At 66.6% G+C, this 55760-nt stretch carries 55 protein-coding genes, 1 tRNA gene and 1 pseudogene (2 of these 57 only partly in view); 34 read left to right on the plus strand and 23 right to left on the minus strand.

Translation table 11 applies throughout. The annotated features are described in order from the left end of the window. The 3 genes in view from HWX03_RS01065 to HWX03_RS01075 are tightly spaced (each overlapping or abutting the next) and all read left to right on the plus strand, a layout consistent with a single transcriptional unit that may run on beyond the window. Positions 1 to 2846: the 3' portion of a CusA/CzcA family heavy metal efflux RND transporter gene (locus tag HWX03_RS01065; protein WP_175869941.1), read on the plus strand. It extends 367 nt beyond the left edge of the window; 2846 of the gene's 3213 nt are visible here — the last part of the coding sequence; its start codon lies beyond the left edge, outside the window; it ends in the stop codon at positions 2844 to 2846. Continuing rightward, on the plus strand, positions 2846 to 3529 hold the full coding sequence (gene irlR / locus HWX03_RS01070) for a heavy metal response regulator transcription factor IrlR (RefSeq protein WP_021157388.1): 684 nt from the start codon (positions 2846 to 2848) through the stop codon (positions 3527 to 3529). Before HWX03_RS01065 ends, irlR begins: the two co-directional genes overlap by 1 nt. Continuing rightward, on the plus strand, positions 3526 to 4950 hold the full coding sequence (locus HWX03_RS01075) for a heavy metal sensor histidine kinase (protein ID WP_175869942.1): 1425 nt from the start codon (positions 3526 to 3528) through the stop codon (positions 4948 to 4950). Before irlR ends, HWX03_RS01075 begins: the two co-directional genes overlap by 4 nt. Positions 4951 to 5029: 79 nt before the next feature. On the opposite strand, the gene HWX03_RS01080 is transcribed toward HWX03_RS01075, so the two are convergent. After that, positions 5030 to 5317: a DUF4148 domain-containing protein gene (locus HWX03_RS01080; protein WP_175869943.1), complete on the minus strand. Its 288-nt coding sequence runs from the start codon at positions 5315 to 5317 to the stop codon at positions 5030 to 5032. Positions 5318 to 5458: 141 nt separating this feature from the next. Here HWX03_RS01080 and HWX03_RS01085 point away from each other — a divergent pair, with 141 nt between their 5' ends. Both HWX03_RS01085 and HWX03_RS01090 read left to right on the plus strand, forming a co-directional pair. Beyond that, a complete protein-coding gene (locus tag HWX03_RS01085) occupies positions 5459 to 5854 on the plus strand; it encodes a hypothetical protein (RefSeq protein WP_244132554.1) in 396 nt (131 codons plus the stop codon). A gap of 327 nt (positions 5855 to 6181) precedes the next feature. Continuing rightward, a complete protein-coding gene (locus HWX03_RS01090) occupies positions 6182 to 6685 on the plus strand; it encodes a hypothetical protein (protein WP_175869944.1) in 504 nt (167 codons plus the stop codon). Positions 6686 to 6707: 22 nt separating this feature from the next. On the opposite strand, the gene HWX03_RS01095 is transcribed toward HWX03_RS01090, so the two are convergent. Together HWX03_RS01095 and HWX03_RS01100 are read right to left on the minus strand one after the other, a co-directional pair. Then, positions 6708 to 7433, minus strand: coding sequence for a hypothetical protein (locus tag HWX03_RS01095; protein ID WP_175869945.1), 726 nt, complete (start codon positions 7431 to 7433; stop codon positions 6708 to 6710). A 163-nt stretch (positions 7434 to 7596) separates the two neighbouring features. Further along, positions 7597 to 8892 carry an aminotransferase class I/II-fold pyridoxal phosphate-dependent enzyme gene (locus tag HWX03_RS01100; protein WP_175869946.1) on the minus strand — a complete coding sequence of 432 codons (1296 nt, stop codon included), beginning with the start codon at positions 8890 to 8892 and terminating at the stop codon, positions 7597 to 7599. A 149-nt stretch (positions 8893 to 9041) separates the two neighbouring features. On the opposite strand from HWX03_RS01100, the gene HWX03_RS01105 reads away from it, so the two are divergent. Beyond that, positions 9042 to 9713, plus strand: a complete 672-nt coding sequence (locus HWX03_RS01105; protein ID WP_175869947.1) for an O-methyltransferase — start codon at positions 9042 to 9044, stop codon at positions 9711 to 9713. Between the two features lie 9 nt (positions 9714 to 9722). Here the strand turns inward: HWX03_RS01105 and HWX03_RS01110 are convergent, their stop codons facing one another. From HWX03_RS01110 to HWX03_RS01130, 5 genes are all read right to left on the minus strand, one after another. After that, the gene (locus HWX03_RS01110; RefSeq protein ID WP_244132555.1) at positions 9723 to 10874 is read right to left on the minus strand and encodes a DUF1176 domain-containing protein; all 1152 of its coding nucleotides are present in this window, start codon (positions 10872 to 10874) and stop codon (positions 9723 to 9725) included. A gap of 257 nt (positions 10875 to 11131) precedes the next feature. Next, positions 11132 to 11947, minus strand: coding sequence for a nucleotidyltransferase domain-containing protein (locus HWX03_RS01115; RefSeq protein WP_175869949.1), 816 nt, complete (start codon positions 11945 to 11947; stop codon positions 11132 to 11134). Positions 11948 to 12002: 55 nt separating this feature from the next. Then, entirely contained in the window at positions 12003 to 13226 is a 1224-nt protein-coding gene (locus tag HWX03_RS01120; protein WP_279612208.1) for an RtcB family protein, read from the minus strand. A gap of 62 nt (positions 13227 to 13288) precedes the next feature. Beyond that, on the minus strand, positions 13289 to 14428 hold the full coding sequence (locus HWX03_RS01125) for a slipin family protein (RefSeq protein ID WP_175869950.1): 1140 nt from the start codon (positions 14426 to 14428) through the stop codon (positions 13289 to 13291). A gap of 258 nt (positions 14429 to 14686) precedes the next feature. Next, positions 14687 to 14757: transfer RNA gene (locus tag HWX03_RS01130), tRNA-Phe, on the minus strand. A 337-nt stretch (positions 14758 to 15094) separates the two neighbouring features. Here HWX03_RS01130 and rtcR point away from each other — a divergent pair. Then, positions 15095 to 16711, plus strand: a complete 1617-nt coding sequence (rtcR, locus tag HWX03_RS01135; protein WP_175869951.1) for an RNA repair transcriptional activator RtcR — start codon at positions 15095 to 15097, stop codon at positions 16709 to 16711. Positions 16712 to 16794: 83 nt separating this feature from the next. Beyond that, positions 16795 to 17334, plus strand: coding sequence for an SUKH-3 domain-containing protein (locus tag HWX03_RS01140; RefSeq protein WP_175869952.1), 540 nt, complete (start codon positions 16795 to 16797; stop codon positions 17332 to 17334). A 12-nt stretch (positions 17335 to 17346) separates the two neighbouring features. Here the strand turns inward: HWX03_RS01140 and HWX03_RS01145 are convergent, their stop codons facing one another. Continuing rightward, positions 17347 to 17943 carry a nuclear transport factor 2 family protein gene (locus HWX03_RS01145; RefSeq protein WP_175869953.1) on the minus strand — a complete coding sequence of 199 codons (597 nt, stop codon included), beginning with the start codon at positions 17941 to 17943 and terminating at the stop codon, positions 17347 to 17349. A gap of 128 nt (positions 17944 to 18071) precedes the next feature. Between HWX03_RS01145 and HWX03_RS01150 the strand changes: the two genes are divergently transcribed. Continuing rightward, positions 18072 to 18614 carry a MarR family winged helix-turn-helix transcriptional regulator gene (locus HWX03_RS01150; RefSeq protein ID WP_175869954.1) on the plus strand — a complete coding sequence of 181 codons (543 nt, stop codon included), beginning with the start codon at positions 18072 to 18074 and terminating at the stop codon, positions 18612 to 18614. A 23-nt stretch (positions 18615 to 18637) separates the two neighbouring features. On the opposite strand, the gene HWX03_RS01155 is transcribed toward HWX03_RS01150, so the two are convergent. Beyond that, a complete protein-coding gene (locus tag HWX03_RS01155; protein ID WP_175869955.1) occupies positions 18638 to 19849 on the minus strand; it encodes an IscS subfamily cysteine desulfurase in 1212 nt (403 codons plus the stop codon). Between the two features lie 253 nt (positions 19850 to 20102). On the opposite strand from HWX03_RS01155, the gene HWX03_RS01160 reads away from it, so the two are divergent. The 4 genes from HWX03_RS01160 (at position 20103) to HWX03_RS01175 (ending at position 23357) form a co-directional block, all read left to right on the plus strand. Next, on the plus strand, positions 20103 to 20651 hold the full coding sequence (locus HWX03_RS01160) for a flavin reductase family protein (protein WP_244132556.1): 549 nt from the start codon (positions 20103 to 20105) through the stop codon (positions 20649 to 20651). Between the two features lie 36 nt (positions 20652 to 20687). Next, positions 20688 to 22166 (plus strand): 4-hydroxyphenylacetate 3-hydroxylase N-terminal domain-containing protein, encoded by a 1479-nt coding sequence (locus tag HWX03_RS01165; RefSeq protein WP_175869956.1) that lies wholly within the window; start codon positions 20688 to 20690, stop codon positions 22164 to 22166. A 49-nt stretch (positions 22167 to 22215) separates the two neighbouring features. After that, on the plus strand, positions 22216 to 22602 hold the full coding sequence (locus HWX03_RS01170) for a cupin (protein ID WP_089453518.1): 387 nt from the start codon (positions 22216 to 22218) through the stop codon (positions 22600 to 22602). A 65-nt stretch (positions 22603 to 22667) separates the two neighbouring features. Then, the gene (locus tag HWX03_RS01175; protein WP_175869957.1) at positions 22668 to 23357 is read left to right on the plus strand and encodes a DUF2848 domain-containing protein; all 690 of its coding nucleotides are present in this window, start codon (positions 22668 to 22670) and stop codon (positions 23355 to 23357) included. 20 nt (positions 23358 to 23377) lie between these two features. Here HWX03_RS01175 and HWX03_RS01180 read toward each other — a convergent pair whose 3' ends face one another. Together HWX03_RS01180 and HWX03_RS01185 are read right to left on the minus strand one after the other, a co-directional pair. Then, a complete protein-coding gene (locus HWX03_RS01180; RefSeq protein ID WP_175869958.1) occupies positions 23378 to 24130 on the minus strand; it encodes a class I SAM-dependent methyltransferase in 753 nt (250 codons plus the stop codon). Positions 24131 to 24143: 13 nt separating this feature from the next. Beyond that, positions 24144 to 24770: a LysE family translocator gene (locus tag HWX03_RS01185; RefSeq protein WP_175869959.1), complete on the minus strand. Its 627-nt coding sequence runs from the start codon at positions 24768 to 24770 to the stop codon at positions 24144 to 24146. Between the two features lie 169 nt (positions 24771 to 24939). On the opposite strand from HWX03_RS01185, the gene HWX03_RS01190 reads away from it, so the two are divergent. The 3 genes from HWX03_RS01190 to HWX03_RS01200 all read left to right on the plus strand — a co-directional run bounded on the left by HWX03_RS01190 (position 24940) and on the right by HWX03_RS01200 (position 27378). Further along, positions 24940 to 25740 carry a helix-turn-helix transcriptional regulator gene (locus HWX03_RS01190; RefSeq protein WP_174434140.1) on the plus strand — a complete coding sequence of 267 codons (801 nt, stop codon included), beginning with the start codon at positions 24940 to 24942 and terminating at the stop codon, positions 25738 to 25740. Between the two features lie 118 nt (positions 25741 to 25858). Then, entirely contained in the window at positions 25859 to 26278 is a 420-nt protein-coding gene (locus HWX03_RS01195) for an ATP--cob(I)alamin adenosyltransferase (RefSeq protein WP_175869960.1), read from the plus strand. Between the two features lie 101 nt (positions 26279 to 26379). Beyond that, entirely contained in the window at positions 26380 to 27378 is a 999-nt protein-coding gene (locus tag HWX03_RS01200; RefSeq protein ID WP_175869961.1) for a LysR family transcriptional regulator, read from the plus strand. A 232-nt stretch (positions 27379 to 27610) separates the two neighbouring features. Here the strand turns inward: HWX03_RS01200 and HWX03_RS01205 are convergent, their stop codons facing one another. After that, positions 27611 to 28531, minus strand: a complete 921-nt coding sequence (locus tag HWX03_RS01205; RefSeq protein WP_175869962.1) for a LysR substrate-binding domain-containing protein — start codon at positions 28529 to 28531, stop codon at positions 27611 to 27613. A gap of 107 nt (positions 28532 to 28638) precedes the next feature. Here HWX03_RS01205 and HWX03_RS01210 point away from each other — a divergent pair, with 107 nt between their 5' ends. From HWX03_RS01210 to HWX03_RS01225, 4 genes and pseudogenes are all read left to right on the plus strand, one after another. Then, positions 28639 to 29721 (plus strand): tartrate dehydrogenase, encoded by a 1083-nt coding sequence (locus tag HWX03_RS01210; protein ID WP_175869963.1) that lies wholly within the window; start codon positions 28639 to 28641, stop codon positions 29719 to 29721. Positions 29722 to 29890: 169 nt separating this feature from the next. Further along, complete coding sequence (locus HWX03_RS01215; protein WP_175869964.1) at positions 29891 to 31201, plus strand: MFS transporter; 1311 nt, start codon at positions 29891 to 29893, stop codon at positions 31199 to 31201. Positions 31202 to 31817: 616 nt separating this feature from the next. Next, the gene (locus HWX03_RS01220) at positions 31818 to 33407 is read left to right on the plus strand and encodes a glycoside hydrolase family 68 protein (protein WP_174434132.1); all 1590 of its coding nucleotides are present in this window, start codon (positions 31818 to 31820) and stop codon (positions 33405 to 33407) included. 49 nt (positions 33408 to 33456) lie between these two features. Then, positions 33457 to 33678, plus strand: a pseudogene (locus HWX03_RS01225) (MFS transporter); the annotation flags it as partial. 28 nt (positions 33679 to 33706) lie between these two features. Here the strand turns inward: HWX03_RS01225 and HWX03_RS01230 are convergent. Continuing rightward, positions 33707 to 34204: a shikimate kinase gene (locus HWX03_RS01230; RefSeq protein WP_175869965.1), complete on the minus strand. Its 498-nt coding sequence runs from the start codon at positions 34202 to 34204 to the stop codon at positions 33707 to 33709. A 220-nt stretch (positions 34205 to 34424) separates the two neighbouring features. On the opposite strand from HWX03_RS01230, the gene HWX03_RS01235 reads away from it, so the two are divergent. Beyond that, positions 34425 to 35078, plus strand: coding sequence for an Imm5 family immunity protein (locus HWX03_RS01235; RefSeq protein ID WP_175869966.1), 654 nt, complete (start codon positions 34425 to 34427; stop codon positions 35076 to 35078). 68 nt (positions 35079 to 35146) lie between these two features. Here the strand turns inward: HWX03_RS01235 and argG are convergent, their stop codons facing one another. The 3 genes from argG to HWX03_RS01250 form a co-directional block, all read right to left on the minus strand. Continuing rightward, positions 35147 to 36481 (minus strand): argininosuccinate synthase, encoded by a 1335-nt coding sequence (gene argG / locus HWX03_RS01240; RefSeq protein ID WP_175869967.1) that lies wholly within the window; start codon positions 36479 to 36481, stop codon positions 35147 to 35149. Between the two features lie 318 nt (positions 36482 to 36799). Then, positions 36800 to 37870, minus strand: coding sequence for an FUSC family protein (locus HWX03_RS01245; protein ID WP_175819037.1), 1071 nt, complete (start codon positions 37868 to 37870; stop codon positions 36800 to 36802). Between the two features lie 183 nt (positions 37871 to 38053). Beyond that, the gene (locus HWX03_RS01250) at positions 38054 to 39586 is read right to left on the minus strand and encodes a sensor domain-containing diguanylate cyclase (RefSeq protein ID WP_175869968.1); all 1533 of its coding nucleotides are present in this window, start codon (positions 39584 to 39586) and stop codon (positions 38054 to 38056) included. Here HWX03_RS01250 and HWX03_RS01255 point away from each other — a divergent pair. The 5 genes from HWX03_RS01255 to HWX03_RS01275 all read left to right on the plus strand — a co-directional run bounded on the left by HWX03_RS01255 (position 39525) and on the right by HWX03_RS01275 (position 44227). Next, positions 39525 to 39767 carry a hypothetical protein gene (locus tag HWX03_RS01255; RefSeq protein WP_175869782.1) on the plus strand — a complete coding sequence of 81 codons (243 nt, stop codon included), beginning with the start codon at positions 39525 to 39527 and terminating at the stop codon, positions 39765 to 39767. The genes HWX03_RS01250 and HWX03_RS01255 overlap by 62 nt on opposite strands. A gap of 407 nt (positions 39768 to 40174) precedes the next feature. Continuing rightward, a complete protein-coding gene (locus tag HWX03_RS01260; protein ID WP_175869969.1) occupies positions 40175 to 41710 on the plus strand; it encodes an amino acid permease in 1536 nt (511 codons plus the stop codon). A 264-nt stretch (positions 41711 to 41974) separates the two neighbouring features. After that, on the plus strand, positions 41975 to 42220 hold the full coding sequence (locus HWX03_RS01265) for a DUF3717 domain-containing protein (protein WP_047901546.1): 246 nt from the start codon (positions 41975 to 41977) through the stop codon (positions 42218 to 42220). Positions 42221 to 42387: 167 nt separating this feature from the next. Further along, a complete protein-coding gene (locus HWX03_RS01270) occupies positions 42388 to 43305 on the plus strand; it encodes a LysR family transcriptional regulator (protein WP_175869970.1) in 918 nt (305 codons plus the stop codon). 109 nt (positions 43306 to 43414) lie between these two features. Continuing rightward, positions 43415 to 44227 carry an alpha/beta hydrolase gene (locus HWX03_RS01275; protein WP_175869971.1) on the plus strand — a complete coding sequence of 271 codons (813 nt, stop codon included), beginning with the start codon at positions 43415 to 43417 and terminating at the stop codon, positions 44225 to 44227. A 38-nt stretch (positions 44228 to 44265) separates the two neighbouring features. On the opposite strand, the gene HWX03_RS01280 is transcribed toward HWX03_RS01275, so the two are convergent. Both HWX03_RS01280 and HWX03_RS01285 read right to left on the minus strand, forming a co-directional pair. Beyond that, a complete protein-coding gene (locus tag HWX03_RS01280) occupies positions 44266 to 44619 on the minus strand; it encodes a hypothetical protein (RefSeq protein ID WP_175869972.1) in 354 nt (117 codons plus the stop codon). A gap of 182 nt (positions 44620 to 44801) precedes the next feature. Then, complete coding sequence (locus HWX03_RS01285; RefSeq protein WP_175869973.1) at positions 44802 to 45422, minus strand: TetR/AcrR family transcriptional regulator; 621 nt, start codon at positions 45420 to 45422, stop codon at positions 44802 to 44804. Between the two features lie 93 nt (positions 45423 to 45515). On the opposite strand from HWX03_RS01285, the gene HWX03_RS01290 reads away from it, so the two are divergent. Beyond that, positions 45516 to 46757, plus strand: a complete 1242-nt coding sequence (locus HWX03_RS01290; protein ID WP_175869974.1) for a glycosyltransferase — start codon at positions 45516 to 45518, stop codon at positions 46755 to 46757. A 15-nt stretch (positions 46758 to 46772) separates the two neighbouring features. Here the strand turns inward: HWX03_RS01290 and hutC are convergent, their stop codons facing one another. The 3 genes from hutC to HWX03_RS01305 form a co-directional block, all read right to left on the minus strand. Beyond that, positions 46773 to 47468 carry a histidine utilization repressor gene (gene hutC, locus HWX03_RS01295; RefSeq protein WP_175869975.1) on the minus strand — a complete coding sequence of 232 codons (696 nt, stop codon included), beginning with the start codon at positions 47466 to 47468 and terminating at the stop codon, positions 46773 to 46775. 182 nt (positions 47469 to 47650) lie between these two features. Then, complete coding sequence (locus HWX03_RS01300; protein WP_175869976.1) at positions 47651 to 48778, minus strand: porin; 1128 nt, start codon at positions 48776 to 48778, stop codon at positions 47651 to 47653. Positions 48779 to 48912: 134 nt separating this feature from the next. Beyond that, on the minus strand, positions 48913 to 49227 hold the full coding sequence (locus HWX03_RS01305) for a hypothetical protein (RefSeq protein ID WP_244132557.1): 315 nt from the start codon (positions 49225 to 49227) through the stop codon (positions 48913 to 48915). 677 nt (positions 49228 to 49904) lie between these two features. Between HWX03_RS01305 and HWX03_RS01310 the strand changes: the two genes are divergently transcribed. From HWX03_RS01310 to HWX03_RS01335, 6 genes are all read left to right on the plus strand, one after another. Beyond that, entirely contained in the window at positions 49905 to 50594 is a 690-nt protein-coding gene (locus tag HWX03_RS01310) for an ABC transporter permease (protein ID WP_174434411.1), read from the plus strand. After that, entirely contained in the window at positions 50591 to 51304 is a 714-nt protein-coding gene (locus HWX03_RS01315) for an ABC transporter permease (protein ID WP_175869977.1), read from the plus strand. The genes HWX03_RS01310 and HWX03_RS01315 overlap by 4 nt, the downstream gene beginning before the upstream one ends. A 33-nt stretch (positions 51305 to 51337) precedes the next feature. Beyond that, positions 51338 to 52105: an ATP-binding cassette domain-containing protein gene (locus tag HWX03_RS01320; protein WP_175869978.1), complete on the plus strand. Its 768-nt coding sequence runs from the start codon at positions 51338 to 51340 to the stop codon at positions 52103 to 52105. Between the two features lie 231 nt (positions 52106 to 52336). Then, complete coding sequence (locus tag HWX03_RS01325) at positions 52337 to 52771, plus strand: cupin domain-containing protein (RefSeq protein WP_175819048.1); 435 nt, start codon at positions 52337 to 52339, stop codon at positions 52769 to 52771. 294 nt (positions 52772 to 53065) lie between these two features. Then, entirely contained in the window at positions 53066 to 53203 is a 138-nt protein-coding gene (locus tag HWX03_RS01330; RefSeq protein WP_174385987.1) for an HHHH-motif protein, read from the plus strand. Between the two features lie 62 nt (positions 53204 to 53265). Continuing rightward, entirely contained in the window at positions 53266 to 53733 is a 468-nt protein-coding gene (locus tag HWX03_RS01335) for a hypothetical protein (protein ID WP_174385988.1), read from the plus strand. Between the two features lie 107 nt (positions 53734 to 53840). On the opposite strand, the gene phaZ is transcribed toward HWX03_RS01335, so the two are convergent. After that, complete coding sequence (gene phaZ / locus HWX03_RS01340) at positions 53841 to 55196, minus strand: polyhydroxyalkanoate depolymerase (RefSeq protein WP_175869979.1); 1356 nt, start codon at positions 55194 to 55196, stop codon at positions 53841 to 53843. A 289-nt stretch (positions 55197 to 55485) separates the two neighbouring features. On the opposite strand from phaZ, the gene HWX03_RS01345 reads away from it, so the two are divergent. Further along, positions 55486 to 55760, plus strand: partial view of a glutathione S-transferase family protein gene (locus HWX03_RS01345; RefSeq protein WP_174434416.1) — the beginning only. The gene runs 388 nt beyond the window's last position; the window shows 275 of its 663 coding nt (coding positions 1–275); the start codon lies at positions 55486 to 55488; the stop codon falls past the right edge of the window.

Consider the following 55760-nt stretch of genomic DNA (forward strand, 5'->3'; position numbering starts at 1 on the left):
CCGGCGTCGCGCCCGCGATGGGGCCGACGTCGACCGGCCTCGGCGAGATCTACCTGTGGACCGTCGAAGCCGACGCCAGCGCGCGCAAGCCCGACGGCACCCGCTACACCGCGGCCGACCTGCGCGAGCTGCAGGACTGGGTCGTGCGGCCGCAGTTGCGCAACGTGCGCGGCGTGACCGAGGTCAACTCGATCGGCGGCTACGTGAAGGAATACCGGGTCGCGCCGAATCCGGCGAAGCTGATGTCGTACGGGCTGACGCTCGCCGACGTCGTGCGTGCGCTGGAACGCAACAACGACAACGTCGGCGCCGGCTATATCGAAAAGCGCGGCGAGCAGTATCTCGTGCGCGTGCCGGGCCAGGCGCGCACCGTCGACGACATCGCGAACATCGTGCTGACCAACGTCGGCGGCGTGCCGGTGCGGATGAAGGACGTCGGCGTGGTCGACATCGGCCGAGAACTGCGCACGGGCGCCGCGACGTCGAACGGTGAGGAAGTCGTGCTCGGCACGGTGTTCATGCTGATGGGCGAGAACAGCCGGACGGTGTCGCAGGCCGTCGCCGCGAAGATGGAGGACGTGAACCGCACGCTGCCGGCCGGCGTGAAGGCGATTCCGGTATACGACCGCACGGTGCTCGTCGAGAAGGCCGTCGCGACGGTGAAGAAGAACCTGCTCGAAGGCGCGGTGCTCGTGATTGCGGTGCTGTTCCTGTTCCTCGGCAACATCCGCGCGGCGCTGATTACCGCGCTCGTGATCCCGCTGTCGATGCTGATGACCTTCACCGGTATGGTCAACGCGAAGGTGAGCGCGAACCTGATGAGCCTCGGCGCGCTCGACTTCGGGATCATCGTCGACGGCGCGGTGGTGATCGTCGAGAACTGCGTGCGGCGGCTCGCGCATGCGCAGGCGGCGGCCGGGCGGCCGCTCACGCGCGACGAACGCTTCGCGGAAGTGATCGGTGCATCGCAGGAGGCGCGCCGCGCGCTGATCTTCGGGCAACTGATCATCATGGTCGTGTACCTGCCGATCTTTGCGCTGACCGGCGTCGAAGGCAGGATGTTCCACCCGATGGCGATTACCGTCGTGATGGCGCTCGCCGCCGCGATGGTGCTGACCGTCACGTTTATTCCGGCGGCCGTCGCGCTGTTCATCGGCGAGCGCGTCGAGGAGAAGGAGAATCGGCTGATGGGCTGGGCGCGGCGCGCGTACGAACCGGTGCTTGCCGTGTTCATGACGCGTCCGGCGCGCGTGATGATCGGTGCGGGCGCGATCGTGCTGGTCACGCTCGGGCTCGCCACGCGGCTCGGCAGCGAGTTCATCCCGAGCCTGAACGAAGGCGATCTGGCCGTGTCCGCGCTGCGCATTCCCGGCACGAGCCTGTCGCAGTCGGTCGAGATGCAGAAGTCGATCGAGAAGACGCTGAAGACGCGCTTCCCCGAGATCGAGCGCGTGTTCGCGCGCACCGGCACGGCCGAGATCGCGGCCGACCCGATGCCGCCGAACCTGTCGGACGGCTACATCATGCTGAAGCCGGCCGACCGGTGGCCCGACCCGAAGAAGCCGCGCGACCAGCTCGTGCGTGAGATCGAGGCAGCGCTTGCCGAACTGCCGGGCAACGCGTACGAGTTCTCGCAGCCGATCCAGCTGCGCTTCAACGAACTGATCTCGGGCGTGCGCAGCGACGTCGCCGTGAAGATCTTCGGCGACGACATGGCCGTGCTGACCCAGACCGGCGAGCAGATCGCGGCCGCGTTACAGAAGGTGCCGGGCGCGTCGGAGGTGAGGGTCGAGCAGACCACGGGCCTGCCGGTGCTGACCGTCAACCTCGACCGCGACAAGCTCGCGCGCTACGGCGTGAGCGTCGCCGATCTGCAGGACTCGGTGGCCGCGGCCGTCGGCGGCCAGAAGGCCGGCACGCTGTTCCAGGGCGACCGCCGCTTCGACATCGTCGTGCGGCTGCCCGAGGAGCTGCGCTCCGACATCGAGGCGATCAGGCGGCTGCCGATCGCGCTGCCCGCGCCGGCCGCCGGCGCGAGTACGCCGCTCGCGGCGGCGCCGTACGTGCCGCTCGCGGAGCTCGCGACCATCGACGTGGCGCCGGGCCCGAACCAGATCAGCCGCGAGGACGGGAAGCGGCGGGTGGTCGTCAGCGCGAACGTGCGCGGTCGCGACGTCGGCTCGTTCGTCGCCGATGCGCGCGAGCAGTTGCAGCAGGACGTGCGCGTGCCGGCCGGTTACTGGGTGTCGTGGGGCGGGCAATTCGAGCAGCTGCAAAGCGCGAGCGAGCGCCTGAAGCTCGTCGTGCCGCTCGCGCTGTTCATGGTGTTCGTGCTGCTGTTCGTGATGTTCAACAACGTGAAGGACGGGCTGCTGGTGTTCACCGGCATTCCGTTCGCGCTGAGCGGCGGCGTGGTGTCGCTGTGGCTGCGCGGGATTCCGCTGTCGATCACGGCGGCGGTCGGCTTCATCGCGTTGTCCGGCGTGGCCGTGCTCAACGGACTCGTGATGATCTCGTTCATTCGAAACCTGCGCGACGAAGGGATGCCGCTCGACGCCGCGGTGCGCGACGGCGCGCTCACGCGGCTGCGGCCGGTGCTGATGACCGCGCTGGTCGCGTCGCTCGGCTTCCTGCCGATGGCGTTCGCGACCGGCACCGGCGCCGAGGTGCAGCGCCCCCTTGCGACGGTCGTGATCGGCGGTATCCTGTCGTCCACGGCGCTGACGCTGCTGGTGCTGCCGGTGCTGTACCGCGTCAGCCATGCGGTGTCGTGGCGCGCGGCGTTGCGCGGCGGCTTCGGTGCGGGCATGCTGCGCCGGCTGGGTTTCTTCAAGGGTAATGCGTGATGCGAATTCTGATTGTCGAGGATGAACCGAAGACGGGCGCGTATCTGCGCAAGGGGCTGACCGAGGCCGGCTACGTCGTCGACTGGGTCGAGGACGGCATCACGGGCCAGCACCAGGCCGAAACGGAGGAGTACGACCTGCTCGTGCTCGACGTGATGCTGCCCGGCCAGGACGGCTGGACGCTGCTGCAGAACCTGCGGCGCAGCAAGTCGACGCCCGTGCTGTTCCTCACCGCGCGCGACGATGTCGGCGATCGCGTGAAGGGGCTCGAGCTCGGCGCCGACGACTATCTCGCGAAGCCGTTCGACTTCGTCGAGCTGACCGCGCGCATCAAGTCGATCCTGCGGCGCGGCCAGCCGCGCGATTCGAACACGCTGCGCGTGGCCGACCTCGAACTCGACCTGACGCGCCGCAAGGCCACGCGGCAGGGCGACACGATCCTGCTGACCGCGAAGGAATTCGCGCTGCTGTGGCTGCTGATGCGCCGCGAAGGCGAGATCCTGCCGCGCGCGACGATTGCGTCGCAAGTGTGGGACATGAACTTCAACAGTGACACGAACGTCGTCGATTCGGCGATCCGCCGGCTGCGCTCGAAGATCGACGACGCATACGACCCGAAGCTGATTCATACGGTGCGCGGGATGGGCTACGTGCTCGAAGCGCGCGGCGGCGCGGCCGCATGATCGCGCGCTTGCTGCCGCGGACGCTGCGCGGCCGCCTGACCGCGCTGATCATCCTCTCGACGTCGGTGATCCTTGCATCGAGCGGCATCGCCCTGTACGAAGCGCTGAGCAACCGCGTCAAAACGACGGCAGCCGAGCAGATGGCCGGCATTTCCGCCGCATTGGGCGCGCACCTGGCCGAGGCGCGCACGACGGCCGACGTCGCGCGCAACACCGATAGCTGGATCGACCAGTTGCACGGGCATCCGAACATGGATCTCGCGATCTTCGATGCCAGCGGTGCGCGCCTCGTCGGCACGCCCGGCTTCCGTCCGTACGCGCCGCTGCTGTCGATGAACGCCGGGCGCGTGCCGGTCGGCATCGCGCCGCCCGGCGCACGGCACCAGTATCTGCTGACGACCGTGCCGCTCGCCGGCACCGGTGCGCCCGTGGTGCGCGTCGCCGTGCAGTACGATCGCAGCGCCGACGTGCTGCTGTTGCGCACGCATGCTTATACGATCGTCGTGATCGAGGTGTTCGGCGTGGTGCTCGCGGCCGCGATCGCATACGGCATCGCGGCGCTCGGGCTGAGCCCGCTGCGGCGGTTCGCGGCACGCGCCGAGCAGATGTCGACGAGCCGGCTCGCGCATCCGCTGCCGGAACTCGATACGTCCGGCGAGCTGAAGGAGCTCGAGCACGCGTTCAACGGGATGCTCGCGCGGCTGAACGAATCGTTCACGCGGCTGAGCCAGTTCTCGTCGAATCTCGCGCACGACATGCGCACGCCGCTGACGAACCTGCAGGCGGCCGCGCAGGTCGTGCTGTCGCAGCCGCGCAGCGCGGACGAATACCGGAGCGTGATCGAGTCGAGCATCGACGAATACCAGCGGCTGTCGCGGATGATCGAGGACATGCTGTTTCTCGCGCGTTCGGAACAGGTCGGCACGTCGATCGATGTGCGGCGCCTGAATGCGGCGGAGGAGGCGGAGCGGGTGGCCGGCTACTACGAGTCGCTTGCGGAAGACGAGGGCGTGACGGTGAAGGTCGACGGCCACGCGTGGGTCGATGCGGATCTGACGCTGTACCAGCGCGCGTTGAGCAACCTGCTGTCGAATGCGCTGACCTATGCGCCGCGCGGCAGCATCGTGACGATCGATTGCGTCGAGCAGGGCGGCGCGACGACGATCGCCGTGTCGGATACGGGGCCCGGCATCGCCACAGAGCATGTCGGACGGATTTTCGAGCGCTTTTATCGCATCGATCCGTCACGGCATAATTCGGCGTCGGGCACGGGGCTCGGCCTCGCGATCGTCCGGTCGATCATGGACAATCACGGCGGCGAATGCGGCGTCGACAGCGAGCCGGGCCGCCGCACGACCTTCTGGCTGCGTTTTCCGCGACGGCCGGCCGAACCGGAACGGCCGGCCGCCGTCAGCACCTGACAGCGCGGGCGGCTACGCCCGCGCGTTCGCCGTAAGGCAGCCGCGCGCGGCGCGCTGCCCGCGGCCGTATGGCCGCGCATCATTGCTGCGCGGTCAGGGTGTCGTGGTTGTCGGTCTGCGGCTTCTGCTCGCCGCTATGCACCGAGATCCCGTGAAGCTCCTTGTTGCGCGCGATGATCTCGCCGGTCGGCGGGTACTGCGTCTTGCTCGTCGGCACGATGCCGTCGTGCTGCGCCTGCTTCAGTTCGTTGACGACCTGCGTGCGGGACTTGCCCTGCGTTTGCGTTTGGGCGAACGCGGCCTGCGTGGCCATGCCGAGCGACAGCGTGGCGGTGACGAACCATGCTGCGAGTTGTGCGGTTTTCATCGAGTGCTCTCCTTGATCAGGGCCGCCGGGTGGCGAACCATGGACCCAGTATGCGAAAGCAGCCGTGCGTGACCGTGATCGCGAGATGAAAAATGCGTCAGATTGCGGGGCGCGGAGGGGCGCCGTTCGGACTCGCTCGACATGACGCAACCGTCATGTTCGCGTCATGGGTGCGATGTGCGGGAAGCGGAACATGAAGTCTGCTGTTGGCCGACCGCGCCGGCGGCGTTCGTGCCGGTCGCGACAGCAGTATCGATAGCGGGCGGCGCTTTTCAGACCTTCATTCCGGATCGAAAATTGCATCGTCCCGACATTCGCCTAATCTTTATCGCAGTCCTGATCGTCCCGTTGTTCGCGGGCTGCGTATCGAAACGTTCCGGCAGCACAGAGACTGCCGCCGTCGCCCCGCGCGAGCCCGTGCCGGCCGACCTGACGCCAGGTGAGCAAGTCGACTATGCCGGGCACCGCTGCGGCAATCCGAACCTGTATGTGAAGACGCATCCATGCGTGTATCCGCAACGCAATTCCGCGCCATGATAGGTGGACACGCGTAAAAAACGGCCCGGCACTCGACGAGCCCGGGCCTAATGCGTGATCGTGCCGTGCGGCAGCGACCCGCTGCGTGGATGGGAACGGGCAGGGCCCGCTACCGTTCCGATCGTAGCGACGCGACGCATCGCAAACCTGATCGGAACATGACATTTTCGTCACGCAGCGCGCAGGGGTGGCCGCCGAGGTCAGAACCGGTGGCGCAACCCGAGACTGACGATGCCCTGCGTGCGCGTGCCGCCGTCGAGCGTGCGCTGTTTGTCGTTCAACCGCTTCGCGGTGCTTTGATCGTTCATTGACGGAAAGGAGAGTGCAATGCGCAATGTCACGAAAGGAATCATGCTGGCGGCGTGCCTGATGTCGACGGCCGCGATGGCGGCAGGCTGGCCGGAGCGTGCGCTGTCGCACGCGTCGGCGCACGACGTCGGCCGCCGCGCGAACGAGCGGATGCGTTGCGAGTTCGCGGCCGTGCCGACAGGCGAGTGGAGCGCGACGTTCACGCGCGGGCAATGCGAGGTCGACAACGGCCGGCTGACGTTCGTGCCGGCCGATGCGGGTGGCGACGCGCCGGTAGCGGAGAAGCGGATCGTGCTCGGCGACGTCCGTACCGCGTCGCATCAGTCGCGCAAGCTCAAGGAACAGTTGCAACTGACGACACGCGACGAAGTGATCGCGCTGAACGTGCTGACCGACGACGGCAGCCGCAAGTCGCGCGAACATGCGATCGACCTGTGGACCGCGCTGCGCAACGCGGGTGTCACGCCGGTCAACGGCGCGCGCATCGTCGATACCTGGCCGACCGGCGCGACGACCTGGTAGCCGTCACGCCGCCGAACGCGGCTTACCCGGCCTTCACCGATCCTTCGATCAGGAAGAACACGATGAAGCCGATGAAGAACGAGGCTGTCGCGAACGGCGTTTCGGGCACCTCGTGCGCTTCGACCAGCAGTTCCTCGGTGACGAGGTACAACAGCGCGACGGTGCCGAGCCCCAGCAGCACCGCGTAGATATTCGCCGGCAGCCCCGCGAATGCCGCGTTGCCGGCGACGGCCGCAAGGCTCAGCAGCGCCGCGAGCCCGACCGGCACGACGATCGACAGCGTGCGACCGATGCCGGCCGCGGCCAGCGCCGCGCTGACCGATAGCGCGAGGAACAGTACCTCGAGTGTCAGCGCGACGGTCAGGATGATGCCGCTTTCGTCGCTCGCGGAAAACGCGATGCCGAGCACCAGGCCGTCGACGACGAGGTCGATCGCGGTGACGATGATCAGGCTAACCGGCAAACGCGCCTCCTCGAAGCGCGTCTCGATCGCGCCCGACAGCGCGCGGATCGCCAGCATCAGCGCAATGCCGAGCACGAAGCCGACGACGACCGGAAACAGCGCATGCGCGCGGTCCTGCGGCAGTAGCTCGAGCGCGGCGGCCGCGAACACGATGCCGCCGGTGAGATGCTGGATCACGCTCGACGTTTTCGGGCCGGGCGCGCGCCACGCGGCCGCGAGGGCGCCGAAACAGGCCGCCAGCACGGGCGGTAACGTGAGCAGCGCAAGCTTCGCGGTCGGTGTCATGTGGTCTCTCGGCGGTTGGGCATGCGGCAGCGGAAGCTGCGTTGCACGATCGTGCGCGCCGGGCGTCGCCTCGGCATCAACCGGGGGATTGAACACCTTGAAGCCGCTCCAGGGTCAAGCAATTCGATGCGGGCGCACCGGCAAGCCGGCGCGCCGGTTCCGGTCAAAGCTGCGCGAGCGCCTGGTCGAGATCGGCGAGCAGGTCGTCGATATGCTCGATGCCGATCGACAGCCGCACCGTTTCGTCCTTCACGCCGGCCTTCGCGAGTTCGGCCGGCGACAGCTGACGGTGCGTGGTCGAGGCCGGATGTGTCGCGAGCGACTTCGTATCGCCGATGTTGACGAGCCGCGTGAACAGCTTCAGCGCATCCTGGAACTTCGCGCCACCGTCGCGGCCGCCCTTCACGCCGAACGTCAGGATGCCCGGCGCACGGCCCGACAGGTAGCGGGCGACGAGCGGATGGTCGGGGTGATCGGGCAGGCCCGCATAGTTCACCCACTCGACGTGCTCGTGGCGCGCGAGATGCTGCGCGATCTTCAGCGCGTTGTCGCTGATCCGCTCGACACGCAGCGCGAGCGTCTCGATTCCCTGCAGGATCTGGAACGCGTTGAACGGCGAGATCGCCGCGCCCATGTTGCGCAGCGGCACCACGCGGGCGCGGCCGATATACGCGGCCGGCCCGAACGCTTCGGTATAGACGACGCCGTGATAGCTGACGTCCGGCTCGTTGAGCCGCTTGAAGCGGTCCGCGTGTTCGGCCCACGGGAACTTGCCCGAATCGACGATCGCGCCGCCGAGGCTCGTGCCGTGCCCGCCGAGATACTTCGTCAGCGAGTGCACGACGATGTCCGCGCCGTGCTCGAACGGGCGCAGCAGGTACGGCGACGGGACCGTGTTGTCGACGATCAGCGGGATACCGTGGCGATGCGCAACTTCCGCGAGCGCGGCGATGTCGGTGATGTTGCCGAGCGGGTTACCGACCGATTCCGCGAAGATCGCCTTCGTGCGCGAATCGATCAGCGGTGCGAACGATGCGGGATCGCGCGGATCGGCGAAGCGCGTGGTGATCCCGTATTGCGGCAGCGTGTGCGCGAACAGGTTGTAGGTGCCGCCATACAGCGAACTCGCGGACACGATGTTGTCGCCGGCTTCGGCGATCGTCTGGATCGCGTACGTGACGGCCGATTGACCCGACGCGAGCGCGAGCGCGCCGATGCCGCCCTCGAGCGCGGCGATCCGCTGCTCGAGCACGTCCGTCGTCGGATTCATGATCCGCGTGTAGATGTTGCCCTGGACCTTCAGGTCGAACAGGTCGGCGCCGTGCTGCGTGTCGTCGAATGCGTACGCAACGGTCTGGTAGATCGGGACGGCGACCGCGCGCGTGGTCGGGTCGGGACGATAACCGCCGTGCACGGCGATGGTTTCGAGGCGCCAGTTCGACTTGGCCTGATCGGTCATGGGTGCTCCGTTTGTTGTTGTGAAGGTCGAGGGTTCCTGCCGTCCGGCGATTATAGGAGCACGTGCGCAGCTGTCCTTAGAACGAATGGTTGGTTGCTTATGGGGGGGCGGCGCATAGAATGCCCTTTTCCGCAGACGAGAGGTGCGCGATGGATCAGGATCGGTGGAACCAGGTGGATGCGTATTTTTCGGCGACGCTCGTGCCGTCCGACGCTGCGCTCGACGCGGCGCTGGCGGCGAGCGACGCGGCCGGGCTGCCGGCGATCAACGTCGCGCCGAACCAGGGCAAGCTGTTGCAGCTGCTCGCGACGATCCGCGGCGCGCGGCGGATCCTCGAAGTCGGCACGCTCGGCGGCTACAGCACGATCTGGCTCGCGCGTGCGTTGCCGCCGGGCGGCTCGCTCGTGACGCTCGAACTGAATCCCGAGCATGCGAAGGTCGCGACGCAGAATATCGCGCGTGCCGGGTTCGCGGAAGCCGTGACGGTGGTGGTCGGCAGCGCGAAGGACAGCCTCGCGCGGCTCGTCGACGCCGGGGAGGCGCCGTTCGATTTCATCTTCATCGATGCCGACAAGGACAACAACGCCGTTTATCTCGACGCGGCGCTGAAGCTGGCGCGGCCCGGCACGGTGATCGTCGTCGACAACGTCGTGCGTGGCGGGCGCGTGGCCGATCCGGACAATCGCGAGCCGGACGTGGTCGGCGTGCGCGACGGATTCGCGCGCCTCACGGCCGAGCCGGCGCTCATGACGACCGCCGTGCAGACGGTCGGGCAGAAGGGCTGGGACGGATTCTCGATCTCGATCGTCGGCGCCGCGTGAGGTGACGCGTCAGTGCGAGCCGCCGGCCGCATCGGCCCGACGATACAGGCGCGGCCATTGAGCCCGGAACAGGCCGTTGCAGGTGCTGTGCGTCGCGAGGCCGTCGAGCACGAAGCGCCGGCCGTCGAAGACCCACGACGCGGTCGAGCCGCAATCGCCGGCGCTGCGCAACCGGACCGTGCTCGACAGCGTCGCGCTGGCGGAATCGTAGCCGGCGTCGGTCAGCTCGTTCGCGAACGACGCCGAATCGAGGCCCGCGCTCGCATTCTCGCCGAAGTTCATCGCGGCCGGCGCATACGGTGCGGTGCGGCGCACGCGATACCACAGGTCGGTGTGGTTATACAGGCTGCTGGTCTGGCACGGGATCGCGACGAGCGCCTCGTCGGACGAAATCGCGACGGCTCTCGACGCTTTCCTGCGGTCGCTCGCCGACATTTCGTCTTCGACCTCGGCCGCACATTGCTTCACGTCGGCACCGAATTTCGCGAGGACCGCGTCGACGAGCGGACGCTGTTCGTCGGCCGACAGGGTTGACACGGGCGGCGGCGCGGGCGTGACCGCGGGCGGCAAGGCGGGCGCGGCCGGCACCGACGATGCAGGCTTGGTGCCCGGGCGCAGCAGCGCCGTGACCGTACCGACGCGGCCCTGCGTGTCGTCGATCAGCAGTAGCGCGGCATTCAATCCCGACAATGGCGTACGAGCGGTGGGTGCCGCTGCCGGATCGCCGAAGCTCAGCAGTTGTGCATTACGCGCCGCGGCGAGCCACGCGGCCACCGTTGCCGGATCGTTGGTCCGGATCCGGAACGGGCGGGCTACGTCGTCGGTCTTGTCGCCGAACGCATGCCATTGCGCCGGCATTGCATCGAACGGTCGCCCGTCGACGCGTGCCGTGCGCAAGTCGACCGGCGCCGACGCGTAGAGATCGAGCGATGGTTGCGCGTCCGGGCCGGCATCGCGCGTCACGCGCAGGATCAGGCCGGTGCGTGCATCGTCGATATCGTCGGCGTGGCTTTCTGCGATACAGCGATTGCCGTTGTCGCAGACGACCGACCAGTTCTTGAAGTCGCGTTCGACCGGCGGCCGCGACAGCGGACGTGCCTCGGCAACGATCGGGGAAACGGCGAGGAGGGTGGCGATGGCGAGCGAAAGGCGGTGCGACATGACGGTTCGTATCGACTGTGGATGGGCGGGCGGAAGACGTCGGACTGCAAGCGCATCGTCAGCAAGCGGGGCAGGTCGAAGGCTGCGGCGCATGCGGCGGCGCGCGTTGCCGAACGGCATCGAGTATACCGCCGCAATGGGCTGCGATCGTGACGACGACGCGTAGTGGGCGGGCACGAACGTTGCTGGTCGGCATTGATCGGACAAGTGCGGATGCAAAAACGGCGCGATGCCCGCAGGCATCGCGCCGTTCACTTTCATCGACCGTCGACCACATCGCGCAGGAACGCATCGAGCATCGCCACGTCGCCCCACGGCCGCTTGTATTCGCGATCGTGTTCGGCATCGGCGAGCATCGTCTCGACCAGCGCGTGGATCGCCGGCCGGCGCGGCCCGTATTCGCTTTCGTTCGCGCTCATCTTCAGCGCGAGCAACGCGTCGAGCTCCGCGCGCACCGCCGGCTCGTGCACGGTGCCGTCGACGAGATCCGCGAAACGCATCGGCGGCATCCCGAGCCCCATGTCGATCCAGCGCACCGCGAGCAGCGGCCGCAGCACGTACAGGTACTTCTTGTAACGCACCGTGTCGCCTTGCAGATAGCCTCGAAAATTCTTCTTCGCCATCGCGTGGTAGTGATGACGCCCTCGTACCGGCGAGAAGAACGCCGATGCCAGCGACCTGAGCCGTGGCGCCCAGCGCGCATCTTCGCGATACACGACGGGCGAGTCGAGCCATTCGAGGAGCGTCGGGTTCGAGCGGCGCAGCAGTTGCAGCGCCTTGCGCAATTCCCAGCCGCTGACGTCGAGCTCGTCGTCGAGCGGCCGCTCGATCACGTCGCGTTGCGGTTCGACGCTCAGGTACCAGTCGCGCCGGTGTGCATACACGAAGCGTACGTCGTAATCGCTGTCCGGTGACGCGAATCCCCAGCCGCGGCTGCCCGATTCGCACGCGAACAGCACGCTCACATCATGGCGGCGCTCGACTTCCGCGAGCTCCGCCATCACGCGCGCCCGCACCGCCGGGTCGACCGGATGCGCGCTGCGCACGGTCGTCATTGCCTTGTCGGTTTTCATTGTTGTCGTTTCCCTTTCGTTGTGCGCGGCCGCCGGCCATCGGCCGCGCACCGCGCTATCCTTTCACGCACACCACCTGGCGCAGCGTATGCACCACTTCGACGAGACTGCGCTGGGCCGCCATCACCGCGTCGATGTCCTTGTAGGCCATCGGGATTTCGTCGACGACGCCCGCGTCCTTCCGGCATTCGACGCCCTGCGTCGCCTTCGCCTGATCGTCGGCCGTGAAGCGGCGCTTCGCTTCGGTGCGGCTCATCGTCCGACCCGCGCCGTGGCTGCACGAGCAGAAGCTTTCCGGATTGCCGAGCCCGCGCACGATGAAGCTTTTCGCGCCCATCGAGCCCGGAATGATCCCGAGCTGCCCCTTCTGCGCGGACACCGCACCCTTGCGCGTCACGAGCACGTCTTCGCCGAAGTGGCGTTCGCGCTGCACGTAGTTGTGGTGGCAGTTCACCGCGTGTTCGTCGACCGAGAACGGCTTCGCGATCACGCCGCGCGCCGCGCCGATCACTGCGTCCATCATCGCCTGCCGGTTGCGGCGCGCGTAGTCCTGCGCCCAGCCGACCGCCTCGACGTAGTCGTCGAAGTGGCGGCTGCCCTCGGTGAAATACGCGAGGTTGCGGTCCGGCAGGTTCGCGATGTGCTGCCGCATGTCGGCCTGCGCGAGTTCGATGAACAGGCTGCCGATCGCATTGCCGACGCCGCGCGAGCCGCTATGCAGCATGAACCACACGTGGTCCGCCTCGTCGACGCACACTTCGATGAAGTGGTTGCCGGTGCCGAGCGTGCCGAGATGCGCGTAGTGGTTCGTCTTTTCCAGCTTCGGATACTTGTCGACGATCCGCTGGAAGCCCGGTTGCAGCGCCTTCCACGATTCGGTCACGGCGGCCGGCGTGCGGTCGCCCCACGCGCCCGGATCGCGGCGGCCCGGCGCGCGGCCGTGTGGCACCGCGCGTTCGATCGCGCTGCGCAGCCCAGCGAGCGAATCCGGCAGGTCGGACGCCACAAGCGTCGTGCGCGCGGCCATCATCCCGCAGCCGATGTCGACGCCGACCGCGGCCGGAATGATCGCGCCCTTCGTCGGGATCACGCTGCCGATCGTCGAGCCCTTGCCGAGATGGACGTCCGGCATCACCGCGACGTGGCTGAAGATGAACGGCATCTGCGCGGTGTTGCGCAGTTGCGCGCGTGCTTCGTCCTCGACGGCGACGCCTTGCGTCCACATCTTCACCGGCTTGCCGTTCGCCAGTTCCATCACCTGGTAATCCATGTCTGTCATTTGCTTCACCTGATTCATTTCGGGGTCCGGCGCGATTCACCTGCATCGCGCCGGATCCTGCATTACGCGCCCTTGATGCTGACGAGCCCGTTCAACACCTGGTCGAGACCGCCGAACACCGAGATGCGGTCGATCCGTTCCGCGACGCGCTCGAGCGTTTCCAGCTCCTTGAGCCGCAGCGCGGTCGGGTTTTCTTCCATCACCTTCGCGGTGTTCAGCAGCGAGCGCGTGGCCGCCGTTTCCTCGCGGCGGCGAATCACGTTCGCCTGCGCGGACTTCTCCGCTTCGACCACCTGCGCGAGGATCGTCTTCATGTCGCCCGGCAGCACGATATCCTTCACGCCGACGCTGCGCACGTCCACGCCCGAATCGTCGAGACGGGCGCGCACTTGCGCGATCACGACGTCGTCGAGCGACTGCTTGTCTTCCAGCAGTTCGTCGAGCGAACGCGTGCCGACCGCCGAACGCAGCGCGAACTGCAGCTCGCGATACAGGTGTTCGACCGGTTTCTGCAACTGGCCGAACGCATGCAGCACGTCCGCATAGCGCCACGTCGCCGACAGGTTCAGCCGCAGCGCGACCTTGTCGCGCGTCAGGATTTCCTGCCCGCCGACTTCGAGCGCCTGCAAGCGCAGATCGACCAGTTCGACCGCGACGTCGCGGTTGAAGCGCCAGAACGCCGACGTACCCGCGTCCAGCAATCGCTCGATCTTGCCGTCGATCTTCAGTACACCGACGTGGTACGCCGGCACTTGCGCCAGCAGTACGCCCGTCAGCCCTGCCACGCCGCGCGCACGCAGCGACGGTTGCACGATGCGCTTCACGAGCGCGGCGGGCAGCATGCTGTCCTGCGCGAGATCGATGCGCTCCAGTCGGTGCGCGGTCAGGCCGCGCCAGTACAGCCGGCGCGTGCCCGGCGCCAGAATCTCGACGAGCACGTCGTCTTCATAGCGCAAGCCGGCTTCGTCGTCGGCGAGATCCATCGCGACGAAATACTGCGCGAGCACGTCCGGTGCGTCGTGACGCAGGTAGTCGGCCAGTGCGGCGTCGGCGAGCGGCGCGTCGAGACGCGCGGTCTGCACCGACAGGCGCTTGAACGGATCGAAGGCCTTGAACACGCCCGGTTCCAGCACCTTCACGAAATCGCCTTCATTCATCAGCAGCGCGCGTTCGTTCTTTTTTACAACATGACGCTTCCACATATTTTTGTCCTTTTCTTCAATGGCCGCCGGGTGACGCGCATCGTGCGGATCGCGGGGCGACGCAACCGGGCGGGCGGCGCGCTGGCCCGGCGTCGAAGTGCACGGCGACGCGTCCTGCATTGCGTCGTCGTGCGCCTTCGCGCGGGCCGTGCGGCCGCCCGGCCGATCGCGCGGAACCGCAACCGGTCCGACGCGCGGCGGGCCTTGCGGCCCGCACCGGCGGGTACTGCTTTTCATACAAGACCGTCCTTGCGGACAGCGTTCGAGCGGGATTCGAACCCGCCACAGGCCGGCTTTCGCCGGCTGCTCGACCTATGAGCTTCCGAACAGTGGGCGCCCCGGGATTCGAACCCGGGCGAAGCGTCCTGGCGCGCCCCTTTGCCTTCGTCTGTCCATGGCGGCATGCGCTGCCGCGACGAACGAGGTTCGGCGGCGGCGCACCAGCAGGGCTTGCTGAACCCTGGCTCGTGGGCCAGCGGGACATCCGGCGTCTTCTATTTAGCGAGGAGCGTGCCAGCGGTCGGATTGGTGCTCGAAAAAATTCCCAAGCCTTTGAGGTAGAAGGAAAAATTATTTTGTGTGACGGATGAAGGTATGCACATCCGGCCGTCGCATGATGCGGGAAATCCGATACAATCAGATCGCCTATTATCTTGTGGGATAAATATGCGCAAGACCGTCGCGATCGGCTTTCTCGGCACCGTGCTCGACCAGGGCGGCGGCTCGCAGCGCCGCTGGCGTAACTGGCGGCCGACGATTTCGCTGTGCGAGCAGCGTGACACGCCGATCGACCGGCTCGAACTGCTGCACTCGCCGAACTACGCGCGGCTCGCGAACCGCGTGAAGCAGGACCTGGAGCGCGTGTCGCCGCACACCGACGTGCGGCTCATCCCGCTGGAGATTCGCGATCCATGGGATTTCGAGGAGGTCTACGCGACGCTGCACGATTTCGCCCGCGCCTACCCGTTCGATCTCGATCGCGAGGACTATCTGATCCACATCACGACGGGCACGCACGTCGCGCAGATCTGCTGGTTCCTGCTGGCGGAGGCACGCTACCTGCCTGCGCGTCTCGCGCAGACGGCGCCGCCGCAGAAGACCGACGAAGGGCCGAGCGGGCCCGGCACGATGTCGGTGATCGATCTCGACCTGTCGCGCTACAACCGGATCGCGCAGCGCTTCACGCGCGAGCGCGACGAAACGGTGTCGTTCCTGAAGGCCGGCATCGCGACGCGCAACGCGCGCTTCAATGCGCTGATCGAGCAACTCGAGCGCGTGGCCGTGCGTTCGCGCGCGCCGATGCTGCTGGTCGGGCCGACGGGGGCCGGCAAGTCGTTTCTCGCGAAGCGCGTGTATGAGCTGAAGCGCGGCCGGCATCGGCTCGCGGGGCCGTTCATCGAGATCAACTGCGCGACGCTGCGCGGCGACGCGGCGATGTCGACGCTGTTCGGGCACGTGAAGGGCGCGTTCACGGGGGCGCAGTCGGCGCGCGCGGGGCTGCTGCGCGCGGCGGACAGCGGGCTGCTGTTTCTCGACGAGATCGGCGAACTCGGGCTCGACGAACAGGCGATGTTGCTGAAGGCGATCGAGGAGAAGCGCTTCCTGCCGGTGGGCGCGGACGTCGAGGCGAGCAGCGATTTCGAGCTGATTGCGGGCACGCACCGCGACCTGCGGCAGATGGTGGCGGCTGGTACGTTCCGTGAGGATCTCTATGCGCGGATCAACCTGTGGACCTACGAATTGCCGGGGCTCGCCGAGCGCCGCGAGGACATCGAGCCGAACCTCGAATTCGAGCTCGACCGTTTCGGCCGCGAGCAGGGCGAGCAGGTGCGTTTCAACGTCGAGGCGAAGCGGCGCTATCTCGCGTTCGCGGCATCGCCGCGCGCGACGTGGGCCGGCAACTTCCGCGAACTGTCGGCCTCGGTCACGCGGATGGCGACGCTGGCCGATGCGGGGCGGATTACCGAGGCGCTCGCCGAGCAGGAGGTCGAGCGGCTGACGCGAACGTGGTCGTCGCCGGGCGGCGCGGGAGCGTCCGAGGCGTGCGTCGACGCGGTGTTCGGTGCGCGTGCGGCGGAACTCGACCTGTTCGACCGTGCGCAGCTCGAACGCGTGCTCGACGTGTGCCGCACGTCGGCGAGCCTGTCGGAAGCCGGCCGCACGCTGTTCGCGGTGTCGCGGCAGAGCAAGAAGCAGCCGAACGATGCGGACCGTCTGCGCAAGTATCTCGCGCGGTTCGGGCTCGATTGGGACGGCGTGCGGCGCGCGCTCGATGGCGTGTGATGACGAGAGGGGCGCGTGATGTTCGCGCTGCGTAGAGCGTTCGGGCGTGTCGTATCGTACGCGGTAACTTCAGGAGCATTGTCGTGATCGAGATTCCGTTGACGGTCAGGCCGCTGTTTGTCGCGGCCGGGTGGAGCGGCCCTGCCGACGGCCGCATATCGACCCGTGACGGCGAACATCCGGGCGATGCGATCCTGCGCGAATTCGGCGCGTTGATCGTGGGCGCGGAGCAGGCCCGGCGCAGCGGGGAGACCTGTGCGCCGATGGGAATCGCATTTCGCGCACTGAAGCGTCAGGATGAACAGATTGCCGCGTGGGAGCGGGCGCTCGACACGACGATGATCGGAATCGCCGAGGACGATCTCGGCTACGTCGAGTTTTATGTCGATACACGCGGTCGCGTGTTCACGACGAATTGCGTGATGGACGGCGTCTATCTGACTGGATTCACGTTCGGCGACGCGATCGAACGCGCGTTGCTCGGGCGAGTCTCGATTCCGCTATTGCTCGACAAGCAGGCGTCGATCGCCTATTACGGCGCGCATCTGACGGGCGACGACCCGCGCGTCATGACGGCCGCGCAGCTGCTGGCCGGCAATGAGGGATCGCGCGCGGCGCCGTGATGCAGCGGGGCTTCAGTCGATGGCCGACGCGGCCGCATCCCGGAACGGGACCAGGAATGCCCAATCCGGATGTGCTGCCGCGACGTCCGCAATCCCGCGCGCGAACGCGTGCGCCGGCAGCCACGGATACCCGAACGCCGCCTGCAGCCGATCGAGTTTCAACGACTGCGGATCGTCTATCGTATCCATCCGCGCGATATGAATGTGCAGCGCGGCAATCCGCGCAACGTCCTCGTTTTCGCCATCGACGGCGAACTGCCAGCGGTACGTGCCGTGTCCGATCCGCAGCGCGCCGCTGTCCTTCTGCCGCATCACGACGAGCCACGGCATGCGGCTGACGCCGTGTTCATCGACCGGCGGGTTCGTGCAGACGTAATAGGTCCGGCACTGCTCGAACCGCTCGCCGAATGCCTCGACCAGCGTGTGCGCAATGGCCGCTACGCCCGTCACGCGCGGTGGAAAATCGATGTCGTCGCTGGCGAGCGAAAAGCTCAGCTCGGCCTCGGCTGCGAAGCAGTCGGCGATCAGCGCGGCCTCGTTCAGGTCCTTCGCGCGCAGATAGCATTCGAGCAGCGCGCGGACCGTGACGGGATGAAGCGGGAAGGGCATGCTCAAGCCTCCAGATACGGGAAATCGGGCCACATGCAGGCCGCCGGACTGGCCGAGGCCGCAGGTGCCTTTGCCGTATAATTTCGTTCCAAAGCTAAATTCGCATGACCGCACGGAGCGTCGACGTCATGGCCAAGCAGCAAGAGGAGTCCGTTCTGACCATTACCAACCCGGCCTGCCTGATCGACGGCACGGACACGGAATTCCGCCACCTGATCAACGGGCTGCTGCCGTTCGCGGCGCGCCTGCTGTCGGTGCGCGACGGTTTCGGCTCGTTGATCGGCCTCACCGGCATCCAGTATTCGCTGCTCGTGTCGATCGCCCATCTGTCGCACGACGACGTCGTGACCGTCAACCGCCTCGCCGATCACCTGCACCTGAGCGGCGCCTTCGTCACGATCGAGACCGGCAAGCTGAAGAAGCTCGGCCTGATCGACAAGCGCTCGGACCCCGACGACAAGCGCAAGATGCGGCTCACGGTCACGTCGGCCGGCTCGAAGCTGCTGAAAGCGCTCGCCGATACGCAGCAGCGAATCAACAACGTGCTGTTCGAAGGCGTGACGAAAACCGAATTCAAGACACTCTGCTCGGTGATCGACCGCCTCGTCACCAACGGCGATCGCGCGACGCTCGATCTCGCGCACATGATCGCGCGCCAGGAAAAAGGCTGACGCGCGCCGGCCGCCGGCGGCGCTCAGTGCGCGGCCCACTCGATGGCATTCAGGTCGACCCCTTCAAGATGCATGTCCCACAGCGGGCTCAGTTCACGCAGCTTGCCGACCGTGTCGCGCACCTGCGCGATCACGCTGTCGACCTCGGCTTCGGTCGTGAAGCGGCCGAGCGTGAAGCGGATCGAGCTGTGCGCGAGCTCGTCGCTGCGGCCGAGCGCGCGCAACACATACGACGGCTCCAGCGACGCCGACGTGCACGCGGAGCCTGACGACACCGCGACGCCCTTGATCCCCATGATCAGCGATTCGCCTTCGACGAAATTGAAGCTGACGTTCAGGTTGTGCGGAATCCGGCGCGCGAGGTCGCCGTTCACGTAAACCTCGTCGAGCGTCGACAGGCCGGCCAGCAGCCGGTCGCGCAACGCGCCGACGCGGCGGCTTTCTTCCGCCATTTCTTCCCGGGCCAGCCGGAACGCTTCGCCCATCCCGACGATCTGGTGCGTCGGCAGTGTGCCGGAACGCATCCCGCGTTCGTGGCCACCGCCGTGCATCTGCGCTTCGATGCGCACGCGCGGCTTGCGGCGCACGTACAGCGCACCGATCCCCTTCGGGCCGTACACCTTGTGCGCGGTCACCGTCAGCAGGTCGACGTTCAGCGCATTCACGTCCACCGGAATCTTGCCGGCCGCCTGTACCGCATCGCAATGAAACATGATGCCGCGCGCGCGGCACAGCGCACCAATTTCGGCCACCGGCTGGATCACGCCCGTTTCGTTGTTCGCGAGCATCACCGATACCAGGATCGTGTCGGCGCGCAGCGCCTGCTGCAACGCGTCGAGGTCGAGCAGGCCGTCTTCCCGCACGTCGAGATACGTGACATCGAAACCCTGGCGTTCGAGTTCGCGACACGTATCGAGCACGGCCTTGTGCTCGGTCTTCACCGTCACGAGATGCTTGCCCTTGCCTTGATAGAAGTGCGCGGCGCCCTTGATCGCGAGGTTGTTGCCTTCGGTCGCGCCGGACGTCCACACGATTTCGCGCGGATCGGCACCGAGCAGCGCGGCGACGTGCGCGCGCGCTTCCTCGACGGCCTGCTCGGCATCCCAGCCGTAGCTGTGGCTGCGTGAAGCAGGGTTGCCGAACTGCGCGTGCAGGAACGGCACCATTTTGTCGACCACGCGCGGATCGACTGGCGTCGTCGCGCTGTAGTCCATGTAGATCGGACGGGATTGCATCGAAAGGGCTCCGGAAAGCGGTGTCTCGCACGGGGCGCGAGCGCCGGGGAATGCGGTTGCCGCAGTGTACGTGGACATTCGCATGTGCCACGCAACATCCATCCCGCGAGTAGGGTTGTCTTTCAAACAAAGCTTTCAACATCAGGGTTTACGACATCTTGAACCGGGGTTTTTGTTTGCATTCAATGAAAGCTAAATAACAAAGATAATTAACGGTGCTTTGTTGGTGCGGATTCCTCATCGGAATCCGGCAATGCAAACCAAGGAGGACGAGATGAGCGAGAACCATGCCGGAACCGGCGCGGATGCCGACGAGCAGCGGCGCTTCCGCACCGCACTGTCGATGTTCGCGACGGGCGTCGCGGTGATTACCGCCCCGCGCAAGGAGGGGACGCCGATCGGTATCACGGTCGCGTCGTTCAATTCGGTGTCGCTGGATCCGCCGCTGATCCTGTTCTCGGTCGACCGTCGCAGCCTGAGCCTCGGCGACCTGGCCGGCGCGGACGGATACGCGGTCAACGTGCTCGACGAGACGCAGCAGCACCTGTCGAACTGCTTCGCGAAAGCGAGCGGCAACAAGTGGGGCTGGCGCGGCGGCGCGGCCGGCGACGACGGCGGGGTGCTGCTGCCCGATGCGCTCGCGACGTTCGAATGCGAGCCATATGCGCAATACGACGGCGGCGACCACGTGATCTTTGTCGGCCGCGTGACGCGGCACCGCGCGCGCTCGGACGGGCGCCCGCTGATCTTCTTCGGCGGACGCTACCGCGCGCTCGACGGCGCGCATGCGCCGGCCATGTGAACGCAATCCACGATTCATTCCACCCAGGAGGACATTATGATCAAGAACGGCACTCAGCACATCGCGTCGCTGCGCGACGGACGGCAGGTCTACCTGAACGGCCAGCCGGTCGGCGACGTGACCGCGCACGCGGCATTCCGCAATTCGATCCGCAGTTACGCGAGCCTGTACGACTATCAGGCACGGGACGAAAACGTCGAGAAGATGACGTTCGTGTCGCCCGACTCGGGTAATCGCGTCAGCCGGATCTGGCAACTGCCGACGTCCTATGACGAACTCGTCGAGCGCCGTGCCGCGCTGGAAGCGTGGTCGGAGCTGCATTACGGCTTCATGGGCCGCTCGCCCGACCACGTCGCGTCGTGCCTCTCCGGCATGTATATGGGCGCCGACGTGTTCGAACAATACGACCCGGCGCGCGCCGGCGCGCTGCGCGACTACTACCGTTATGCACGCGACAGCGACCTGTTCCTGACCTACGTGATCGTGAATCCGCAGGCGAACCAGTCGAAGACGGCGCACGAGCAGGAGGACAAGTACCTCGCGGTCGGCATCGTCGATCAGGATGCCGAAGGCATCACGGTGCGCGGGGCGAAGATGCTCGCGACCAGCGGGATCATGGCGAACGAAGTGTTCTGCAGTTGCATCCAGCCGCTGCGCGAAGGCGACGAGATGTACGCGCTGTCGTTCGCGGTGCCAATGAACGCGAAGGGCATGAAGATCATGTCGCGCAAGTCGTACGAGGAGCACGCGACGTCGGTGTTCGACAACCCGCTGTCGAGCCGCTTCGACGAGAACGACGCGGTGCTGTATTTCGACGACGTGAAGGTGCCGTGGGAGCGGATCTTCGTCGTCGGCAATACCGCGATGTGCGCGAAGCAGTTCCATGCGACGCCCGCCCACGTGTACCAGAACTATCAATGCCAGGTGCGCCTGATGACGAAGCTGCGCTTTCTCGTCGGACTCGGCTTGAAGATCTCCGAGGTCAACGGCACGAACGCGTTCCCGCAGGTGCGCGAGACGCTGGGCCAGCTCGCGGCCGAAGCGTCGATGGTTGAGGCGTGGGTCTACGGGATGGAAGCGAAGGGCACGGTCGTCAACGGCTTCTACGTGCCCGACCGCAACATGCTGTACGGCTCGCAGGTCGTCACGCAGCAGCTCTATTCGAAGGTGCTCAACACGCTGCGCGAGCTCGCCGGCGGCGGCATGATCATGCTGCCGTCCAGCGTGCGCGATTTTGAGAACCCCGACCTGCTGCGCATCATCGAGAAGACGCAGAAGTCGCCGGTGTGCTCGTCCGAGGATCGCGTGAAGTTCTTCAAGCTCGCGTGGGACGCGGTCGGCTCCGAATTCGCGTCGCGCCACAACCAGTACGAACTGTTCTATGCCGGCGCGTCGTTCGTCACGAAGGGCCATGCGTATCGCACGTACGACTGGCAGCGCGCGTCGCACCTGGTCGAATCGATGCTCGGCAGCTATTCACTGAACCAGGAACTGTCGACGCCGCGCGCCGCCTGACGGGCCGCATCGAAACCCGCTTACCCGCTATCGCAATCAGGAGAGACAGATGGCCATCAACAAGCTTCACGACGAATTCCACACGCTGGACATGCAGCGCGACTGGCGGCTGCCGGAGGGCTATGACCCGGCGTCCGGCGCGCAGGAGCTGATCCTGTCCGGCGCGCTCGACACCGAGCGCAAGCGCGGCAGCCGCACACGCCTGCTGCGCCTGCCGGCCGGGCTGCACACGAAGAAGCCGTTCGTGCACGACTACTGGGAAGAGGTGTTTCTGGTCGAAGGCGACCTGACCGTCGGCAACGACGAGCACGGCAACGGCGGCACGCCGTTCAACGGCTACACGTACGCGGTGCGTCCGCCCGGCGCGTGGCACGGTCCGTTCAAGTCGAACGGCGGCTGCGTGCTGCTGGAAATCCACTATTACGATCCGGCGTGAATTCGGCCGGTCAATGACAGACAGCGGGCCCGTGGCATCGCGCGGCCCGCGACGAGGAGCATTCGATGAAAACCATCACGTTCGCGATCGACGGTCGCGACGGCCGCACCGAGCGCGCGATCGCGATCGACACGCTCGTGATCGCGGGCTGGACCGGCCGCGATACGGTCGCCATGGAAAAGCATATCCGCGAGCTGGAAGCACTCGGCGTGAAGCGCCCGGCGACCACGCCGGTGTTCTACCGCGTCGCGGCCGATCGCCTCGACCCGTCGCCGGCGATCCAGGTCTCGGGCGGGCAGAGCAGCGGCGAAGCGGAATTCGTGCTGGTGCGCGACGGCGGCGAGACCTTCGTCGGCATCGCGTCCGATCACACCGACCGCGAGGTCGAGACGTACGGCATCACCGTGTCGAAGCAGATGTGCGGCAAGCCGTGCGCGAACACGCTGTGGAAGCTCGACGACGTGGCCGGTCACTGGGATCGACTGGTGTTGCGCGCGTACGCGACCATCGACGGCGAGCGCGTGCTGTATCAGGAAGGCAACGTGACCGCGATGCGTACGCCGGACGATCTGCTCGCGCAGTTCGCGCGCCATGACGGCCGCTTCGAGGACGGCACCGCGATGCTGTGCGGCACGCTCGCGGCGATCGGCGGCATCCGGCCGGCCGAGCGGTTCGAGGTTGAGCTGGAAGACCCGGTGCTGGGCCGCACGATCCGGCATGCGTATGCGGTGGACACGCTGCCCGTCGCCGGCTGACGCCATCGACGCGTGCGCACTCAGGCGCGGCAGATCGCGATGATCTCCGCGCTGCTCGCCTCGTCGAACGGTGCATGCTCCCAGTCGCCGCACCAGTCGGCCGACGCAAAACCGGCTGTCGTCACGCGCGCCTGCAATTCGGGGTGCGCGATGAAACGCAGCCGGCTCGTATTCGTCAGCACCGTATCGTCGCGACGGAAGCGGTAGTGCGTGTCGAACGTCACGATCGCGCCGTCGATCGCACGCACCGCGTGATGGAGATCGACGATGCCGAGTTCGTGCGATTCGACGCGGCGTGCCGATTGCGCGGGCGTCCATGCTCGCCATGGTTCGGTGCGCGGGTTACGGGTGTCGAACAGGAAGCGGCCGCCGTCGGCGAGCACGCGTCGCACGCCGCGCAGCGTCGCGTCGATGTCGTCGTCGGTCAGCAGGCACTGGAACGCGTGCCCGGTCATCACGACCGCATCGAACGGCGCGCCGGGCGGCAGGCCGTCGAGCGCGCCGGCGAACCAGCGCACGGCGTCGGCGCCCCGCTGGCGTCGCGCGTAATCGATCATCGCCGGTGCGGGATCGATCGCGACGACGTCATGCCCGGCCGCCGCGAGCCGTCGTGCGAACGTGCCGGTGCCGCAGCCGAGATCGAGAGTGCGTTGCCGTCCGGCGCCGATCGCGGCGGCGTAGAACGCGAAGTCCCGATCGCCGGCGTTGAACAAGTCGTACACCGCGACGAGGCGCGGGTCGGTGTAGAGCAGGTCCGCACCGGCGTGTGTCATGCGGTCGCGCGCATCAGCGCTGCTGCACGGCCACGCGCAACCCGAGCGCGATGAAGATCGAGCCGATGATCTTGCCCTGCCAGCGCGTGAGCCACGTGAGCCGCTTCACGATGCGGCCGAGCGGGCGGATCGAGCACGCGAGCAGCGTCGTGTAGAGCGAACTGAGCACGACGAAGATCAGCCCGAGCACTGCGAACTGCACGAACGTCGAGCCGCGTTCCGGATGCACGAACTGCGGCATGAACGCGAGAAAGAACAGCGCGGTTTTCGGATTCAGCACTTCGGCGGGAATCGCCTGCAGGTATGCGTTGAGCGGCGTGACGGGCGACACCTGCGGCAGCGACGGGTCGGCAGCTTTCTTCAGCAGCGCGCGCACGCCGAGATAGATCAGGTACGCGGCGCCGGCCAGCTTCACGACGTTGAACGCGAGCGCTGACGTCATCAGCAGCGCGGACAGCCCGACGGCCGCGAACAGCGTATGCACGAAGTCGCCGCTCGCGACGCCGAGGCCGGTCAGGATGCCGGTCTTGCGCCCGCCCTGCACGGTGCGGCTCAGCACGAGCAGCACGGCGGGGCCGGGAATCAGGAACAGGCCCAGAACGACGGCCGTGAAGGTGGTCAGGGTGGTCAGGTCGAACATGGCGGCTCCGGCAGGTGGCGCAGCGGCAGGGGATCGGCGCATTGTATTCGGTTCGGCGCGCGGCCGCAGACGCCTTCCCGAACGGCACGGCTGCGCCGGCGCCTTTCTGGTATAAGCACGACAGGACGCGCGACACCGGCGTCCGTCCTTTTCCACAGCCCGTCGTTCCATGCGCGACCTTCCACCGATCACCGATCCCGCCGCGGACGCCGACGTCTATCACGTGCCGCGTCCGCTCGTCGTGTTCGGCGGCTCGGTCGTCGAGCCCGAATGGCGGCTGGAGCGGCACAGCCATCGCCAGGCGCAACTGCTCTACACACTGAGCGGCGTCGTCTATTGCGAGATCGACGGCGGCGTGTGGAGCGCGCCGCCGCAATGCACGGTCTGGATTCCGGGCGATGTCCCGCATGCGGCGCGCGGCTCGGCCGGCGCGACCTTCTACGCGGTACTGGTCGAACCCGACGCGGCGCTCGACCTGCCCACGCGCTGCTGCACGCTGGCCATGTCGCCGCTGCTGCGCGAGTTGCTGCTGAAGGCGGCCAGCTTCCCGAACCTGTACGACGTCGACGGGCCGCAAGGGCGGCTGGTGGCGACGCTGCTCGACGAACTCGTCGCGGCGCCGGTCGAGGATCTGTACCTGCCGATGCCGACCGACCGCCGGCTGCGCAAGCTGATCGACCATCTGCTCGACGATCCGGCCGACAAGTCGTCGCTGCCCGAACTCGCGCGGCGCGCGGGTATCAGCGAGCGCAGCCTCACGCGCCTCGCGACGAAGGAACTCGGGATGAGCCTCGGCGACTGGCGCCGGCGGCTGCACGTCGCGCTGTCGCTGCGGATGCTGACGACCGGCCGCCGCGTGCACCAGATCGCGATCGATCTCGGCTACGAGAGCGCGAGCAGCTTCGTCACAATGTTCCGCAAGGCGACCGGCAAGCCGCCGACGCAATTCCTGACCGACCGGCAACGCTGAACGGCCGGACTGCGTCCGCGCACGTTTGGCCGGATTGAAAAAGCAGTTGGCCGGGATGAGAAATGACGCATGAGGGGCCGATCCATAAAATGAGAATCGTTCTCATCTGGAGGCCGACATGCAAATCGTCACGACTGAATTCCCGTTTGTCTGGCTGCGTTACAGCGGCTCGACCCACACCGATCCCGCCCGGCTGATTGCCGAACTCGATGCGCTGCTGGCGCGCCGCGAACGCTTCGTTCTTCTGACCGACGATGCGCCGTCCGGCGACGATCGCGCCGACAACGATCACGAGATGCGCAAGCAGCTCGCGAAGTGGAGCAAGGCCAACCGCGCGCTGTCGCGCGAATGGATCCCCGGGATGATCGCGATCGAGCCCAGTGCGGCGCGGCGCGTGGCGCTCAATGCCTTTTCGAGCGCCTTCGAGAAGGTCTGGGGTTATCCGCTGAACGCGGCGGCGAGCCGCGACGACGCGCTGGCGCTCGCGCAACGGCTGCTCGCCGAACCGGCGCCCGGCGTCGCGGCGGCGAACGCCTGACCCCGCGGCCACGCAGGTCGCGCGGCTTGCGTCGACATCGACACGCACGCACGGTGCGCGAACGCGCGCTGCGGCATATCGCAACCACGCAGAGGTGTCCCGTGGACAATCCGATCCGCGCGATGCGCATCTTCACGCGCATCGTCGAAATGAACAGCTTTACGCGCGCGGCGCAGGCGCTCGGCATTTCGCGCGCCACCGCGACGCGCACCGTGCAGGAGCTCGAAGCGGCGCTCGGCATGCCGCTGCTGGTGCGCACGACGCGCGCGTTGCGGGCGACGCCCGAAGGCGACGCGTATTACCGGCGCTGCGTCAGCATCACCGCGGACGTCGACGAACTCGAGGCGAGCATCCGCGGCGCCGCGCTGCATCCGAGCGGGCCGCTGCGCGTCGAATTGCCGGCGTCGGTGGCGGCGATCGTGTTGCCGGCGCTCGGCGGGTTTCATGCACGGCATCCCGATCTCGACCTGATGCTCGCCGTGGCCGGGCGCGCGGGCGATCGCATCGGCGACGCGATCGACTGCAGCGTCCGACTCGGTGCGCTGCCCGATTCGTCGCTCGTCGCGCGCCGGCTCGGCTCGCTCGAGCGCGTGACGTGCGCGAGCCCCGCGTATCTCGACCGCTTCGGCGTGCCGCGCACGCCCGACGATCTGGGCGCGCATCGCGCGGTAGGCGGGTCGCACGTGTTCGGCCAGCGTCCGGCCGAGCTCGAGTTCGTGGTGGACGACGCGGTGCGCAAGGTACGGCTCGACGGCATCGTCAGCGTGGACGACGAGCAGGCGTATCTCGCCTGCGGCGTGCACGGCCTAGGGCTGATCCAGCCGACGTGCGTCGCCGCGCAGCCGCTGATCGACGCGGGGCGGTTGCGGGAAGTGCTGCCGCGCTGGCAACCCGATGCGCTGGCCGTGTCGGCCGTCTACGTGAAGCGACCGCACGTGTCGCCGGGGGTGCGCGCGTTCGTCGACTGGATCGCCGAGCGTTTCGTGCAGGCCGGGCACGAGCAGACAGGGCTGGCGGCGGCGGGGGCAGTGGGGTGGCGGCCGGCGCTTGGCGCAGTCGCTATCTGCGATCGCTACAACGGGTTGGTAGCGGCGGCCTGACGGGGGTATGCGGACGGAACGTCCTCAAGCGGTTGCGAGGCGGAACGCGCTGGCCATCCGATCCGTATCGAACGATGTAAATATTTTGGCTATGTGATGCGAAATTCGCCAAAATATTTTCCTCGTATGCGGCGGGGCCAGCAGTGCAGCCGCATACGGACGGGCGAAGGCGTGCGCATGCCCGCACCAGTGCGCACCGACACCCGACCCACACGGAGCGTGGAGCGCTGCCTTACACCGCGTTAAACCGCCCCAATTCTTCCGCCAGGAAATCGACGAACGCGCGAATCCGCGTGGACATCTGGTGACGCTGCGCATACACCGCGTAGATGTCGGCGCTCGGCGTTTCATGGTCGGGCAGCACGACGACCAGCCGCCCGTCGGCGAGATAGTCGCGCAGATCCCATTCCGCGCGCATCAGGATCCCGTGCCCGTCGAGCGCCCACTTCACCGCGATCTCGCCGTCGTTCGTCGTCAGGTTGCCGTTGATCCGCACGGCTTCCGTGTGGCGGGCCGCGCCGCGCCCGCTCGTCAGGCGCCACACGCCGTAACCTTCGTCGCCTTGCCGGATGCCGATGCAGTTGTGCCGCGTCAGGTCGTGCGGCGTGCCGGGCGTCCCGTGCCGCGCGAGATACGCGGGCGCCGCGCACAGCAGCCGGCGGTTCGGGGCAAGCCGCCGCGCGACGACGCGCGTGTCGGGCGGTTCGCCGAAGCGAACGCACACGTCGAACGCGTCGTCCGTGAGCGGCGGCGGCATCACCGATAGCTGCAACTGCACCGACACCTCCGGATAGCGTGCGACGAAGCGCGAGATCGCCGGGCCGACGTGGCTGCGCCCGAACCCGAGCGTCGCATTCACGCGCAACAGGCCTTTCGGCCGCTGCTTCGCGCTGCCGAGCAGTTCGCCGAGTTCGTCCATCTGGTCGAGGATCCGCCGCGCGTAGTCGAGATAGACGTCGCCTTCGGGCGTCAGCATCATCCGCCGCGTCGTGCGGTTGACGAGCGTCACGCCCGCGCGCCGCTCCATCTGCGTGAGCCGCTTGCTGACGGCCGCCGCGGTCAGCCCGAGTTCGCGCGCGGCCGCGCTCAGGCTGCCCGACGCGGCCAGCGTCGAGAAGAAGCCGAGATCGGCCGGCTGGACGGTATCCGCCATGACGGGATTCATGAATTAAAGTTAAAGATGCTTTGAGTATAGCCCCGGTTTCCGTACTGCCGGTTCGGTAAAGTGCGTTCACGCTCAGATCAATCGAGGATGTCCGCATGAAGACCTACCGTATCGCAACGATTCCCGGCGACGGCATCGGCAAGGAAGTGGTGCCTGCGGCCAAGCAGGTGCTGGAAGCGCTGGCCCGCGGCAGCGACCGCTTTGCGTTCGCGTTCGAGGATTTCGACTGGGGCGCCGATTACTACCGCCGGCACGGCGCGATGATGCCGGCCGACGGCCTCGACGCGCTGCGCGGCAAGGACGCGATCCTGTTCGGCTCGGCGGGCGACCCCGACGTGCCCGACCACGTGACGCTGTGGGGCCTGCGCCTGAAGATCTGCCAGGGCTTCGACCAGTACGCGAACGTGCGCCCGACGCGCATCCTGCCCGGCATCGACGCGCCGCTGAAACGCTGCGGGCCGGACGACCTGAACTGGGTGATCGTCCGCGAGAACTCGGAAGGCGAATACGCGGGCGTCGGCGGCCGCGTGCACCAGGGCCATCCGATCGAGGCCGCGACCGACGTGTCGATCCTCACGCGCGCCGGCGTCGAACGCATCATGCGCTTCGCGTTCCGGCTCGCGCAGTCGCGACCGCGCAAGCTGCTGACCGTGATCACGAAGAGCAACGCGCAGCGGCACGCGATGGTGATGTGGGACGAGATCGCGAAGCAGGTCGCGCAGGAATTCCCCGACGTCACATGGGACAAGGAACTCGTCGATGCGGCGACCGCGCGCATGGTCAACCGCCCGGCGTCGCTCGACACGATCGTCGCGACCAACCTGCACGCGGACATCCTCAGCGATCTCGCCGCCGCGCTCGCCGGCAGCCTCGGCATCGCGCCGACCGGCAACATCGATCCCGAGCGCCGCTATCCGTCGATGTTCGAGCCGATCCACGGTTCCGCGTTCGACATCATGGGCAAGGGGCTCGCGAATCCGGTCGGCACGTTCTGGTCGGTCGTGATGCTGCTCGAGCATCTCGGCGAGACGGATGCCGCCATGCGCGTGATGCAGGCGATCGAGGCCGTGACGGCCGACCCGTCGCTGCATACGCGCGACCTCGGCGGCAGCGCGACGACCGCGCAGGTGACGGCGGCCGTCTGCGAGCGCGTCGCGAACGCGGCGGTCGCGGCCTGACGGCGGCGAGGCGGTGACGGCCGCGCGCGTGCGCAGCCGGGCACCGCCCGTTCGCTTCACTCAGGCATTTTCTGCCCGCGACTCGCGCATGCGACGCGAGCCGGGCGCCGGCCGGCGCTTAAGGTCCACCGACCGACGGCGCACGGCCCGACCTCGAAGGAGGAGACACATGCAAGCGGATCTGGAAACCCGCGTCGCGCGGAAACTGATGTGGCGCATCATTCCGTTCGTGATGCTGCTTTACTTCGTCAGCTTTCTCGATCGCGTCAACGTCGGCTTCGCCGCGATGACGATGAACAAGGCGATCGGCTTGTCGCCGACCGCGTTCGGGTTCGGCGGCGGCCTGTTCTTCATCGGCTATTTTCTATTCGAAGTGCCAAGCAACCTGATTCTCCACCGCGTCGGCGCGCGCATCTGGATCGCGCGGGTGATGATCACGTGGGGGATCGTGTCGGCCGTGTCCGCGTTCGCGGCCGGGCCGACCAGCTTCTACGTGCTGCGCTTCCTGCTCGGCATGGCCGAAGCGGGTTTCTTCCCCGGCATCATCCTGTACCTGAGCCTGTGGTTTCCCGTGAAGCAGCGCGCGGTGGCCGCCGCGTGGTTCATGGCGGCCGCGCCGATCTCGACCGCGATCGGTTCGCCGCTGTCGGGCGCGATCATGCAGATGCCGCCGCTGTTCGGGCTGGCCGACTGGCAGATGCTGTATATCGTCGAAGCGCTGCCGGCGGTCGTGCTCGGCTTCGTCGTGCTGAAGCGCCTGACCGATGCGCCGTCGCAGGCCGCGTGGCTGCGCGCCGACGAGCGCGACTGGCTGATCGCGAAGCTGAAAGCGGAAGCGGATGCGCGCCACACGCACGCCGGGCACACGGCCGGCGCGTGGCAGGCGCTGCGCGATCCGCGCGTGCTGGCGCTCGCGCTGATCTACTTCGGCACGTCGGCGGGGCTGTACACGCTCGGCCTGTGGGCGCCGTTGATGGTCAAGCAGTTCGGCTTCACCGCGTTGCAGACGGGCTTGCTGACCGGCATCCCGAGTATTGCCGCCGTGGTCGCGATGATCGTGTGGGCGCGGCATTCGGATCGCACCGGCGAGCGCACGTGGCACGTCGTGATTCCGTGCGTGCTCGCGTGCATCGGTTTCGTGTTCGCGGGGCAGGCGAGCACGGCGCTGCTGACCGTGCTCGCGCTGGTCGTCGTCAACATCGGCATCAGTGCCGCGAAGGCGCCGCTGTGGGCGATGCCGAGCGCGTTTCTGTCCGGGGCCGGCGCGGCGGCGGGCATCGCGATGATCAACTCGATCGGCAATCTCGGCGGGTTCGTCGGACCATTCGCGATCGGCTGGCTGAAGCATGTGACGGGCGGGTATGCGGCGGGGCTCTATGTGGTGGCGGGCACGCTCGCGGTGTCGGCGGTCGTCACGCTGATGCTGAGTCGCAAGGGGGCGCGGGAGCCGGTCGTGTCGGGCGTGGGGCAGCATCATTGACGATGCGGCTCTCGTTCCGACAGACGCGCGCGAGTGCTGGCACTTCCAACGCAATCGGGTCGGCATGGTCCGGTCCGACTGCCAGCGGCACTTCGCCCGTTCCAGTGCCGCCATGCATTCGTCGCGGCAATACCTTCGCGATGTCCCATGCACATGCGTTTGCCATCGTTTTCGACATAGCGACGAAACGATTGCTGAACGCTCGCGATACATACCTTTCCCGATACATCTCGGCGATCCGCCCGACGCTCCGTCCATCAATACGTGAACAGCTCGTAGTCGAGGCGGGCGCTCAAAATCCGTTGACCACCGTGCCGGGTAAATTAGTGTTTCCCTAAGGTACGGTCGTGCCGGGCTATCCACCGCTCGATGCCCTCGATGAGGCAGTGCATCGCGAGCGTCGAGGCATACGGGATTGACAGTAACGCGACGAGTGACTCGTGATTTTGAATTATGCGTGTAGTTCCATGGAGACTGGCAACGGGCTGACCCGATCGGGCATCGGACTGACACAATCAATCGCTTGACACCGTCACATGCGCGTTCTTGACTGGAAGCCGCGCGTCGCGAGAATTGCGGTGCGTGACCAATCGTCAGATCATCACCTGGGAGACTAATGATGTTACATCGCTGCTCTCCACGAACCCGAATAGCTGACTCACATCGACTTGCCAACGCAGTTGCCACCGCATTCCTCGCCATCGTCGCAGCACCCGCTCAGGCGCAATTCCCCGCACCGACACCGCATTCTCAACAGGCCTTCGATCCGGCCGCCAGCTTTACCTCCCGATGGACACGGGCGGATGCCCGGCAGATCAAGGCCATCTCTCTTCCCACCGTAGTCGGCGGGAACTCGCTGCCCCCGGCCCTCACCATGCCGAACATCCCCGCGAACTTCCCTGACACCAACGCCAACTTCTGGGTATGGGATACCTGGCCGCTTGCGGACCTGCATGCGGTGCAGCTCAGCTACAAGGGCTGGGACGTGATTTTCGCGCTGACCGCCGACCGCCACGGCGGTTATTCGTTCGATGACCGGCACGTGCATGCGCGCATCGGATTCTTCTATCGCAAGACGGGCATTCCCGCGTCGCAGCGGCCTGCGAACGGCGGATGGATATTCGGCGGCCATCTGTTCCCGGATGGCTCGAGCATCAGGGTCTTCGGCCCCACCGTACCGATCACGCAAAACGCTGAATGGTCCGGCTCGGCCCGGCTCACCAACGGCGTCAACGTGAGTCTCTACTACACGGCGCTGGCGTTCAACAAAACGTCCCCGAACGGCCCGGACATCACCCCGCCAGTCGCGATCATTACGCGCGCGGACGGCCATATTCACGCGGACGCCACGCATGTGTGGTTCGACGGCTTCAACGACCACCAGGCGCTGCTGCAACCCGACGGCGTCCTGTATCAGAATGGCGCACAAAATAATTTCTACAACTTCCGCGACCCGTACGTGTTTCTCGACCCGGCGCATCCGGGCAACACGTACATGGTGTTCGAGGGCAACACCGCCGGCCCGCGTGGGGCGCCCACGTGCACTGCCGACGACCTCGGCTATGTATCCGGCGACCCGTTCGCCGAGACCGTGGCAGCGGTGAATGCTTCCAGTGCGGTACTGCAGAAAGCAAACGTCGGCCTCGCGATCGCGACGAATCCTCAGCTCACTACTTGGAAGTTTCTCCCGCCGATTCTTTCCGCGAACTGCGTGGACGACCAGACCGAGCGGCCGCAGATCTATCTGAGCAACGGCAAGTACTACCTGTTCACGATCACCCACCGTTCGACCTATGCGACTGGTGTCGACGGGCCGGATGGCGTGATGGGTTTCGTCGGCAACGGGATCCGCAGCGATTTCCTACCGATGAACAAGGGCAGCGGCCTGGTGCTCGGCAACCCGACCGACCTCACCCAGCCTGTCGGCTTTCCGTATGCGCTGGACCCGAACCAGAATCCGCGGACATTCCAGTCGTATTCGCACTATGTAATGCCCGGCGGCCTGGTCGAGTCCTTCATCGACGCAATCGGCCCACGTCGTGGCGGCTCGCTGGCGCCGACCGTGAAGATCAACATTGGCCTCACAACCTCGGCAGTCGACCCGACCTATGGCACATCCGGCCTGGGCGGCTACGGCGATATCTCAGCCGACCAGCCGGCTCTCGGCCAGGGCGGCGCGAACAATGGAGGGGGCAACAAACCATAAGCAATCCGGAGTTTTAACAGGCGGATCATTCGGTGATCGGCATGCCCGCGCCGGCGCGGCCGCGGGGATCGCGATGATCAACTCGATCGGCAACCTCGGCGGGTTCGTCGGGCCGTTCGCGATCGGCTGGCTGAAGCATGTGACGGGCGGGTATGCGGCGGGGCTGTATGTGGTGGCCGGCACGCTCGTGGTGTCGGCGGTCGTCACGCTGATACTGAGCCGGAAGGGGGCACGGGAGCAGGTCGTGTCGGGCGTGGAGCATCACTCGTAAGCGCGGGCGGCGCGTGCAGACGCCGCCGCTACGAGGCCGTCGCCGCGATCTGCTGCGCGATGCGCGTCGCACATGCGTCGGGCGTCGCATCGGACGTATCCAGCACCATCTCGCTGAACGCCCGCGCCGCATACCCTTCCCGATACATCTCGGCGATACGCTGCCGTTCCCATTCCGTCAACACGCGCGAGCCGCGATCCGACGCCGCGATCGCCTCGGGCGGCGCGAGCGTGACGACGAACAGCCGCGCATCACGCGCATCGCAGGCCGCGCGCAGCCGTTCGAATTCCGCTTCGCCGATCGGATAGGCGATGACCAGATGGCGTTCGCGTGCGTTCGTGATCTGCGTGACGAGGCGTTCGAGCGCGATCGCCCATTGCACGTCGAACGGCGCGTCTTCGGGCGCATCGTGATCGTCGCCGTCGATGAAGCGCGCGTCGGGCAGCACGCGTGCGAGCGCGAGGCCGATCGTCGTCTTGCCGCTGTTGATCGGGCCGTTCAGGTGGATGACGGTCAGGGTGGTCATGAGTCAAGGCAGAAAATCGGACGATTCGCAGCTTGCCACGACTGGCGCGGCGGTGCAGTGCCGAACGGCGCCGGTTATGGCGATGGATCAGCGCGCGTTTGGTCAGTAAGATGCGTGTCGCACTGGGTGGTCCGGGTGTGGGAATTCGTACGGGTGTCGTTCAAAGCGGGTGTGCCGAAAGTGAAGTGCGCCGTATTGTCCTTATTGTGAATCTGCGTAGATGACGAATATTCCGCAAGCGTTAGAAGATGCGTTGTCAGCGTCACTGTCGGCAATTACGTCTGACGGGGAGCTTTCGGCTGCTGCGCGAAGGGAGTTACTTCGGTTGATCGGGGCGTTGTCGTCTGCTGAGCATGCCGATGCCGGATACTTGCGCCGCGCGCGGCTGGCGATGCTGTGTGCCGAAGAGGCGATCGATCGGCTGAATCCGTACGCGAGCGTGCTGACGGCAGCACGGACCATTTTGGCGAATGGCGCTGACGCGCTGGCCGGAAAATATGACCTGGTCTGTCTGGAAAGAGACAACGCCGCGTACCACACCCGGGTCATCGATCTGTTTGGACATGGCGAAGCGGCGTTTGTCCCGGTTTATGCCGGCATGACCGTTTTCGCGGCGATCAATACGATCTTGTACGACACGAATTTCGATGTGGTCGGCGAAAACGAAAAAAGCGTGCGTCCGGACGATTGGGATGCTGGCTATTACGGGGCGCTGGCGTTTTCGGGCAGTGCAGTGTGGGAGGAGAAGGGAGGTGACGCAAGTCGCCGATTGTATTGGCGATGGTATCTGGAGAGCGCGGTGCCTCGGGCGTGGGATGTTCTCGCGCCGTTGCTGGTCAAACGGGTGCAGGCGAACCCGGCGCATAGCACCTGACCGGTGATCAAGTCGGCCGCTCACGGGCGTGTCGGAAATCGACAGGCCCGCGAGCGGAGTCAAGCGATTTACTTGTCGTCGCCCTTGATCTGCGGCAGAGCCGACGTCTCACCCGGCGTCAGCAGCCCGACTTGCGAATACACGCGCAGCTTGTCGCGCGTATCGGTGATGTCGAGGTTGCGCATCGTCAGCTGGCCGATCCGGTCGCGCGGCGAGAACGTCGACGCCACCTTCTCCATCGACAGGCGTTCCGGCTGATACGTGAGGTTCGGCGACTTCGTGCTCAGGATCGAGTAGTCGTTGCCGCGGCGCAGTTCGATCTTCACTTCGCCGGTGATCGCGCGGGCGACCCAGCGTTGCGCGGTTTCGCGCAGCATGATCGCCTGCGGGTCGAACCAGCGGCCCTGGTACAGCAGGCGGCCGAGGCGGCGACCGTTCTCGCGGTACTGCTCGATCGTGTCTTCGTTGTGGATGCCGGTGACGAGACGCTCGTACGCGATGTACAGCAGCGCGAGGCCCGGGGCTTCGTAGATGCCGCGGCTCTTCGCCTCGATGATGCGGTTCTCGATCTGGTCGCTCATGCCGAGGCCGTGGCGGCCGCCGATGCGGTTCGCTTCCAGCAGCAGCTCGACCCGATCCTTGAACTCGACGCCGTTCAGCGCGACCGGCTGGCCGGCTTCGAAGCGCACCGTCACTTCTTCGGCGGCGATCTTCACGTCGTCGCGCCAGAACGCGACGCCCATGATCGGGTTCACGATCTTGATGCCGCTTTCGAGGCTTTCCAGATCCTTCGCCTCGTGCGTCGCGCCGAGCAGGTTGGAGTCGGTCGAATACGCCTTCTCGGCCGACATCTTGTAGGCGAAACCGGCCTGGTTCATGAATTCGGACATTTCGGCGCGGCCGCCGAGCTCGTCGATGAACGTCTGGTCGAGCCACGGCTTGTAGATCTTCAGATCCGGGTTCACAAGCAGGCCGTAGCGGTAGAAGCGCTCGATGTCGTTGCCCTTGTACGTGCTGCCGTCGCCCCAGATGTTGACGCCGTCTTCCTTCATCGCGGCGACGAGCATCGTGCCCGTCACGGCGCGGCCGATCGGCGTCGTGTTGAAGTACGTGACGCCGGCGGTCGTGATGTGGAACGCGCCGCTTTGCAGCGCCGCGATGCCTTCGGCGACGAGCTGCGCGCGGCAGTCGATCAGGCGGGCGCCGGCTGCGCCGTATTCGATCGCGCGTTTCGGGATCGCGTCGTAATCGTCTTCGTCGGGCTGGCCGAGGTTCGCCGTGTATGCGTACGGGACGGCGCCCTTCAGTTTCATCCAGTGCAGCGCGGCGCTGGTGTCCAGGCCGCCGGAGAAGGCGATACCGACCTTCTGGCCGGTCGGGAGGCTTTCGAGAATCGTGCTCATAGGAATTACCGTGGATTGAAGCCGGTGGGATCGTATTTCGCGGAATATGCGAGTATCGGCTGTCCGGGAAGTTGGGGCAAGGGTTGATTTTGGTGCGGAACCGTCGTCGCGCCTGTCGCGGCGGGCCTGACGGGCGGTTAACCGGGTGGAGAACGCCGTGCCGGACGACGTTGTATCTCCGCCGAAACACGCGCGGACGAGGCGGGCGCCGGCCGGATTTCCGGGGCCGGATCGACCATCAACCCGGGTCGCAGTTGCCAGCGTGTCGCCTCGCCGCGCAGAAAGGTATATGAAAGGCTGGCGCGCGAAACCGGAACCTCAGATATTCCACGACCGCGCGGTATCGAGCAGCCGCTCGCGCAACTGGTCGACTTCGCCGGCCAGCTTGGCCGTGATCGACACGTAGCCGGACAACTGCGGCGGCGGTGCATCGTGCGGCGGGTCGGCCGGCCGGCGGCGCGGCGCGAGCCGGCTCGGCGTGCCGAACTTGAGCGCGCGGCTCGCGCCGACCAGCGTGTCGCGGATGCGCCGGTTCATGCCCTTCATCTCGACGCGCATGTATTCGCGGGCCGCCACGTCGTCGGAGGCCGGCAGCGCACTCGACAGGATCTCCAGATAACCGATGCACAGGCGCAGGCTGCGCTGGATCGCCTCGAGCTGCGTCATCGACGTCTCGCATTCCTTCGATACCGACGGCATCAGCGAGCGCAACTGCACGAGCAGCGTGCTCAGCGCGGCCATTTCCTTCAGGTGCGCGTCGTCGGTGACCTGACGGTCGCCCGCGAGCCGCGCATGCACGGCCGCGCACGCGCGCAGCGCGTCGGCGAGCTTGTAGCGCCACGAATAGGTCGCGTAGAGCGGCAGCGCGAACGAGAACGCCAGCGCGATCGCGATGCCGACCAGCACGTTCACCGCGCGCCACAGGCCGTCGACGATCTCGTTGTCGCCGTGCCCGGCGACGATCACCATCGTGATCGCCGACAGCAGCGCGATGTAGCCGGCCTTGCCGATCGCGTGATACGCGCAGACGCCGCACCCGACGGCCATCAGCAGGTAGATCGCGAACGGCGCGTTCAGGAACGAGTAGAGGAGGATCAGTCCGAGCCCAGCCAGTGCGCCGATCGACGTGCCGAGCGCGCGCTCGGCCGCCTTCTTGCGGATGTTGCCGTGGTGCTGCAACCCGCCGACGACGATCAGCACGGTGATCGTCGACCATTCGCCATGCGGCACGTTCAGCCCCGTGGACAGCGCGATCGACACGAGAATCGCGAGCGCGACGCGCGCCGCGTGGATCAGCTTCGCGTGCCGGTAGCGGCGGTACGGGTCGAGCAGCGGGCGAAGCGCGTGGCGCACGAGCGGCGGCAGTCGGGTCGGGAGCGAGGCGGTCATGGCGGAGCTGAGGGTGGCCGGAACGCGCACGGCGGCCCGCGCGGGCCGGCGCCGCGCCGCATGCGCAGCAGACGTAACGCTAGCCGAACGCGCGCGGGCTGTCCACGGCGGCGCCGACGGGCCGGGCGGCAGGCGGCCGCATCAGATCACGCGGCACGTCGCATCACGTCGCATCCCGTCGCGTCACGCGTCGGCCGCGCTCGACTGCGCGTCCAGCACGCAGTTGCGGCCGCCGGACTTCGCGCGGTACAGCGCTTCGTCGGCGCGCCGCAGCAGCATCGCGGCGTTCATCCGGCCGTCGGCGGCGGTGGCCGTGCCGATACTGGCCGTGACGCGCCCGTACGGGCTTTTCACGTGTTCGATGTCGAGCCCCGCGATCGCGCGCCGGATGCCTTCGGCGACGGTCGCCGCGCCCGGCGCGTCGGTGTCGGGCAGCGTGACGACGAATTCCTCGCCGCCGTAGCGCGCGACGTGATCGCTGTCGCGGCGCAGGCAGCGCGTCAGCGATTGCGCGACCTGGCGCAGCACGTCGTCGCCGGCAGGGTGGCCGTAGTAGTCGTTGAATGCCTTGAAGTGATCGACGTCGACGAACAGCACGGACAGCGGGCGGCCGCTGCGCGACGCGCGCTGGGCCTCCTTCGCGAGCACCGCGTCGAACGTGCCGCGGTTGTCGAGGCCCGTCAGCGAATCGGTGTGCGCGAGCCGGTACAGCTTCGATTCGGCGTCCTGCCGGCGCTTCAGCTCGCGCGACAGCGCGAGCGAGCCCCACGCGATGAACGCCGTGAACAGGCCCATCAGCACGACGGTCCAGATCGCGCGGTGGTGCCACGGCGCGTAGATGTCGATCTCGGCGGGCGCGACGTCGACGATCAGCGGCAGCCCGGCGAGATGCTTGTAAACATAGATGCGCCGCACGCCGTCGATGGCGCCGACACCGGTCAGCTCGCCGTTACGGCTGCGCTGCGCGTCGATGAACAGCGGCGAGTCGTGCAGGTCGAGGCCGACCACCCGCGTGTCGTACGGCAGGCGCGACACGAGCGTGCCGTTGTCCTCGACGACAGCCGCGCTGCCGTGCCGGCCGACCGCGAGGCCGTCGAGCAGCGCGCGGAAGTAGTCGATGCTGAGCGTGCCGACGACGATACCGCCGAACGTGCCGTCGGGCCGGTTGATCCGGCGGCTCAGCGCGATCGTCAGCGCGCCGCCGCGCAGCCGCGACGCGTACGGCCGGCTGATGTAGAGGCCGGGGACGAGCCGGTCGCGATGCACGGCGAAATAGTCGCGGTCGGCGAAATTGCCTTGCCGCGCAGGCGACGCGCTCGAATCGATCGCGATATTGCCGTGCGCATCCATCACGAAAATCGAGCCGAGATAGGCGCCGGTCGCCGCGCGATCGAACAGCAGCCGGTGGCGCTGGCGCGGCGGCAATGTCATTAGCTCCGGATCGGCGATGCCGTCGACGACGTTTTGCAGCGACAAATCGTAGAGTTCGATATTGCGCGCGATATCGCGTTCGATCAGCAGCATCAGGTTGCGCGCATTTTCGACCGCATGGGCATACGCGTCGCGCCGTGCCTCGATTAATAGCGACGTGGAAAGTCCCCAACTGAACATCAGCAGGACGATGCCCGCCACGAGTACGCCGCGGGGCGACAGAATGCGTGCCACGATCGACGCGGTATGGCGGCGTAGCGTGGCGGGCAGCGGGAATGACTTCATCCTCGGGGGGAGCGGGTGGCGGCTACTCGCGTCATGGGCGGTTCCGCGCGCTGATTATTTCGAATTAAGCGTCATTATCCCGCGAATTCCCGAATTTCGCGTGCGCATGCAAAACATGCATGCGGAGACGGCGATTCGAAACGGTTACGCATCATTACCGCATGGCGCGCTGGCGATTTGATTTGAATCAATTGGCAGTGTCGGTCTTTTTGTCTGATTAATGGCGCAATGATCGGTTGATTTTGCGTATTGGCGCGGTATTTGGCGGATCGGGACAGGATTGCGTGCAGGCCGGCTGAAATGAAAACCGAATGACCCGGCCGTAATCGTGGTTTTTGCGACGGCGTGCGGCAGGGGCCGCGGCTGGCGCGGCCAACCCGTTGATTCTGCGAAATCTCCGGCGTGGCGGCGGGCGGGGCGACCTTGGCTGCCCCCCTGTCGAATCAGGTAGAATCCGCGCTTCGCCGCAGGCGCCCGCCGCGCAACGCGTATCGGGGCCGCATCGAATGCATCGCAGGACGCGCACCGCGCTCCGATTCCGCATGCGCCGGCTACGGATGCCGGCCCGCTCAACGTTCGTCTCGTTTTATGTCCGCCATTCCGAATTCCGACCCACCCGGTTCGCCCGCGAACCCACCCAAGCTTCATCGCGCGCTGAAGGCGCGCCACCTGACGATGATCGCCATCGGCGGCTCGATCGGCACGGGCCTGTTCGTCGCGTCCGGCGCATCGATCTCGCAGGCCGGCCCCGGCGGCGCGATGGTCGCGTACATGCTGATCGGCCTGATGGTCTACTTCCTGATGACGAGCCTCGGCGAGATGGCCGCATTCATGCCGGTGTCGGGCTCGTTCGCGACCTACGGCGCGAAATACGTGGACGAAGGCTTCGGCTTCGCGCTCGGCTGGAACTACTGGTACAACTGGGCGGTGACGATCGCGGTGGAGCTCGTCGCCGCGCAGCTCGTGATGCATTACTGGTTTCCGAACGTGCCGGGCGTGTGGTGGAGCGCGGCGTTCCTCGCCGTGATGTTCCTGCTCAACGCGCTCACCGTGCGCGGTTTCGGCGAAGCCGAATACTGGTTCGCGCTGATCAAGGTCGTCACCGTGGTCGCGTTCATCGGCGTCGGGCTGCTGATGATCTTCGGCATTCTGAAGGGCGCGCCCTCCAACGGCTGGGGCAACCTGACGATCGGCGACGCGCCGTTCGCGGGCGGCCTGCCGGCGCTGATGGGCGTCGCGATGATCGCGGGCTTCTCGTTTCAGGGCACCGAGCTGATCGGCGTCGCGGCCGGCGAATCGGAAAACCCGCGCACGACGATTCCGCGCGCGGTGCGCCAGGTGTTCTGGCGCATTCTGCTGTTCTACGTGTTCGCGATCTTCGTGATCGGCGTGCTGATTCCGTATACCGACCCGAACCTGCTGAAGACAGACGTGACCGACATCGGCGTGAGCCCGTTTACGCTGGTGTTCCGCCACGCGGGCCTGGCCTTCGCGGCCGGCGTGATGAACGCGGTGATCCTGACGGCCGTGCTGTCGGCCGGCAATTCGGGCATGTACGCGTCGACGCGGATGCTCTACAACCTCGCCACCGAAGGCCGCGCGCCGAAGGTGTTCGCGAAGCTGTCGCCGGGCGGCGTGCCGCGCAATGCGCTGTATGCGACCACCGCCGTCGGCGCGCTGTGCTTCTTCACGTCGCTGTACGGCGACAAGACCGTGTACCTGTGGCTGCTGAATACGTCGGGGATGACGGGTTTCATCGCGTGGCTCGGCATCGCGGTCAGCCACTACCGGTTCCGCAAGGGTTACGTGAAGCAGGGTTATTCGCTCGACCAGTTGCCGTATCAGTCGAAGTGGTTCCCGTTCGGCCCGCTGTTCGCGTTCTTGCTGTGCCTCGTGATCGCGCTCGGCCAGGATTACCAGGCGTTCCTCGCGAACCGGATCGACTGGGCCGGCGTGGTCGCGACCTATGTCGGCATTCCGCTGTTCGTCGTCGTGTGGCTCGGCTTCCGGTTCCTGAAGAAGAGCCGGTTCGTGCGCTACGAGGACATGGAGATCGCACCGTGGATCGCCGCGAGCCGCGGCGCGCAGCGGCAGCCGGTGGCGAACCGCGAAACCGTGGGCTGACGCCGGCGCGGCTGGCGGCCGCACGACGGTCGACGAAACGGGAAGCCGCGCGCTTCCCGTTTTTTTTGCCCGGCTTTTGCCTGCACGGGGTCAAAGCCGGTTATATTGCCCGACCCTACCGGGCCACGGCCCGGCCGGCGCGACAGGCGCAGCGCGGATCGGCATCCGGCGCGCGCGGCGCGCGGCGGCCGGCGAGATGCCCGGCGTTTTCATCGTTCCATCCGGGCCGGCACGGCCCGCGGAGCGCGCAACCCAGAGGAATTCATGAGCGCATCACCCGCCGAGCGGAAGGCCGGACCCGTTTCCATCGTGCGAATCGAAGCCGCGATCAACGCGTGGCGCGAAGTGTATCCGCCGGCGCCGGACGGCGAGGACGGCTACGCGCTCGACGCCGGCAGCAACTGCCTCGCCGAGCTGTACGGCACGATGATCTGCTATCAGTTGCCCGACGTGCCGCTCGACACGCTGAGTAACGAGCAGCGCGACGCGCTGTACGCGACCGAGGTGTGATGCGCGGTCGCGACGCCGCCGCGACGCGGCGCTGAAACGACGGGAAGCTCGCGGGCTTCCCGTTTTGCTTTGGGCGGCGCACGTCGCGGTCGGCACCGCCTGCGGTATCGTGACGACATCATCCGGCCGGGGTTGGGCGCCGGATCGCTCGCCGGGAGGCATCGAACATGGAGTTGAGACACCTCCGCTACTTCGTCGCAGTAGCCGAAGAGCGGAATTTCACGCGGGCGGCGGAACGGCTGCATATCGCGCAACCGCCGCTGAGCCGGCAGATCCAGCAGCTCGAGGACGCGCTCGGCGTGCCGCTGTTCGAGCGCACCGCGCGGCCGCTGAAGCTGACCGATGCAGGGCGCTTCTTCTATTCGCACGCGGTGCAGTTGCTCGCGCAGACGACCGAACTCGAATCGATGACGAAGCGGGTCGGCAAGATCGAGCGCAGCATGTCGGTCGGTTTCGTCGGCTCGACGCTGTACGGCATGCTGCCGAAGATCATCCGGCGCTTTCGCAGCGAATATCCGGCCGTCGAGCTGAGCCTGCACGAGATGTCGACGATGGACCAGATCAAGGCGCTGAAGGAAGGGCGCATCGACGTCGGGTTCGGGCGCATCCGCCACGAGGATCCGAGCGTGCGGCGCGTCGTGCTGCGCGAGGAGCGGATGATCGTCGCGCTGCCGGTCGGCCACGTGCTCGACAGCGCGAAGCCCGTGCTGTCGCTGCACGATCTCGTGAACGACACGCTGATCATCTTTCCGAAGGCGCCGCGCCCGAGCTACGCGGACCAGGTGCTCGCGGCCTTCCACGATCGCGCGCTGCAACCGCGCAGGATCTACGAGACGCGCGAACTGCAGATCGCGCTCGGCCTCGTCGCGATGGGCGAGGGCGTGTCGGTCGTGCCGCATAGCGTGTACGGGCTGAAGCGCGACGACATCAGCTACAAGCCGCTCGACGATCCGAACCTCGTGTCGCCGATCATCATGAGCATGCGTGCGCTCGACGAATCGGAGGACATCCGCGCGATGCAGGCGCTGATCTACCGGCTGTACGACGAAGCGCAGATGGAGTATCTGCCGCCGCAGCCCGAATGAGCGCGCGGGCGGTAGGGGCTTGCTTGACGCTGTGCGCGCCGGCAGGCCACCATGCGCGGATTCGATGCGGCCGCCGACGGGCGGCCGCTTTCATGCAGACGACCGACCCATGACCGATATCCTGACCGACGAGACCACCGTCGAGACGCCGCAAGGGCGTCTCTTTGCGAAACGCTGGCGTGCGGGGCCGGCGCGGCACGCGGCAGCGCCTGGGCCGGCCGCGCCGATCGTGCTGCTGCACGATTCGCTCGGCTGCGTCGACCTGTGGCGCGACTTCCCCGCGCAGCTCGCACGCGCGACGCAACGCGACGTGATCGCCTACGACCGCCTCGGGTTCGGCCGTTCGGATCGCCATCCGGGCACGCTCGGCACGACGTTCGTGCGCGACGAGGCCGATCATGCGTTTGCCGCGGTACTGGAACAGCTCGGCGTCGATGCGTTCGTCGCGTTCGGGCACAGCGTCGGCGGCGGGATGGCGGTCGGCTGTGCGGCCGCGTATCCGACGCGTTGCCGCGCGCTCGTGACGGTCGCCGCGCAGGCGTTCGTCGAGGATCGCACGCTGGCCGGCATTCGCGACGCGGGGCGGCAGTTCGACGAGCCGGGGCAGCTCGACCGGCTCGCGCGCTATCACGGCGACAAGGCCGAATGGGTGCTGCGCGCGTGGGTCGACACGTGGCTGTCGCCGGCGTTCCGCGACTGGAATCTCGACGACGACCTGCCGCACGTGCAGTGCGCGACGCTCGCGATTCACGGCGAGGACGACGAATACGGGTCGGACGTGCATCCGAAGCGGATCGCCGCGCGCGTCGCGGGGCCGTCGTCGTTCCTGTTGCTCGCCCGCTGCGGACACATGCCGCACCGCGAGCGAACCGACGACGTGCTGGCCGCCGTCGCGACGTTGCTGCGCGACGCGGGCCCCTGAGCGCTCGCCATCGCCAGCGGGCGCATGCCCGCCGGCCGTCAGAACGAAAGCTGGATCGCGAGATCGATCGCCAGCAGCGCGATCGAGCAGCCGATGCCGAGAATCACGTTCGGCAACCGGTGCTCGAAATCGCGATGATCCTTGCGCATCGCGGCGCCGAGCAGGAAGATCGCCTCGACGACGATCTGCAGTCCGACGAACAGCAGCATCAGCAGATACTCGTAGCCCATCTGCTTGAACGCGACGAATTGCATCCCGTGATCGCGGATCCACTGGCCGACGCGCAGCAGTTCGTAGACGAACAGCAACGCAGGGAACAGGTAACTGATGATGTAGGTCGGCGCGGTGGCGTGCCGTAGTTCGAGGTGGAAGTGCTGATGCGTGGTGGTCATCACAACCCTCCTTGCAACGCATGATTGCGGTCGCGACGGCGGCGCGATCGCGTGCAAACGACGGGATTGCCCGATGCACTGTGCGCAGCCGTACGACATCAGCATACTGCTGCGCGGGAAATTTGGCATGCGAAGTGTGCGAGCGTCGTAAAAATGCCGATGCGGGGCGCGAAAGCGATACGTCAGCCTTTGGCTTCCGCGCCTTCGATGAACAGCTTCGCGACCGATTGAAACTCCCGTTTCAACGACAGCCCCGGCACGGTCAGCCAGCGCAGCATCGCCGCGAGATACAGGTGATGGAACCAGGTTGCGAGCTGATCGGCCCGCAGCGTGCGGTTCAGTTCGCCGGCCTGCTGCCCGGCGGCGATCAGTTGCTGCCACACCAATGCGATATCGCTGCCGTTCTCTCCCGCACGCTCCGGTTCGGCTGCGCCGATGCTCAGGAAGCGGTGCCGCAGGTACGCGAGCAGGTACGCCGGATGGTGTTCGCACCACGCGGCCGACGCGTCGAGCACGCAGCCGATGCGCGACGCAAAGGTCTTGCGCCGCGCGACGTCCTGCTGCAAATGCGCGAGATCGCGCGCGAGTTCGCCTTCGAGCCAGTGCGCGAGCACCGCTTCCTTCGTCGGAAAGTGGTTGTACAGCGTGCGCTTCGCGACATCGGCCTCGGCGGCGATCTGCTCCATCGTGACGGCATCGTAGCCGTGCGCATCGAACAGGCGCGCGCCGGTCGCGGCAAGATGCGCGAGCATCTGGATGCGTTTGCGCGCGCGGCGGCCCGGATCGTCGGTCGAAATCGTCATGGCAGGGGATTGACTGAAAGTGTACGGATTGCATTAGTATACGACGTGCACTTTTTGAATCCAACCTTTTCCGCCGTGCACGAGGAGCCCCGCATGAAACTTGTCATCGCCACCTACGGCACCGAAGGCGACACGCGTCCGCTCGCGGCGCTGGGCCGCGCGCTGCTGGATGCCGGCCACGACGTCCGGCTGCTCGCCGATGCGGCGACGCTCGGCTCGGCCGCCGCGCTCGGCGTGCCGTCGGCGCCGCTGTCCGGCGATATCCGTCGCGCGATTGCGCCGGACGGCGCGTTGGCCGATGCGGTGAGTGGGCGCGGCGGTTTCAACGACACATCGAAGGCGCTCGCGGCGATCGCGAATGCGAACACGGCCGCGTGGATGCGCGAAGTCGCGGACGCGTCGGCCGGGTGCGACGCGTTCCTCGTGTCGGGGCTCGCGTCGTTCGTCGGGTTGTCGGTTGCCGAGTATCGCGGCATACCGGCGATCGGCACGGGCATGATCCCGATCACGCCGACCGCCGAATTCGCATCGCCGTTCCTGCCGCCGGGAAAGTTGCCGCGCTGGCTGAATCGCGCGAGCCATCGGCTCGTGAATGCGCTGCTGTGGCAGGCGTTCAGGAAGTCGACGAATGCCGCGCGCGCCAGCGTATGCGGATTGCCGCCGCGCAAGCGCGTGTGGACCGATCATCCGATGCTGTATGGCGTGTCGCCGACGCTGCTGTCCGGCCCGGCCGACTGGCCGGCGAACGTGCACGCATGCGGCCAGTGGCGGATCGATGCGCGTGCCTGGACGCCGCCGCCCGAACTGTTGGCGTTTCTCGATGCGGGCGAACCGCCCGTGTACATCGGTTTCGGCAGCATGGCCGGCTTCGATCGCGCGGCGATGGCCGCGGCGTTGACGCAGGCGCTGGCCGGGCGGCGCGGGCTGTTCTATCCGGGCTGGAGCGGCATCGATGCGTCGCTGCTGCCGGCGCACGTTCGCGTGATCGGCGACACGCCGCACGACTGGCTGTTCCCGCGCGTCGCGATGGCGATTCATCACGGCGGATCGGGCACCACGCATTCGGCCGCGCGGGCCGGCATTCCGTCGGTGGTCGTGCCGTTCGCGGGCGATCAGTTCTTCTGGGCGAACCGGCTGCAACGACTCGGTGTCGCGGATGCGCCGGTGCCGGGACGGCGCGTGGAGGCTGCCGCGCTCGCGCGGGCCATCGCGTTTGCCGAACGGGGAGACACGAAGGCGCGTGCGACCGAACTCAGTGCGCACATCGCGCAAGAAGAAGGCTTGAAGCGGGCCGTCAGTGCGATCGAACGATGGGGACAACCGCGCGCGAAGTGAGCGCGCGCAGCGGCATCAGAAATGCCCGGTGAACCGGTAGCGGCTGCCCGGGTGCCACAGATTGGCGACCGAGGCGACCACTCCCTGCGACCACGTGCGCCGATGCAGCAGCAGGCACGGCTCGCGATCGTCCATCGTCAGGTGGCGGCGCGTGTCGGCGTCGGGCATCGCGGCCTCGATCCGGTATTCGACGCGCTGCAGCGGCGCGACGCGCGTCAGGTACTGGTTCGGCGTCGTCGTCGTGAAGTCCTGTAACGCGTATTCGGGCGCGCAGGCAGGATTGACCCAGCGTTCCTCGAGTTGCACGGGCGTGTCGTTCTCGAAGTGCAGCACGCGCGAATGGAAGATCGGGCTGCCGGTGTCGAGCTGCAGTTCGTCGGCGAGCTTCGCATCGGCGACGGCCGCGCCGACCAGCAGAACCTGCGCGCGATAGCCGTGGCCGCGCGCGGCGACTTCGTCGGAGATGCTGCGGATCGCGACGAGCGTCGATTCGTATTTCGGCGACGCGACATAGGTGCCGGAGCCGCGCGTGCGCGTGAGCACCTGTTCGGCCGTCAGCTCGCGCAGCGCGCGGTTGACGGTCATCCGCGCGACGTTGAATTCGCGCGCGAGCTCGTTCTCCGACGGCACCTGGTCGCCTTCCGCCCATTCGCCGGCATGAATGCGCGCGAGGATGAAGTCCTTGATTTCCTGATAGATCGGTGTGGTCATGGGATCACGATTTCAGAGTCGGCAGCGGGCCGCCGCCGAATGCCGATCCGGCGCGCGCCCGGCGCCGAGTGTACCGGTTTCGCGGGCGCGCCGGCCCGGATTCCCCGAATGATCCCTGTTCGGCCGGCGCGCGTCCATGCGGGATTGCACAGAGCGGCCGGCCTGCGACGGCCCGCGCGCGGTCAGAACCGATGCCGGATGCCGACGGTTGCGACCACCTGCGTGCGGGTCGATGAAGCCGCGAGCCCCGTGACGTTCGCGAACCCGAGCGTCGCGCCCGACGGCACGCCGAACGCGTGCTGGTACACGGTTTCCGCATACACGTCGGTGCGCTTGCTCAGCGCGTAGTCGGCCATCAGCGTCACCTGGTGCCACTTGGGCCGGCGGCTGCCGGTTGCGTCGTCGTAGCGGCCGTCGGTGAACGTATAGGCGCCCGCGAACGAGACCGCCGGCGTCAGCGCATAGCGTGCGTTGACCTCGTAGTTGTCGAAGCGCAGCGCATTCAGTGCGCCGGGCAGCGACGACGCGGCCGTTTCGTCGAACATCGCATGCGTCCACAACGCGCCGATCGTCAGCCGGTCGAACGCATAGCTGCCGCCGGCGCCCATCACGCGCTGCCGGACGGCGGGGAAGTTCGGCGCGTCGTTCGTCGACAGCGCGCCGCCGGCCGTCAATCCGCCGCGGTTGAGTTGCAGGTACGCGGCGCCGACGCTGACCGGCCCGTTCGCATACGACACGCCCGCGCTGTAGGCGCGGTTGTTCGCGAAGCCGCCGGCCGCGTTGCCGAACCCGTACAGGCCGCCGAACTGCCAGCCGGCGAGCGTCGGGCTCGTGTATTTCACCGCGTTGTCGATGTAGAACGAATCGTCGACGTTGTCGTTGTCGAACGGATGCGACGCGAGGTTGTTGCCGTCGCCGTTGTTCGCCATCGCGAGCGGGCCGAGATAGTCGACCACGGCGTCGTACTGGCGGCCGAGCGTCAGCGTGCCGTATCGGTCGCTCTGCAGGCCGACGTATGCGCGGCGGCCGAACATCGTGTTTCGATAGGACTGCATGCCGTTGTTCAGGTTGAAGCCGCTTTCGAGTCGAAACAGCGCATGCAGGCCGCCGCCGAGATCCTCGTTGCCGCTCAGCCCGAAGACCGTATTCGACAGCAGGCCGCTGCCTTGCTGCCACGCGCTTTTGCCCGACTGGTTGTTCGTATAGGCGATACCGGCATCCAGCATCCCGTAGAGCGTGACGCTGCTTTGCGCATGCGCGACGGCGCCGAAGCATGCGAGCGAGAGGGTACCGACGACTGCTTTTTTCATTGCTTGTGTTTCCTGGAAAGGCCCGTTGCGACGGGAACGGCGATTCGTCGCGCGTGTCCGTGCGGAAACGCGTGTGCGAATCGATGAAAGGGGAGCGCGCGACGCGTGTCACGCGCGGCGGCGGCGAACGCCGGCTAGTGCAGGAGCAGGCGGATCGTGCCGAACTCGGCGGCCGGGAGTACGCGCAGGATCGACAGGATTGCGGGCGATGCCTGCGACCGCGCGACTTCTAGTTCGATGCACGCGCACCCGGTGCGGCTGTCGAGAGCGGCCGTGTAGAAGTTGAGCGCGGCGCCGACGGCCTGATGCAGCTGGCGCCGCACGAGCGCGAGATTGTCCGATTCGACGCGAATCGACAGCAGCACGAGTGCGTCCGTGGGGGAGCGGCGCCGCGAACGATCGGGCGGCAGATGGCGTGAAGCAGCGGAATCGGTTCTGGTCGGTTTCATGTGCTCATCCCCGGTCGCAGCGAGCTCCGCACCGCGGAGATCTTGTTCTGGACATGTCGCCCATTCTAGAAATCGCCATGGCGAGACGGTGTATAGACTCGCCACGCGTCTGCAAAGGATGCGTAAACGTGCCGGGCCGCGCTGGCGCTCAAGGGCAGGGCATGACGAGCCCGTGGCGGCAACACTGTCGTTGGATGAACGGCTGGCCGGCGTGGAAAAGCCGGCTCGGCCCGCGAAGTCTAGACAGCTGCCGAGCGCCGTCCGGCCGCCTTCGTACGCCGCTGGAAAGCCGTCAGTCAGCCTCGCGTAATCAGTAGTTAATTGAAAATTAAGGAAAATCCTGCCCACGGCCATAATCTGCCGACAATTAGAGATAAACACGGATTGCCGCCCACATCCTTGAAAAGGCAAAGTTGTATGTACAACTTGGAGCGCCGCTGGAACGGGCGATTTCCCGGTTGGAAGGGTTCACGGCGGGGCAACCCGACCGGAGCCCGCCCCAGTTCGCCTCTGACAGGAACGCCATGAAGAAACTCGCGCTCAGTATTGCCCTCGTCTTGCCGTTCGCGTGATGCGCCCGGCTTGATGAGCAGGCTGCATCACGTCGTGCGCAGAACTCGTTTGATGCGCGCTTAATGGCTCTTGACAATCCAGCCACATCGTTCTGGATCCCTTATATGATCTTCCAAGGATTTGGCCCGCTGCTGTGGGCCGGCACGGTCGAGACCGTGAAGCTCGCGGTGCTGTCGCTCGCCGCGTCGCTGATACTGGGCCTCGCGGGTGCGGCCGCGAAACTGTCGGCCAACCGCGCGCTGAAATCGGTCGGCACGTTCTATACGACGCTGATTCGCGCGGTGCCCGATCTCGTGCTGATGCTGCTGCTGTTCTACGGGATCCAGATCCTGCTGAACGAGTTGACCGACCTGATCGGCTGGGACCAGATCGACATCGACCCGTTCGTGGCCGGCGTCGTGACGCTCGGCTTCATCTACGGCGCGTACTTCACCGAGACGTTTCGCGGCGCGTTCCTCGCGGTGCCGCGCGGCCAGCTCGAAGCCGGCTTCGCATACGGGATGAGCGGCTGGCGCGTGTTTCACCGCATCCTGTTCCCGCAGATGATGCGCTTCGCGCTGCCGGGCATCGGCAACAACTGGCAGGTGCTCGTGAAGGCCACCGCGCTGGTGTCGATCATCGGCCTCGCCGACGTCGTGAAGGCGTCGCAGGACGCGGGCAAGAGCACGCTCGATTTCTTCTTCTTCACGCTGGCCGCGGGCGCGATCTACCTCGCGATCACGACGGTGTCCAACGTCGTGCTGCATCACCTCGAGAAGCGTTATTCCGTCGGCGTCCGGAGGCTCGCACTGTGATCGAACTCGTCGGCCAGTACTGGCAAAGCTATCTCTATTCCGACGGCTACCGCTTCAGCGGCCTCGCGATCACGCTGTGGCTGCTGGTCGTGTCGATCGCGCTCGGTTTCGCGCTCGCGGTGCCGCTCGCGATCGCGCGTGCGTCGTCGAACCGCTGGATCTCCGGCCCCGTGTGGCTCTATACGTACGTGTTCCGCGGCACGCCGCTCTACGTGCAACTGCTGATGTGCTACACGGGCATCTACAGCCTGCAGGCCGTGCACAACCACGTGCTGCTCGACACGTTCTTTCGCAACGCGATGAACTGCACGCTGCTCGCGTTCGTGCTGAACGAATGCGCGTATGCGACGGAGATCTTCGCGGGCGCGATCAAGGCGACGTCGGCCGGCGAGATCGAGGCCGGGATGGCCTACGGGATGTCGCGCTTCAAGCTCTATACGCGCATCATCCTGCCGTCCGCGCTGCGCCGCTCGCTGCCGAGCTACAGCAACGAAGTGATCCTGATGCTGCATGCGACGACGCTCGCGTTCACCGCGACCGTGCCCGACATCCTGAAGGTCACGCGCGACGTCAATTCGGCGACGTACATGTCGTTCCAGGCCTACGGCATCGCGGCCGTGCTGTACGCCGTCGTCGTGTTCGCGCTCATCTGGGCGTTCCGCAAGCTCGAGACGCGCTGGCTCGCGTATCTCTCGCCGCGCAGCCATTAACGCATTCGCAAGATCCGCAAGGAAGGACCCCGCATGTACAAGCTTACCGTTGACAACTTGCACAAGAAATTCGGCGACAACGAGGTGTTGAAGGGCGTGTCGATGAAGGCGAAGGCCGGCGACGTGATCAGCATCATCGGCTCGAGCGGCTCCGGCAAGAGCACGTTCCTGCGCTGCATCAACTTCCTCGAGCAACCGTGCTCGGGGCAGATCACGATCGGCAGCGAGCCGATCCAGACCACGCGCGATCGCAACGGCGCGCTGCGCGTGGCCGACCAGAAGCAGTTGCAGCGGATGCGCACGAAGTTGTCGATGGTGTTCCAGCACTTCAACCTGTGGGCGCACATGACGGTGCTCGAGAACGTGATCGAGGCGCCGATGGCCGTGCTCGGGATCGGCAAGGAAGAAGCCGTCGCGCGAGCACGCCAGTATCTGGAGAAAGTCGGGCTCGCACCGCGCGTCGAGGGCATGTATCCGTCGCACCTGTCGGGCGGCCAGCAGCAGCGCGTCGCAATCGCGCGCGCCCTCGCGATGGAGCCGGAAGTGATGCTGTTCGACGAGCCGACGTCGGCGCTCGATCCGGAACTCGTCGGCGAAGTGCTGAAGGTGATGCAGAAGCTCGCCGAGGAAGGCCGCACGATGGTCGTCGTTACGCACGAGATGGGCTTCGCGCGCAACGTGTCGAATCACGTGATCTTCCTGCATCAGGGGAAGATCGAGGAAGAGGGTGATCCGCAGCAGATTCTCGTGAATCCGAAGAGCGAGCGGCTCGGGCAGTTTCTGTCGGGGCGGTTGAAGTAAGCACGTGTGTGGGGGGCGACGCATCGCCCGTGAAGCCGCGAGCCGAACGCGTTCGCGAGCGCCTGCCCCTCGGCCGTGCTCCACGGGTGGCCGCGTCGGGGTAGAGCGTGCCCTGGAAGACGCTGCTGACCGGCGAGCGGCGCAAGCGGTTATGTGCACGATTTCGCGCCGCCGCAAACTGGAACGCTAAATGCTTGTCTCGCGTGATCCTTTCGATGAAGGAGCACCGCGATGAGCACGCCGACCCCCACCGCTTTTTCCCACGTGAAGCCGCAGGACACCGCCTATCAAGGCGAGGGCCTGCGCGACTTTTTCCTGTACCGCGATCTCGGCATCGCCGCCGCGACGAACGGCAAGGTCATCGCGCAACTCGTCAGGGCCAATCATGCACCGGTGGCGGGCACCGGCTGGCACCGTCACGAGGCCGAGTTCCATATCGTGATCATGCTGAAGGGCTGGGCGCGCTTCATGTACGGCGAACAGGAAACGCTGGTGGCGGCCGGGGACTGCGTGCACCAGGCGCCGGGAATCGTCCACTACCTGTTCGACTATTCGCCGGACATGGAGTACCTGGAGATCGTCGGGCCTGCCGACTTCAAATCGATCGACGTCGACGGGCCGTGCGCGGTGCCGCCGCCGACGCCGTGGGGGGAGGCCGGTGCATAGCTTGCCGGTTGGGTGTGCCTCTTTGACAAACCGCCTTCATCCAGGCGGTTTTTTATTGCTCCGCTGATATCCGCGACCTGCCTTCCGATTCGAAACATTATTTCGAATTCCCAACGGTCGCGAAGCTGAAGAACCGGAAAGAAAAGAAAGACATTCGTCAGCTTCGACCCGCAATTGGCGATGCGATGTCAAAGATCGTCAATTGCACGCCGGTGCGGTGCACGGCCTGTCGACGACCGGCGTTAAGGAGGTACCAGCTGGATCACCGGCTGACCTATCCGGGAGAGTTTCACCATGAACCGCATCGCGAAGATCCTGACGGCAACCGCACTGGCTTGCGCCGTGCTCGTGCCGGCACTGGCCGAAGCGCATTCGCACCGCGTGTGCCATTTCGATCATCACCACCACCGCGCATGCCGCTGGGTGCGGTAACCGTCGCTGTTCCCGGGGATGTCCCGGACGCTTTCATCATTCAGGCAAATCAGGAGAGGACCATGAAAAAGACAATGTTGATCGCCGCGCTGGTCGCCGGCATGGGTGTGTCGATCGGTGCGTTCGCGCAGGTTCCGGCCAGCGCGCCGGCCGGCACGACCGGGCTGTGCAAGGACGGTTCGTTCTACTCGGGCGCATCGAAGAAGGGTGCGTGTGCCGGCCACAAGGGCGTGAAGACGTGGTACGGCGCATCGGCCGCTGCCGCGGCGAGCGCACCGGCCGCGGCGCCGGCAATGGCGGCTTCCGCTGCGCCGGCATCGGGCACCGCCCCCGCGAAGAGCGCCGCCGCGACGACCGCGGCCGCCGCGCCGGGCGGCGGCGCGGGCAAGGTGTGGGCAAACGACTCCACGAAGGTCTATCACTGCTCGACCGACAAGTACTACGGCAAGACGAAGCACGGCAGCTACATGTCGGAAGCCGACGCGAAGACGAAGGGCTACCACGCGTCGCACGGCAAGGCTTGTTCGTAACGAGCAGGCCCGGCGCGCGAGTGGTTTCGCTCGCGCGTCGTCCGGATGCCGCAGCAACCGTCGCCCCGCCTCTCCGGCGGGGCGATTCGCTGTGTCGCCAATCGCGTTCAGTGCACGTGATCCGATTGCGCTTCAGTCGCCGCATCGATCCCGGACGCGCGCGCATCGAGCAGCGCGCGCAGCGTGACGTAGTGGGTGCCGCTCGTGTCGCCTTCGGCATCCGCGGTGCGATCGTACGGCTCGTTGTCGTGGATCGTCGCCCGCACGAGCGGATAGATCTGCGTTTCCCACCGGCTGCCGTTGAACACGCCGTAGTGCCCCACACCCGTTTGTACGTGGTGCGTCTTCAGGTACGGCGGTAACCCCGAACATAGTTCTTGCGCGGCCACCGTCTGGCCCACTGCGCAGATGTCGTCTTTCTCGCCTTCGACCGTCAACAGCGCGGTGCGATGAATCGCCGCCGGTTCGACGAGCCTGTCGCCGACCGTCAGCTCGCCGCATGCCAGCGCGTATTGCTGGAACACCTTCTCGACCGTTTCCAGATAGAACTCCGCGGTGAGGTCGGCCGTCGCGAAATATTCGTCGTAGAAGTGCCGCAACGTATCGGCTTTCGCGGGGTCGCCTTTCGCGCGTTCGTAGTACAGATCGGCGAACGACGCCGCATGCCGGTCCGGGTTCATCGACATGAATGCGCCGACCTGCACGAAGCCCGGATACACGCGCCGCTGCGCGCCGACGAAACCCGCCGGCACCACGCTGATCAGGTTGCGCGCGAACCATTCGATCGGCTGGCTCGTCGCGAGCGCGTTGACCTTCGTCGGATTCACGCGGCAGTCGATCGGGCCGGCCATTAGCGTCAGGCTCGCGGGCTGTGCCGGATCGCCGCCGGCCGCCATCAGTGCGACTGCCGATAGCGAGGCGACGGTCGGCTGGCAGATCGCGAGCACGTGCGCGTCCGGGCCGATGTGGCGGATGAAGTCGATCACGTGCGTGACGTATTCGTCGAAACCGAAACGCCCGGCCGCCAGCGGGATGTCGCGCGGGTTGTGCCAGTCGGTGATGTAGACGTCGTGATCGGCCAGCATCGTGCGCACCGTGCCGCGCAGCAGTGTCGCGAAGTGCCCGGACATCGGCGCGACGATCAGCACGCGCGGCTGGCGCGCAACCGGCCGGGCCTTGCGGAAATGCAGCAGCGTCGCGAACGGCGTGGCCGCGGTTGCTTCCTCGACGATCGGCACGGTTTCGCCGTCGACGACGACCGACGCGATCCCGAACGGCGGCCGCCGGTGCGAGAACGCGCAGCATTCGAGCAGTTCGCACAGCGCGTCGAGCATGCGGCCCGTCGGTGTCGACGTCGCCGGCGGCCACAGCGACATCGTTGCGCGGGTCGCGACTGCCCAGGCACGCGCCGGGCGCAGGCATTCCGCAGACCATTGATAAAACGGATAGGCAAGCAGGTTCATGACCGTCGCTCGTGATGCTGCATTGCAAGGAACGAGGCAAGCCGTATGCCAGCACGCGGCTGGCACGCGCGTTGCACATGGTTTGAGAGCGCGGCGACGCGCGTGGTACGTGATGACGGCTGGGCGAAGGCGATGCGTTGCCTTGCTGGCCGGGCGCGCGACACGTGCCGCGATGCCGTGCGCCGTTGCGCCAGTTCGGCGAACGGACCGCACAGGCGTGGTGCGCGCGGTCGTGCGGCGCGTCCGTTTACAGTGCAGGGGCACGAACGACATTCAGCAGGGGAGCGAAATGGAATCCACCGGACGGACGACGCTGACGATCAGCAGCCGCAATTACTCGTCATGGTCGATGCGCGGCTGGTTGCTCGCGAAGCTGAGCGGGCTCGCGTTCGAGACGATCAGCGTGCCGATCGATGCCGCTTCGCGCGCGGAGTTGCTGCTGCTGTCGCCGTCGATCCTCGTGCCGTGCCTGACGCACGACGGCAACGCGGTGTGGGACACGCTCGCGATCGCCGAATACCTGAACGAGATCCGCCCGCAGGCGCGGCTGCTGCCCGACGACCG

It is taken from the genome of Burkholderia sp. BCC0397 (genome assembly GCF_902832865.1).
Lineage (GTDB): Bacteria > Pseudomonadota > Gammaproteobacteria > Burkholderiales > Burkholderiaceae > Burkholderia.

Bases quoted from the DNA above. Each gene is read 5' to 3' on its own strand.
- hutC (WP_175869975.1), bottom strand. From the start codon at position 47,468: ATGACCACACCGATCTATCAGGAAATCAAGGACTTCATCCTCGCGCGC.
- HWX03_RS01175 (WP_175869957.1), top strand. From the start codon at position 22,668: ATGAAAACCATCACGTTCGCGATCGACGGTCGCGACGGCCGCACCGAG.
- HWX03_RS01105 (WP_175869947.1), top strand. From the start codon at position 9,042: ATGGATCAGGATCGGTGGAACCAGGTGGATGCGTATTTTTCGGCGACG.
- HWX03_RS01285 (WP_175869973.1), bottom strand. From the start codon at position 45,422: ATGACGATTTCGACCGACGATCCGGGCCGCCGCGCGCGCAAACGCATC.
- HWX03_RS01305 (WP_244132557.1), bottom strand. From the start codon at position 49,227: ATGAAACCGACCAGAACCGATTCCGCTGCTTCACGCCATCTGCCGCCC.
- HWX03_RS01245 (WP_175819037.1), bottom strand. From the start codon at position 37,870: ATGACCGCCTCGCTCCCGACCCGACTGCCGCCGCTCGTGCGCCACGCG.
- HWX03_RS01115 (WP_175869949.1), bottom strand. From the start codon at position 11,947: ATGAAAACCGACAAGGCAATGACGACCGTGCGCAGCGCGCATCCGGTC.
- HWX03_RS01235 (WP_175869966.1), top strand. From the start codon at position 34,425: ATGACGAATATTCCGCAAGCGTTAGAAGATGCGTTGTCAGCGTCACTG.
- HWX03_RS01320 (WP_175869978.1), top strand. From the start codon at position 51,338: ATGTACAAGCTTACCGTTGACAACTTGCACAAGAAATTCGGCGACAAC.
- irlR (WP_021157388.1), top strand. From the start codon at position 2,846: ATGCGAATTCTGATTGTCGAGGATGAACCGAAGACGGGCGCGTATCTG.
- HWX03_RS01095 (WP_175869945.1), bottom strand. From the start codon at position 7,433: ATGACACCGACCGCGAAGCTTGCGCTGCTCACGTTACCGCCCGTGCTG.
- HWX03_RS01205 (WP_175869962.1), bottom strand. From the start codon at position 28,531: ATGGCGGATACCGTCCAGCCGGCCGATCTCGGCTTCTTCTCGACGCTG.
- HWX03_RS01100 (WP_175869946.1), bottom strand. From the start codon at position 8,892: ATGACCGATCAGGCCAAGTCGAACTGGCGCCTCGAAACCATCGCCGTG.
- HWX03_RS01080 (WP_175869943.1), bottom strand. From the start codon at position 5,317: ATGAAAACCGCACAACTCGCAGCATGGTTCGTCACCGCCACGCTGTCG.
- HWX03_RS01150 (WP_175869954.1), top strand. From the start codon at position 18,072: ATGGCCAAGCAGCAAGAGGAGTCCGTTCTGACCATTACCAACCCGGCC.
- HWX03_RS01265 (WP_047901546.1), top strand. From the start codon at position 41,975: ATGAGCGCATCACCCGCCGAGCGGAAGGCCGGACCCGTTTCCATCGTG.
- HWX03_RS01335 (WP_174385988.1), top strand. From the start codon at position 53,266: ATGAAAAAGACAATGTTGATCGCCGCGCTGGTCGCCGGCATGGGTGTG.
- HWX03_RS01290 (WP_175869974.1), top strand. From the start codon at position 45,516: ATGAAACTTGTCATCGCCACCTACGGCACCGAAGGCGACACGCGTCCG.
- phaZ (WP_175869979.1), bottom strand. From the start codon at position 55,196: ATGAACCTGCTTGCCTATCCGTTTTATCAATGGTCTGCGGAATGCCTG.
- HWX03_RS01195 (WP_175869960.1), top strand. From the start codon at position 25,859: ATGCAAATCGTCACGACTGAATTCCCGTTTGTCTGGCTGCGTTACAGC.
- HWX03_RS01075 (WP_175869942.1), top strand. From the start codon at position 3,526: ATGATCGCGCGCTTGCTGCCGCGGACGCTGCGCGGCCGCCTGACCGCG.
- HWX03_RS01280 (WP_175869972.1), bottom strand. From the start codon at position 44,619: ATGACCACCACGCATCAGCACTTCCACCTCGAACTACGGCACGCCACC.
- HWX03_RS01145 (WP_175869953.1), bottom strand. From the start codon at position 17,943: ATGCCCTTCCCGCTTCATCCCGTCACGGTCCGCGCGCTGCTCGAATGC.
- HWX03_RS01325 (WP_175819048.1), top strand. From the start codon at position 52,337: ATGAGCACGCCGACCCCCACCGCTTTTTCCCACGTGAAGCCGCAGGAC.
- HWX03_RS01230 (WP_175869965.1), bottom strand. From the start codon at position 34,204: ATGACCACCCTGACCGTCATCCACCTGAACGGCCCGATCAACAGCGGC.
- HWX03_RS01310 (WP_174434411.1), top strand. From the start codon at position 49,905: ATGATCTTCCAAGGATTTGGCCCGCTGCTGTGGGCCGGCACGGTCGAG.
- HWX03_RS01250 (WP_175869968.1), bottom strand. From the start codon at position 39,586: ATGAAGTCATTCCCGCTGCCCGCCACGCTACGCCGCCATACCGCGTCG.
- HWX03_RS01190 (WP_174434140.1), top strand. From the start codon at position 24,940: ATGCGCGACCTTCCACCGATCACCGATCCCGCCGCGGACGCCGACGTC.
- HWX03_RS01275 (WP_175869971.1), top strand. From the start codon at position 43,415: ATGACCGATATCCTGACCGACGAGACCACCGTCGAGACGCCGCAAGGG.
- HWX03_RS01085 (WP_244132554.1), top strand. From the start codon at position 5,459: ATGACGCAACCGTCATGTTCGCGTCATGGGTGCGATGTGCGGGAAGCG.
- HWX03_RS01185 (WP_175869959.1), bottom strand. From the start codon at position 24,770: ATGTTCGACCTGACCACCCTGACCACCTTCACGGCCGTCGTTCTGGGC.
- argG (WP_175869967.1), bottom strand. From the start codon at position 36,481: ATGAGCACGATTCTCGAAAGCCTCCCGACCGGCCAGAAGGTCGGTATC.
- HWX03_RS01215 (WP_175869964.1), top strand. From the start codon at position 29,891: ATGCAAGCGGATCTGGAAACCCGCGTCGCGCGGAAACTGATGTGGCGC.
- HWX03_RS01090 (WP_175869944.1), top strand. From the start codon at position 6,182: ATGCGCAATGTCACGAAAGGAATCATGCTGGCGGCGTGCCTGATGTCG.
- rtcR (WP_175869951.1), top strand. From the start codon at position 15,095: ATGCGCAAGACCGTCGCGATCGGCTTTCTCGGCACCGTGCTCGACCAG.
- HWX03_RS01220 (WP_174434132.1), top strand. From the start codon at position 31,818: ATGATGTTACATCGCTGCTCTCCACGAACCCGAATAGCTGACTCACAT.
- HWX03_RS01155 (WP_175869955.1), bottom strand. From the start codon at position 19,849: ATGCAATCCCGTCCGATCTACATGGACTACAGCGCGACGACGCCAGTC.
- HWX03_RS01255 (WP_175869782.1), top strand. From the start codon at position 39,525: ATGCGTGCCACGATCGACGCGGTATGGCGGCGTAGCGTGGCGGGCAGC.
- HWX03_RS01110 (WP_244132555.1), bottom strand. From the start codon at position 10,874: ATGTCGCACCGCCTTTCGCTCGCCATCGCCACCCTCCTCGCCGTTTCC.
- HWX03_RS01160 (WP_244132556.1), top strand. From the start codon at position 20,103: ATGCAAACCAAGGAGGACGAGATGAGCGAGAACCATGCCGGAACCGGC.
- HWX03_RS01120 (WP_279612208.1), bottom strand. From the start codon at position 13,226: ATGACAGACATGGATTACCAGGTGATGGAACTGGCGAACGGCAAGCCG.
- HWX03_RS01125 (WP_175869950.1), bottom strand. From the start codon at position 14,428: ATGTGGAAGCGTCATGTTGTAAAAAAGAACGAACGCGCGCTGCTGATG.
- HWX03_RS01210 (WP_175869963.1), top strand. From the start codon at position 28,639: ATGAAGACCTACCGTATCGCAACGATTCCCGGCGACGGCATCGGCAAG.
- HWX03_RS01260 (WP_175869969.1), top strand. From the start codon at position 40,175: ATGTCCGCCATTCCGAATTCCGACCCACCCGGTTCGCCCGCGAACCCA.
- HWX03_RS01180 (WP_175869958.1), bottom strand. From the start codon at position 24,130: ATGACACACGCCGGTGCGGACCTGCTCTACACCGACCCGCGCCTCGTC.
- HWX03_RS01165 (WP_175869956.1), top strand. From the start codon at position 20,688: ATGATCAAGAACGGCACTCAGCACATCGCGTCGCTGCGCGACGGACGG.
- HWX03_RS01270 (WP_175869970.1), top strand. From the start codon at position 42,388: ATGGAGTTGAGACACCTCCGCTACTTCGTCGCAGTAGCCGAAGAGCGG.
- HWX03_RS01170 (WP_089453518.1), top strand. From the start codon at position 22,216: ATGGCCATCAACAAGCTTCACGACGAATTCCACACGCTGGACATGCAG.
- HWX03_RS01300 (WP_175869976.1), bottom strand. From the start codon at position 48,778: ATGAAAAAAGCAGTCGTCGGTACCCTCTCGCTCGCATGCTTCGGCGCC.
- HWX03_RS01330 (WP_174385987.1), top strand. From the start codon at position 53,066: ATGAACCGCATCGCGAAGATCCTGACGGCAACCGCACTGGCTTGCGCC.